The 57,671-nt window shown below is 48.6% G+C and carries 23 protein-coding genes and 1 pseudogene (2 of these 24 cut by a window edge); 9 read left to right on the top strand and 15 right to left on the bottom strand.

The window, feature by feature from the left end; all coding sequences use genetic code 11:
• A protein-coding gene (locus tag EKN56_RS00190; protein WP_168189571.1) for a DUF1176 domain-containing protein crosses the window boundary here: on the bottom strand, positions 1–545 show its beginning. Its footprint begins 1,555 nt before the window's first position; 545 of the gene's 2,100 nt are visible here — the first part of the coding sequence; the start codon lies at positions 543–545; its stop codon lies off the left edge, out of view.
• Positions 546–753: 208 nt separating this feature from the next.
• Here EKN56_RS00190 and EKN56_RS00185 point away from each other — a divergent pair, with 208 nt between their 5' ends.
• Positions 754–1,716, top strand: coding sequence for a threonine/serine dehydratase (locus tag EKN56_RS00185; protein ID WP_130589966.1), 963 nt, complete (start codon positions 754–756; stop codon positions 1,714–1,716).
• Between the two features lie 28 nt (positions 1,717–1,744).
• On the opposite strand, the gene EKN56_RS00180 is transcribed toward EKN56_RS00185, so the two are convergent.
• Both EKN56_RS00180 and EKN56_RS00175 read right to left on the bottom strand, forming a co-directional pair.
• The gene (locus EKN56_RS00180; protein WP_168189570.1) at positions 1,745–2,272 is read right to left on the bottom strand and encodes a GNAT family N-acetyltransferase; all 528 of its coding nucleotides are present in this window, start codon (positions 2,270–2,272) and stop codon (positions 1,745–1,747) included.
• A gap of 287 nt (positions 2,273–2,559) precedes the next feature.
• Positions 2,560–3,711 carry an MFS transporter gene (locus tag EKN56_RS00175; protein WP_407656569.1) on the bottom strand — a complete coding sequence of 384 codons (1,152 nt, stop codon included), beginning with the start codon at positions 3,709–3,711 and terminating at the stop codon, positions 2,560–2,562.
• A gap of 371 nt (positions 3,712–4,082) precedes the next feature.
• Between EKN56_RS00175 and EKN56_RS00170 the strand changes: the two genes are divergently transcribed.
• The 4 genes from EKN56_RS00170 (at position 4,083) to EKN56_RS00155 (ending at position 10,223) form a co-directional block, all read left to right on the top strand.
• Positions 4,083–4,796 (top strand): DUF1266 domain-containing protein, encoded by a 714-nt coding sequence (locus EKN56_RS00170; protein ID WP_130589963.1) that lies wholly within the window; start codon positions 4,083–4,085, stop codon positions 4,794–4,796.
• A complete protein-coding gene (locus tag EKN56_RS00165) occupies positions 4,793–7,510 on the top strand; it encodes a DUF805 domain-containing protein (RefSeq protein WP_130589962.1) in 2,718 nt (905 codons plus the stop codon). Before EKN56_RS00170 ends, EKN56_RS00165 begins: the two co-directional genes overlap by 4 nt.
• A gap of 51 nt (positions 7,511–7,561) precedes the next feature.
• A complete protein-coding gene (locus EKN56_RS00160; RefSeq protein ID WP_130589961.1) occupies positions 7,562–8,641 on the top strand; it encodes a tartrate dehydrogenase in 1,080 nt (359 codons plus the stop codon).
• Between the two features lie 130 nt (positions 8,642–8,771).
• Positions 8,772–10,223, top strand: a complete 1,452-nt coding sequence (locus EKN56_RS00155; RefSeq protein WP_130589960.1) for an NAD-dependent succinate-semialdehyde dehydrogenase — start codon at positions 8,772–8,774, stop codon at positions 10,221–10,223.
• A gap of 323 nt (positions 10,224–10,546) precedes the next feature.
• On the opposite strand, the gene EKN56_RS00150 is transcribed toward EKN56_RS00155, so the two are convergent.
• Positions 10,547–12,232, bottom strand: a complete 1,686-nt coding sequence (locus EKN56_RS00150) for a molecular chaperone HscC (RefSeq protein WP_130593540.1) — start codon at positions 12,230–12,232, stop codon at positions 10,547–10,549.
• 183 nt (positions 12,233–12,415) lie between these two features.
• Between EKN56_RS00150 and EKN56_RS00145 the strand changes: the two genes are divergently transcribed.
• Both EKN56_RS00145 and EKN56_RS00140 read left to right on the top strand, forming a co-directional pair.
• Positions 12,416–13,867, top strand: coding sequence for an MFS transporter (locus EKN56_RS00145; RefSeq protein ID WP_130589959.1), 1,452 nt, complete (start codon positions 12,416–12,418; stop codon positions 13,865–13,867).
• 24 nt (positions 13,868–13,891) lie between these two features.
• Positions 13,892–14,455: a GNAT family N-acetyltransferase gene (locus EKN56_RS00140; RefSeq protein ID WP_130589958.1), complete on the top strand. Its 564-nt coding sequence runs from the start codon at positions 13,892–13,894 to the stop codon at positions 14,453–14,455.
• Positions 14,456–14,565: 110 nt separating this feature from the next.
• Here EKN56_RS00140 and EKN56_RS00135 read toward each other — a convergent pair whose 3' ends face one another.
• On the bottom strand, positions 14,566–14,907 hold the full coding sequence (locus tag EKN56_RS00135) for a YegP family protein (RefSeq protein ID WP_130589957.1): 342 nt from the start codon (positions 14,905–14,907) through the stop codon (positions 14,566–14,568).
• Between the two features lie 528 nt (positions 14,908–15,435).
• Between EKN56_RS00135 and maeB the strand changes: the two genes are divergently transcribed.
• A complete protein-coding gene (gene maeB, locus EKN56_RS00130) occupies positions 15,436–17,715 on the top strand; it encodes an NADP-dependent oxaloacetate-decarboxylating malate dehydrogenase (RefSeq protein ID WP_130589956.1) in 2,280 nt (759 codons plus the stop codon).
• A 368-nt stretch (positions 17,716–18,083) separates the two neighbouring features.
• Positions 18,084–18,539, top strand: coding sequence for an anti-virulence regulator CigR family protein (locus tag EKN56_RS00125; protein ID WP_130589955.1), 456 nt, complete (start codon positions 18,084–18,086; stop codon positions 18,537–18,539).
• 96 nt (positions 18,540–18,635) lie between these two features.
• Here the strand turns inward: EKN56_RS00125 and EKN56_RS00120 are convergent, their stop codons facing one another.
• From EKN56_RS00120 to EKN56_RS00085, 10 genes and pseudogenes are all read right to left on the bottom strand, one after another.
• Entirely contained in the window at positions 18,636–25,892 is a 7,257-nt protein-coding gene (locus tag EKN56_RS00120) for an Ig-like domain-containing protein (RefSeq protein ID WP_130589954.1), read from the bottom strand.
• A gap of 389 nt (positions 25,893–26,281) precedes the next feature.
• Complete coding sequence (locus EKN56_RS00115; RefSeq protein WP_130589953.1) at positions 26,282–27,472, bottom strand: Ig-like domain-containing protein; 1,191 nt, start codon at positions 27,470–27,472, stop codon at positions 26,282–26,284.
• Positions 27,473–27,960: 488 nt separating this feature from the next.
• On the bottom strand, positions 27,961–29,109 hold the full coding sequence (locus tag EKN56_RS00110; protein WP_130589952.1) for a calcium-binding protein: 1,149 nt from the start codon (positions 29,107–29,109) through the stop codon (positions 27,961–27,963).
• A 69-nt stretch (positions 29,110–29,178) separates the two neighbouring features.
• Positions 29,179–34,698, bottom strand: a complete 5,520-nt coding sequence (locus tag EKN56_RS00105) for an Ig-like domain-containing protein (protein ID WP_246020114.1) — start codon at positions 34,696–34,698, stop codon at positions 29,179–29,181.
• Entirely contained in the window at positions 34,584–35,048 is a 465-nt protein-coding gene (locus EKN56_RS21065) for an Ig-like domain-containing protein (protein WP_246019914.1), read from the bottom strand. The genes EKN56_RS00105 and EKN56_RS21065 overlap by 115 nt, the downstream gene beginning before the upstream one ends.
• On the bottom strand, positions 34,994–36,517 hold the full coding sequence (locus tag EKN56_RS21580; RefSeq protein ID WP_407656568.1) for an Ig-like domain-containing protein: 1,524 nt from the start codon (positions 36,515–36,517) through the stop codon (positions 34,994–34,996). Before EKN56_RS21580 ends, EKN56_RS21065 begins: the two co-directional genes overlap by 55 nt.
• A 96-nt stretch (positions 36,518–36,613) precedes the next feature.
• A pseudogene (locus EKN56_RS21575) lies at positions 36,614–37,222 on the bottom strand (Ig-like domain-containing protein); the annotation flags it as partial.
• A gap of 15 nt (positions 37,223–37,237) precedes the next feature.
• Positions 37,238–41,536 (bottom strand): Ig-like domain-containing protein, encoded by a 4,299-nt coding sequence (locus tag EKN56_RS00095; RefSeq protein ID WP_130589949.1) that lies wholly within the window; start codon positions 41,534–41,536, stop codon positions 37,238–37,240.
• A gap of 931 nt (positions 41,537–42,467) precedes the next feature.
• Positions 42,468–44,942: an Ig-like domain-containing protein gene (locus EKN56_RS00090; protein WP_130589948.1), complete on the bottom strand. Its 2,475-nt coding sequence runs from the start codon at positions 44,940–44,942 to the stop codon at positions 42,468–42,470.
• Positions 44,939–57,671 carry the 3' portion of an Ig-like domain-containing protein gene (locus EKN56_RS00085; protein WP_130589947.1) on the bottom strand. The gene runs 749 nt beyond the window's last position, so the window shows 12,733 of its 13,482 coding nt (coding positions 750–13,482); its start codon lies beyond the right edge, outside the window — the gene reads right to left on this strand; the stop codon is at positions 44,939–44,941. Before EKN56_RS00085 ends, EKN56_RS00090 begins: the two co-directional genes overlap by 4 nt.

Raw genomic sequence — 57,671 nt, 5'->3', positions numbered from 1 at the left:
GCAAGAGCCGGTAATACCTCACTTTCGCTTCGGTTTCCTTTACGCAAGATGGCACCCGGCGTGTTCAAACGGCCCTGATACTCATCCATTTTTAATATCACGGCATTAAAACCTGCGCCAGAGAGCTGCCAGCGCTTTTGATCATATTCAAATTCAACCTTTTTATCGCGGATCAGCGCGGCAATCAGAGGCTCGATCTGAGCATCAGATAACTGAAAACGACCATCTTCTCCCGACGCTAACATTCCCTGTGGTTTACCATCAATCCACAGTTTCGCCGTGTTCTGTTTTGGGGGCGTCTGTTCATCATCATTAAAACTGGCAAAAACCAGTGTTCCCTTCACTTTCTGGCCAGCACCTGCATAACGGGTCAATAAAACCGAAAGTTCCCCTTCATTGATGCCATAACCTGCTGCGCGACAGGTACGGGTATTATCACAGGCAATTTCCCATTCTTTATGGGCGAAGGTCATTCCGCCTTCGGTCTCCGCCAGCAGCATGGGGGAAAACATTGCTGCCAGTAATATTAAAATAGCTCTGAACACGGCCCTCTCCCTGAAGAATATCGTTACTTTACTGCCTGCCATTCAAGCCTAGTATATTGATTAACTGTGCCCGTTTCAGAACAAATTCTTAGCAGTGACTCGAATAATTTTATCAAAATATTCTCCCTTTCCACTTTCAGTTAACTTGCCCCTCGACAACTTATCAACCAGAGGATAAAAATAAGTTTACTAACCTAAAGGAGCCGGTATGAATTCCCTCTATCCATTAATCACTGAAGCCCATATGGCAATTCGTCCTCAGGTCAGAACCACGCCGTTGGACTACAGCCCGTTACTATCATTAATCAGCGGCTGCCAAATCTATCTGAAATGCGAACATTTGCAGCATACGGGATCGTTTAAATTTCGGGGGGCCGTAAACAAAATACGTTTGCTGAATGAGACAGCGCGCCAAAGTGGTGTGATCACCGCTTCAACAGGTAATCACGGTCAGGCATTAGCACTGGCGGCTCGGGAAGCGGGCGTAGCCGTTACCGTATATGCTCCCGCAACAGCAGCACAGGTTAAGCTGGATGCCATCCGTGCATTTGGGGCTGATATTGAACTGGTTGAAGGAGACGCGCTGGCAGCAGAGCTTGAAGCATCAAGACAAGCCGGATTACAGGGTAAACCCTTTGTCTCTCCTTATAACGACAAATACATCATTGCCGGTCAGGGTACGTCTGGCATAGAAATAGCAGAACAGATAGACAATTTAGATGCGGTATTTATTGCCGTTGGCGGCGGCGGTTTGATATCAGGTATTGGTACTGCTCTCAAACAGTTATCCCCTAAAACTCAAATTATTGGCTGCTGGCCAGCCAATGCGCCCAGTATGTACGCCAGCCTGAAAGCCGGAAACATTATTGAGGTGGAAGAGCAGGAAACCCTGTCTGATGGTACCGCCGGCGGCGTAGAACCTGGCGCTATTACCTTTCCTGTTTGCCAGCAGGTCATCGATCGTTACGAATTAGTCAGTGAGCAAGAGATCCGCGATGCGATGCGTCTGGTCGCCCGCACCGACCGTTGGATGATTGAAGGTGCCGCTGGCGTAGCGCTTGCAACTGCGCTACGGCTGGCACCTGAATTTCAGGGTAAGAAAATCGCCGTAGTGCTGTGCGGTAAAAATATCGTACTGGAAAAATACATTAATGCAGTAGGCGGTGAATAATACTTCAACCGCTATCCTCTGAACCGTTTCACAGCGGATTCAGAGGATAATGCATCGCCATCCGATAAAAGCGGCTCCATTCCCGCTCACCGGCTAGTGCCTGCTGTAGAAACTCAGGGATTGGCAATGAGTCAAATGCCGTAAAGCCTATACGTTGATAGAAAGGACCATTCCAGGCCACATCACGAAACGTCGTCAGTCCGACATATTGGCACTGTTGTTGACGTGACCATTCAATCACTTGCCTAATCAACTGCTTACCAATACCCCGCCTGCCCACATCAGGATGCACACATACCTCCTGAATCCAGCCCCATTCCCCCACTCGATCCGCCAGAATAAAACCAACCGGCTGGCCATCCTGCTGTGCTACCCATAAGCGATTCTCTACTCGTGCCTGCTGCAATAAATCAGCAGGAATCGTCTCCTGCCGCTGCGGTATTGGCAAAACGGATTCAGGAAAAATCGACGCTGCGGCAGCCTCAATCGGCGCAATGAATGGAATATCAGCCGCAACTGCCAAACCAATCGAATAATTAGTTATTTCACCAGTCATATAAATCCTTTCAACAAAATACATTCCCGCCGTTGCCTCTTGCCCTTAATCCTTTGCCCTTAAAACCCTTGACCTTAAGGAGCACTGGAATCAGCCGACAACTGAAAGAGGGTGGCACGCCCAACAGGGATCTTGGGCGAAGCATGGCTCCGTCTGAAACGAATCCATGCGGGTACGGAGGCGCGGGGAGCAGGGAGCAGGGGCATTCGCCCTAATGCCCCTGCTCGGCCGCCCGTACAATAGTTAATTACTTTTGGCGGACGAAATATCCCCCAGAACTGACGTAGCTACGGTATCAAATCCATCTGCTTAGTCTCCTTCCCTAACCAAATAACCGCCACTACCGCCACCATAATCGACGCACAGAACAGACTAAAAATCAGCGTAATAGAACTGTTCATTGCCACCAGATAACCGACCATGAGTGGCCCCAGAATACCACCAACCCGACCAATGGAAGCCGCCATTCCGGCACCCGTACCGCGGATAGCGGTTGGATATTGTTCCGGGGTATAGGCGTATAACGCTCCCCATGCCCCCAGATTGAAGAATGACAATAACATGCCAAAAATCAACAGTTGAGCAACGGTATCAGAAGCACCAAAGAAATAGGCTGAAATCGCGGTTCCGGTTAGATACGTTGCCAGTACAAACTTACGTCCATAGCGCTCGATGAGCCATGCGGCGGTGAAGTAACCCGGAAGTTGGGCCAGCGTCATAATCAACACATACTGGAAGCTTTTCACCAGACTAAAGCCCTTCAGCATCACGACACTCGGCAGCCACAGGAACATACCATAGTAAGAAAACACCACGCAGAACCACAGGATCCACAGCATTAGCGTGGCTTTTCGGTAGTCACTGGACCAGACTGCGGTGATATTACTGATAATTGAAGGCTTAGCCTCTTTGGTTTCTGCCCGCTTAAAGCGCGGTGAGTCCGGCAAATTCCAGCGCAGATAAATGGCATAGAATGCAGGTAATGCACTGATTAACATCGCCACACGCCAGCCGTAGCTTGGAATGATAAAGTAAGCAATCAGCGCCGCCGCCAGCCAGCCAAACGCCCAAAAGCTCTCCAGCAGTACTACAATGCGCCCGCGTTCGTGTGATTCAACGCTCTCAGAAACCAACGTCGAGGCTACCGGCAGTTCGCCACCCAGCCCCATACCGATAATAAAACGCAGTACCAATAAAGCAGCCAGCGTAGATACCAGCGCGGTTAATCCACTACCAACGCTAAACAGCAATAACGTGACAATAAATGCCGATTTACGCCCGGTACGATCCGCCATCACGCCAAATACAAATGCCCCTACCGCCATGCCGATAGAGTTAATGCTGCCAATCCAGCCCATTTGTTGAGCCGTTAGTCCCCAGTCTTGTTTTAACGCAGCCAATAGAAATGACAACAGCCCGACATCCAAAGCATCGAACATCCACCCCAGACCGGCAATCGTCAACAGCTTATGTTTAGACACCGCTTTTTGAACCAGCGTTTTTTGTGAAGTCGTCGCTTGTGACACCTGAGTTATCCTCATAAAGTAGAGTTTCAGCGCCTGTTATAACAGGCAGAAAATATCAGAGCGGATGAAGCATAGAACAATTTGTCTCAACCCGCCGATTGATAAACAAAGGCACACTTCCGGATATCCTTTTGGCATATCACAATGTGTAGTTGCAGTTTTTCCAGAAACAATGTGATAACAGCATCTGAGTTGTCTCACAACACATTTTTCCATCTTTGAAGGCGTTTTCTTTCTGTAGTAGTATCCTGAATAACCATTTTTTTTCCCCGTTGAGCTTATTGATGGACCAACAATATCAACACTGGCTATACGCCCTGTCGGCCCCGATGGTCGCGCTAAACATTGAATACGGGGCGTCTTACACCGCACCGGACTTCTACCCAAACGACTCCTCGCTGGATTTAAAAGAGAGCTGGGACATAGAATCCAGAGAATCATTATTCGATACCGTTACCCGCATGATTGACCACGGTCATGCTGATGAACTCTCCTATCCTTACTATTTATGGCACCAGCTAACACCAAACCGTTGGCGGGATTATTCAGCTCATCAGGAAGAGTCGCGTCAGGTATTGCTCGAGTTTGTGGCCGATACGGCCCTCATGTGTGGCTCAGGCGGCATCCGAGCCTGGGATCTGTGCCGAATGAGCTTCCTGTGTCGTATTGGTGTATTAAACCAGTGGATGACTGAACAAGAGAGTTTGTGGTTTCACTGCCGTATTGCCCAGCGCGCCCGCCATTACTACGCCAGTTGGCAAGAGTACGCATCCGGATTTCTGATTGGCAGAACCTTCTGGCTCTCCATCAGTGAAGAGCAGCCGGAACTCAAACGCTACGCTCTGAACAGTAAAGGTACGCTGGATTCGAATATGACCATTTCCCGGCATTTATTTACCGAGCCAAATAGCCCTTATCAGCATCTTATATGGGAAATGGATCCGGCCGAGCTGGAGATGGAAAAACCTCAGTCACTACAGGAGGTTGACTGGTCATGAATCTAAGCTGTTGGCAAATATTAGGCATTGAGCCCACGGACGATCAGGAGATTATCCGTAACGCTTACCGTAAAAAACTACCTGAATATCATCCGGAGAGCGACCCACAAGGTTTCCAAAATCTGCGTCAGGCTTATGAGCAGGCTAAAAAAGGAATTCAGTCAGAATTCCGACCTGTCTCTGCCCTGAATGATGCGCCAATTCAACCCCCGATTGAGACAGAACAAGAGCCCGAAGCGAAGGAACAGCATCCTGAGCAACAGGCCATTGACCAGTTGACTGCGGACCTCGAAACCCTGTTAAACGATGCTACCCAGCGCTATCAGCCGGATGCCTGGCATCAGTACATCCAGAAAATTGATAGCCACTCCATCGAGGTGACTAACCAGCTACGCTGGCAACTGCTGATGATGCTGTATAACACCAGCTACGTCTCCAGAGACTGCGTGCAGATTCTGGCAGAGCGTATGCGTTGGAAACAGCGAATCACCGAACTGAGCGGCGAAAGCGTCGAGCATCTGGATGACTATCTCGACTATATTGCCAAAGGCGATGTCTTCGATATGACACTGCTTACAGGCCTGTCACTACCAGCACAAAATGCCAGCGTAGATCATATTAATTCAATCAATTTCCTGTTTTGGGAAAGACCCGCCTGGATGCTGCGGGAATATTTGCTGCAACCGATGGCCGTCTACTGGCCAGACTCTCCGGAAGTCATGGAGCTACGCTGTCGCTGGTACACACTGGCGGGAATTGGTTCTGAGCATCTCAGCGACTATTGCCTGCAACAGCTAACCAAAGATCCAGAGAACAGCGACTGGCTCTATTTGTACGCTTCCCAATGTTCCATGTCCGGTCATGATGATAAAGCGCTGCCGTTTTGGATCCGTTTGTATCAAGCCGAGCGCCATGCTACGGCAGAAGCCTGGCTATTAACCTGGTGCGTTAATCATGCGCCGGAACGTACGCCGCTGCTGATTCAGGCTCTGGATAATGCACAATATCTCTCAGCCGAAGGCGTAGCCATTGATGCGCCGGAACAGCGTTATATTACCCCAACCCAAACCACCAAAACCTTGCTGCGTTGGGGAGAGGTACTACAAAGTCCAATGCCGCTGATAGCGCAGGATTTCGCTAACTGGCGGCTACATAAAGAGACGCCAATTACCATGATTCGCCATCTGATTCTGGATGATGGCAGCGATCCAGAGGTACATCTCTATCGCCACGCCAGTATGCTGCGATTGGGAAATGAAACGCTGTTACAGCAAATTATTGATGAACCGGAAAGCGGCGATCCGCTCGACGACCTGATCCTGAGCCGATTTAAATTACAGGCTCAGCAACGTTTAGACTGGCTGAAAACATCCACGGTTATTCAAGCGTTTACCCATTGGTTGTATGCTCCACAGCCGGAGGCACTACCGGCAGAACTGGCACAGCGCGACTCAGAAGCACATTTGCAATGTCTGCACTGGTTACTGCAACGGCGCTGGATGGCCGATGAACAATTAGAACGCTTAGCCAACAGTGAGACTTTTGGCAGCAATCTGGAAACCATTACGGATTGGATCAGCTTTATAGCCCTGAATAACAGTGCATCACTGCCGGAACCCGCCAACGATCAGGATTACTGGCAATGGTGTCGCCATTGCTATGCGCTGGTTCTGTTGTTAGAAAGACCGGCAGAATCCTTACCGATGCTGGTACAGGCGAAAAATATAACACCACAAGAGCAGCATCCGCTGTATGAATTCTGCCCGTTAATTAACGACCTGGATATACAGCAGGATAATATCGTTGAGCAATATCGGGATAAGCTCACGCTGAGCCAGATTCTCCAGCACCATTCATGGACGCGGCTGCCGATCACACCGGAAAACTATCTGGAGAACCAACAGACCACTCGCTCTTATTCTATCGACCATTTTTATATCAGCAGTCTGGAATGGCGAGGACGTATTGAAAAATCTTCGAATATCAATCAAATGGTATTCTATGCCGCTTGCGCCTGGTTTGGCCTCAACGGTCGGGAAAAACGTTTCACTACGTTGATAGAAGAGATGCAGCTCAACAATGAGGCGGAACAGGCGCTAAGAAGCGCCTTGCTTAACGCAACGCCTTATGGGCAAATCAATGAAGTGCGTAATCCCCGGCTGAAAGAGCTGATAAGCGAAACGTTGAATATGCGCCGCAATCCTCATCTGGTTCTCTCTGAAGACAGTCAGAAATCACTTTGGGATTGCCAGCAAAACCCCAATGAAGATATTACCTTGCGTCTGGTGGCCAAACTGTTATTACAGGAATCCCGCTATCGCGGTAGAAATCCGGTAGAAACAAGCCAACAGCCCAGTAAATTCTGGGAGTTCTGGCGCTTTAAATCTCGCCTGAACCGCACCGGCTTTGCCGCTCAATTTCTGTTGGGTGCACTGCTGAGCTTTATTATTGGCGTCATCATGATCAAGATGTCAGACAGTGCTGTAGGCCCATTAGTTTTAGTGGCCTTGTTTCTGGTCAGCAGCCTTGGTGCCATGATCAGACGGGCAAATGACCTGAACTTGAGTAATACGGCCATCATCATCATGGCGGTGGTATCCACGATTTTTCCTATTACCATGACCTTAAGCATCATTTATCTGTTACTGGCTCCGGGCGTTCCTTTTGCCAATAAAGCCGGGCCGCCGGCTAATGGATGGTTTAATCAACCATAGAACAGACAAGATGCCCATTGAGTTAATTTAATCACACAAGAGAGGCCCCTGATGAATAAGACTTACAGAATTGCCGCCATTCCCGGCGACGGTATCGGCAAAGAAGTATTACCAGAAGGGGTCCGCGTGCTGGAAGCCGCTGCCCGACGTTGGGATCTCAACCTGGAGTTTCATACTTTCGACTGGGCGAGCTGTGATTACTATCTTGAGCACGGCAGCATGATGCCAGCCGACTGGTTTAAACAACTCCAGTCGTTTGACGCCATCTATTTTGGTGCCGTTGGCTGGCCGGACAAAGTACCAGACCATATCTCCCTGTGGGGTTCATTGCTTAAATTTCGCCGTGAGTTTGACCAGTACGTTAACCTGCGACCGGTACGCCTGTTTCCGGGGGTTCCCTGTCCATTAGCCAATAAAAAGCCCGGCGATATCGATTTTTATGTGGTGAGGGAAAATACCGAAGGGGAATACTCTTCCCTTGGTGGCCGCATGTTTGAAGGCACAGACAGGGAGTTTGTGGTACAGGAGTCTATCTTCTCCCGCCACGGGGTTGATCGCATCCTGAAGTATGCTTTTGAACTGGCTCAGACTCGCCCGCGCAAAAAACTGACTTCGGCCACAAAATCCAACGGTATGGCTATCAGCATGCCTTACTGGGATGAACGTCTGGCTTTAATGGCAGAAAACTATCCACAAATTGCCTGGGACAAGCAGCATATTGATATTCTTTGTGCTCGCTTCGTACTTAATCCGGAACGTTTTGATGTAGTGGTGGCCTCTAACCTGTTTGGCGATATTCTGTCAGACCTCGGCCCGGCCTGTGCTGGCACCATTGGCATCGCGCCGTCTGCCAATATCAATCCGGAACGTAACTTCCCGTCGATGTTTGAACCGGTGCACGGTTCCGCACCTGATATTTACGGTCAGAATATTGCTAATCCGATTGCCATGATCTGGACCGGGGCCATGATGCTGAGCTTTCTGGGTGAAGGGGATAATCGCTATCAACAGGCTCATGATGGCATCCTACACGCCATTGAACAGGCAATCGCTCAGGGGCCAAAAACCCGCGACATGGGCGGCAGTGCCTCAACTCAGGAAGTTGGCAAAGCGATTGCTGAACGACTGTAGTGAAATCTGACAGTTAGCCGCTATCGGCACCCGCTCTTTATCCGGATGTCGATAGCCCATCACAAATTGCCCGCATTCGATGGTCTATCCTTAAAGACTACCCTGAAATCTGTTTCCGGAGGTCAATCTAATGAAACTTAATGATCCAACGTTGTTTAAACAACAGGCGTTTATCAATGGTATCTGGCTGGATGCCGGCAGTAAAAACCACCTCGAGGTATTTGACCCCGCTACCGGTGAACGTTTGGGCCAGGTGCCCGATATGAACGAAAACGATACGCTGGTTGCCGTGGACGCTGCACGTTTGGCGCTAAACGGCTGGAAAGTGTTACCGGCTCAGCAACGCTCAATACTGCTGCGTAAATGGTTCGATTTAATGATCGAGAACCGCAAAGATTTAGCCATGATCATGACCCGTGAACAGGGCAAGCCATTGGCCGAAGCCGAAGGCGAAATTCGTTATGCTGCTTCCTTTATTGAATGGTTTGCCGAACAGTGTAAACGTACCAATGGTGACGTGATCCCATCGCCAACGGCGGATAAGCGCCTGATGGTGATAAAACAACCCATCGGCGTTTGCGCTGCAATTACACCGTGGAACTTTCCGGCGGCCATGATCACTCGCAAAGCAGCTCCGGCACTGGCTGCGGGCTGTACCATGGTGTTAAGACCTGCCAGCGAAACGCCTTATTCTGCTCTGGCGATGGCGGAGCTGGCACGACGAGCGGGTATTCCTGCCGGGGTATTTAATGTCGTCACCGGGCGTTCCGGCCCGATTGGCGGCGTACTCACGGCTCATCCGGATATCCGTAAGCTAACCTTTACCGGCTCCACCGAAGTGGGTCGCCTGTTGATGCGACAAAGTGCGGAGACGATTAAGAAAGTGTCACTGGAATTGGGAGGTAATGCGCCTTTTATCGTTTTTGACGATGCGGATATTCCCGCCGCTGTGGAAGGTGCGATTGCGGCCAAATACCGTAATGCCGGACAAACTTGCGTTTGTGCTAACCGTTTCTATATCCATCGTGATGTCTATTCTACCTTTGCTGAACAGTTCACTCGCAAAGTAAATGAGCTGAAGGTGGGTAACGGACTTGATGAAGGGGTTAATATCGGCCCGATGATTAATCAGAAGGCGGTGGAAAAAGTACAGTCGCTGGTTGATGATGCCGTTTCCCACGGAGCAAAAATGCTCACCGGCGGCAAGGTTCATCCACTGGGCGGTAACTTTGTTAATCCAGTCGTGTTGGGCGATGTTCCTGAGAGTGCAAAGTTACTGGAGGAAGAAATCTTTGGTCCGGTTGCACCACTGGTGATTTTTGATGATGAAAAAGAAGCTATCCGTCTGGCCAATAGCACCATTTATGGGCTGGCCGCCTATTTCTACAGTAAAGACAGTGCCCGCATCTGGCGCGTCAGCGAGGCGCTGGAGTACGGTATGGTCGGTATTAATACCGGTTTGTTGTCGAATGAAGTGGCTCCGTTTGGCGGTGTGAAGCAGTCAGGATTGGGGCGTGAAGGCTCTGAGTATGGGATCGATGATTATCTGGAGTTGAAGTATATGTGTCAGGGGGGATTGTAGTGCTGTTGTGGTTTTGTTGAAATGGACAACGGTGGATGTTCCAGCCGTAATGGCATTGTGCTTATATTGACTTTGTGCCCGGCCGGAAGGTCACCTGTACTTAAGTCTGGAGAGCGTCGGGCCTAGGCTGCCTACGGGCAGTTATGAAACACCTTGCGGTGTTTCACCCTGACGGGCCAGCGCTAGCGCTGTTCAAACAGGCTTTGCCTGTTTGTCGTTGGCTTACGCCAAGTCGCCCCCCACGCCACCCTATCCCTCCGATTGGCTTTATTAACAGATAAAACCCATCAAATATTGTCGTAATTAATTCAACTAACTAAACATTACAACTTCATCGAGTTCAGGTAGTCGATGAGTCTTTCTCGTACTTGAGTAATCAGTTCTTCTTTGTGTTCGGCCAGGGTTTGGTCGAACTCTTGTAGCCAGATGCCAATTTGCATGCGCTGGTCGCCGAGGGATTGGGACCAGGCGCGTTCGAGGCGAGCCAGTAGTGCGCGGTTTGGAATGGCGTCTCGCGGGTGAATTTTCAGCGCTTTAAGTCGGTCGTGGCTGGCCTGTTTTTGGCTGTCGCTCAGCCCTATTGGGCTGTGGTCGATGACTTTGGAGTGGGTGCTGCCGGTTTCCAGCATGTTGACGTCCACTTCCAGCAGTCCATTGATGTCGTAACTAAAGCGGATATCCAGTGATTGAATACGGCCATTGGGTTCTACCGGAACTTCGAACGATTCCACCAGAATATTGTTATCTACCCGAGGGCTTTCTCCCTGATAGACCGCCACCCGAATAAATTTTTGTTCCGGATGATTGGTATAGAAGGTTTCAACCCGGGAAGTTGGCACCACGGTATTACGTTCAATAATCGGTGAGAAGATCCCCGATATTTTATCGTTACTGGTGGCGATTCCCAGCGTGTACGGACAAACATCCGTCAGGATAACTTCGTCAATATCTTCGTTACGCAAGCGACAGGCGGCCTGCACTGCTGCACCTAATGCTACAATGGTGCTGGGGTCCAGATGCTGATGGGGCATTTTGCCAAACAGCCGCACCACCATGCGCTGGATAACGCTCAGGCGGGAAGCGCCACCCACCAGCACCAGATTATCCAATTGGCTTGGCTGTAAGCGAGCATCGCTCAGCGCCTGTTCAATCGGGGCACGAAGGCGATTTAGCAATGGTAACCACAGCTTTTCAGCCTGTTGATCGTCAAGGCTATAACTCCACTCTTTGTCCTGCCAGTGCCAATTCAGCACGCTTTCCTGATTATTCAGGCCGCATTTTATCTCTTCGGCACTGTCATTGAGGCGAGCTATCGCTTCCGGTGTAATGGTACTTTCGTCCAGCTTCCACTCTTTCAGGCAGGCTTTCACCAGCGCGTGAGTAAAATCTTCCCCACCAAGGTAGTTATCACCGGCAGAAGAGTGAACTTCAATCAGAGGCAGCGCATATTCCAGTACGGTAACGTCAAAGGTTCCGCCCCCCAGATCAAACACCAGCGTACGGCCAAATTCCTGAGTATGCAGGCCATAGGCCATCGCTGCTGCGGTTGGTTCATTGATTAAACGCACGGCATTAAGCCCCGCCAGCTCCGCAGCGAAACGGGTTTGTTTGCGCTGCTCATCGCTAAAATAGGCAGGAACGGAGATAACCACGTCGGTAATCGGTTGATCTAACCAGGCCTCAGCATCCGCTTTAAGGGATTTGAGTACCAGAGCGGAAAGTTCAGGCGCAGTAAAAGTCTTATCACCCAGTTTGTACTGGCGATTGCTACCCATATAGCGTTTGAACAGTGAAGCGGTTTTCGTCGGGTGAGTTGTCAGGCGAGACAAGGCCGCACGACCAATCAGAATAGAGTCATCCTCATCAACACTGATGGCGGAAGGGGTCAGATATTCCCCCAGTGCATTGGGAATAAGATGAGCTTTGCCATCTTGCCAAACGCTAATAAGACTGTTGGTTGTCCCTAAATCAATACCGATTGCCGGTACAGATGCCTGCTCTCCATTCATGACTTTCACCTCGTTCCAATTCCTTAGTGCTGCATCATATCGGGGGAAAAGCGATCAATCAAACGTCTGAGAACGCTTTGTGTCATTCAGGCCGATCCCGCACTAAAACCGTCCGTTACTATTTCTTCCGGGTATATTTTGTTACCATCGGATGCTGGTTAAAAAAACTCCACCGGAGGATCCGTGAGAAAAGCCCTTGGCGTGTTTTTCCCCCTGTATACCACAACCATGATTATGTTGTTGGGTTCCGGGCTGCTGACCACCTATATCTCCCTGCGATTAGCATCAACCAGCGTTAGCGGTGCCTTTATTGGGGCAATTATTGCCGCAAACTATATTGGTCTGGTGATTGGGGGGAAGGTCGGTTACTCATTGATTATTCGGGTCGGGCACATCCGAACCTATGTCGCCTGTGCCGGTATTATTACCGCAGCGGTACTGATGCACGGTATCACCGAGATTCTGATGGTGTGGGTGGTTCTGAGGCTGATTATTGGCCTGTGCCTGATGTGTCAGTATATGGTACTGGAAAGCTGGTTTAACGATCAGGCGGAACCTAACCAACGGGGTGTGGTATTTGGCTTTTATATGGCCGCCTCTTATCTGGGAACGGCATTGGGACAGATTGTTTTAATTATGCAGCCTGATTTAGGCATTCAAACCCTGCTGATTATTGCCCTTTGTTTCTCACTTTGTCTGGTACCTATTGCTCTGACCACCCGTAGCCACGTGCAGCAGATTTCACCGGCGCCTATGGAGCTGCGTTATTTTATTGGCTCGATTCCCAAAGTGCTGGCCTCTATTGTGGTGATCGGCATGGTGGTGGGCTCTTTTTACGGTCTGGCTCCGGTTTATACCAGCCTGCAATCCCTTTCCACTGAACAGACGGGGATGTTTATGGCGGTTTCTATTTGTGCCGGTCTGATTGCTCAACTGCCTTTTAGCTGGCTTTCCGATCGTTATAATCGATTAGTTTTATTACGAATAATTGCTCTGTTACTGGCATTAGCCGCGTTACCATTAGCCATACTGACCCATATCTCTTTTACGCTTTTACTGGGAATCGGGTTTGTAGTGGGCATGCTGCAATTTACCCTCTATCCATTGGTCGTGGCTCTGGCCAATGACCTGATTGAATCAGAGCGCCGGGTTTCGCTGGCGGCTTGTTTACTGATGTCATTTGGCGTAGGTGCCAGTATCGGCCCTCTGATTGTTGGTGCCCTGATGCAACCGCTGGGGGGTAATATTCTGTATGCTTTCTTTGCGTTATGTAGCGTAGTGTTGGTACTGCTCAGTCGCACGGCGAAAAAGCAGGAAGTGCATTTTGTGGAAGATGCCCCATTGCCGCATATTGCTATGCCAGACAGCCTGATGAGTTCTCCGCTTTCTCCGGCACTTAACCCCAGCTTTGATGAACAGATGATTCAGGACAGCATGCCAGCGCCAGAGATCGTTAATCAGCAGGACATTGTGGAGACGGACGGCCCAGTGGACGACTCCACAGAGACGGCTTTGGCTGTTGATGAGGATATTGAACCCCCAGTAATTATCATTCGTGAACATCATGAACAGGATGATAAACAGGATAAGGACGACAAAGATGACGGCCTGGAGAAGGCCTACACTCTGGTATAGATGAATATTTAATTAAGGTATCTGATGTCCAAGCTAATTGAACCTGAAACCGAACGCTTGCAGCTACGGCAGTGGTGTCCTGAAGATCGCGCCCCCTTTGCCGCACTTAATGCTGACGCTCAGGTAATGGAGTTTTTCCCTTCTACTCTGGATAAAGCCACCAGCGATGCCATGGCCGATCGCTGCCAGTCGCTAATTGCTGAACGCGGATGGGGTTTATGGGCGGTTGAATTGAAAGCCACCGCCCAATTTATTGGCTTTGTCGGCCTGCATATTCCAACCTATGAACTTCCCTTTTCCCCTTGTGTGGAAATTGGCTGGCGACTGGCAAAGGATTTTTGGGGAAAAGGATACGCTACTGAGGCGGCAAAACGCGCCCTGCAGGTGGGCTTTGAACAGCTTGAACTGCCAGAGATTGTTGCCTTTACCACCATAACTAATCAGCGCTCCAGAGCGGTGATGGAAAGGCTGGGAATGACGCTATCGCCAGACTATTTTGACCATCCGGCGCTGGCGAAAGATCACCCGCTACTGCAACACTGCCTGTATCGTCTGGCAGCAAAACCATCGCTATTACGCCAGTTCTAATTCTCAACAGCCTATTGAAGCTGGCGCAATAAAGAAAAAAGTCCGTTAGCCATGTAAGGCACTAACGGACGAAGCACTACAGGGTGTAAAAATCCTGTTGGCAGAAGCAATCAGGCTTCTACAGTCAAATCTACGACGGTTGCATCAGGTGCATTATGAGTAACAGAAGCAATACCTGCGTCTCGTGACTGTTCAGAGGTATACGTCTGGCTGGTACCAATAACCTGACCATTAGATGCTTTTAAATTGAAAGAGAACTTGTCATTAGAGGTCACTTTCTTTTCAAAATATTTGCTGTCCTGAGAATGGGTTTTCACTGACTTGATACCATTCTGGCAGTTAGCTTTGGTGGTATAACCTTCACTACCCAGAATGATTTGCCCATTTCCTGCTTTTAAGCGGAAATAGAATTCATTGTTTTTACTCAGAAAAATTTCAAATTTTGCACTCATTGTCGACTCACCTTTTAGTTAATCCATCTTATTGATAGCGACTACATATCCTCATGCTGCGACCGGATAGGTTCCTTAAAAAGCGTCAATGCAACCTAAAACTGAAGAAAGACCCTTTCTAACCGATACACAGTAAGCATAGTTGATGGTATTAGCTCTGGTATGTAATACGAAAAGAAAAATAATTAAATTTTTCAACCAAATGATATTTATGATAAATAATCATTCAATGATGACAATTTAACCGATTAAGGACCAATTAATAATTCAGACGCGTGGGGGAAAGGCTTAATAGTTATTCCCTGTCACAATAAGCGATAACACCACTGATGTTTGCGTGGTCAATTATTAATTTAATGTTAAGATTGCTGTCTAACTGTGCTTTATAATGAATAAGTACGTAAAGAAACAGTTATAGTGAAAGACCAACAATAACGATGCTGCATCTCATCAGTCTTTAATAATTACCCTATATCTATTCCGGGGTATCACGGCGTCGCCCTGTACCACCCTGAAAAGGACACGATAATGGACGAACAATTAAAACAAAGCGCTCTTGATTTCCACCAGTTTCCTGTACCAGGAAAAATTAAAATAACGCCAACCAAACCACTGGCTACCCAGCGTGATTTAGCACTGGCCTACTCGCCGGGCGTTGCTGCGCCCTGCTTAGAAATTGCCGCCGATCCTCAGGCATCTTACAAATATACTGCCCGTGGCAATCTGGTAGCGGTAATCTCTAACGGCACAGCCGTACTCGGCTTGGGCAACATTGGTGCCCTGGCTGGAAAACCCGTGATGGAAGGTAAAGGCGTGCTGTTCAAAAAGTTCGCCGGTATTGACGTATTTGATATTGAAGTTGACGAATCTGACCCGGAAAAGCTGATTGAAATTATCGCTTCTCTGGAACCAACCTTTGGCGGAATCAACCTGGAAGATATTAAAGCACCCGAGTGCTTCCAGATCGAAAAAGCGCTACGTAAGCGCATGAAGATTCCTGTGTTCCACGACGATCAGCATGGTACTGCCATTATCTGCGCCTCTGCGGTATTAAACGGTTTGCGAGTTGTGGACAAAAAAATCAGCGACGTTACGCTGGTGGTATCCGGTGCCGGTGCAGCAGCCATCGCCTGTCTGAACCTGCTGGTTGCGCTGGGTATGGACAAAAAGAACATTACCGTTTGTGACTCACGCGGCGTTATCTATCAGGGCCGCGATGAGAATATGGAAGAGAATAAAGCGCTTTACGCGGTAGTAGACAGCGGTAAACGCAGCCTGGCCGAAGTCATTGACGGTGCGGATATCTTCCTTGGCTGTTCAGGTCCTGGTGTGTTAACACAGGACATGGTGAAAGGCATGGCCAAGAATCCATTGATTCTGGCGCTGGCTAACCCTGAACCAGAAATTCTGCCACCGCTGGCTAAAGCGGTTCGTCCAGATGCTATCGTCTGTACCGGCCGTTCGGATTACCCGAATCAGGTAAACAACGTTCTGTGTTTCCCATTCCTGTTCCGTGGCGCGCTGGATGTTGGCGCAACGGTAATCAACGAAGAGATGAAACTGGCCGCGGTACGCGCCATCGCCGATCTGGCGCTGGCAGAGCAGAGCGATGTGGTTTCTTCTGCCTATGGCGATCAGGAGCTCTCTTTTGGGCCTGAATACCTGATTCCAAAACCATTCGACCCGCGTCTGATTGTAAAAATCGCTCCGGCCGTAGCGCAAGCAGCAATGGATTCCGGTGTTGCTGAGCGTCCAATTACCGATATGGATGCTTACGTTGAACATCTGACCCAGTTTATCTATAAAACCAATCTGTTTATGAAGCCAATCTTCTCCCAGGCGAAGAAACAGCTGAAGCGAATTGTGATGGCTGAAGGGGAAGAAGAGCGCGTACTGCACGCCACTCAGGACATCGTTTCTCAGGGGCTGGCCTATCCGATTCTGATCGGTCGCCCAAGCGTGATTGAAATGCGCATCAAAAAATTGGGTCTGCAAATTGCTGCGGGTAAAGATTTTGAGATTGTGAATAACGAATCCGATCCGCGTTTCAACGAGTACTGGAATGAGTACTATCAGTTGATGAAGCGTAAAGGCGTTTCCCGCGAGCAGGCACAGCGTACATTAATCGGTAACCCAACCCTGATTGGTACCATTATGGTGCAACGTGGTGAAGCTGACGGCCTGATTTGCGGTACTATCGGCAGTTATCATGAGCATTATGAGGTGCTGAAAGGAGTATTTGGCTATCGTGACGGGGTGAATACTGCCTGTGCGATGAACGCGATTATTCTGCCAAGCGGCAATACCTTTATTGCTGATACCTATGTGAATGATGATCCAACGCCGGAACAGCTGGCAGAAATCACGCTAATGGCAGCGGAGACCGTACGTCGCTTTGGTATCGAGCCTAAAGTCGCGCTACTGTCACACTCCAGTTTTGGCACCTCAGATAGCCCAAGCGCCCGTAAAATGCGCAAGGTGTTGGAGCTGGTGAAACTGGCCGCTCCGGAGCTGGAAATTGATGGCGAAATGCACGGCGATGCCGCTCTGGTAGAGAGTATTCGTAACGACGTGATGCCGGACAGCCCGCTGAAAGGCGCAGCAAATATCCTGATTATGCCAAATATGGAATCGGCTCGTATCAGCTATAACCTGCTGCGAGTTTCCTCTTCAGAAGGTGTGACCGTGGGTCCAGTACTAATGGGTATTTCCAAGCCGGTACATATTCTGACGCCGATCGCTTCCGTTAGACGTATCGTGAATATGGTAGCGCTGGCGGCGGCTGAAGCTCAAACTCAGTTGCTGTAGTTGATAAAAAACCGATTTGTTCGGTTTCGTGTTTTAAAATAGCCAATTGTTGGGAGGGACGGGTGTTGGGGTCGACTTGGCGTAAGCCAACGAAGTGCCCCTAACCCGGCCAGGCCCAACACGCACTGAAGCCAAGTACAGACGGTCTTCCGGTCGAGCACAAAGCGAATATAAGCACTTCAGATTTTACGACCGGAATATCCATTGATGCCAATTGATTAGGTTTTCAGATTGCCTCATCCGATCTTATCTACCGTTACAACCATTATCACTTCTTTTACAGTCGGCTTATCCATGCTGACGGAAGCGCTGTTTAATCGCTGCTAATATTCATTCAGACAGCAAATCATTCAGATAAGGCTTCACATATGAACAAAAAACTCTCTGCTATCATCTTTGCAGCATTCATACCTTTGGTGTTGGGAGCGACTCCGGTAAATGCCGATCCCGGAGGCAATGGCAAAGGTAATAGCCAGAAACAGTATGACCATAAAGATAAAGGCAACAAAGGTAATAAAAATAAGGAAAACGGGCACGATGACCACGATAATGTCAGCGTAACCATTACGTTCGATCAGGCTCGGGGAATGGCGGTTAACTACGGCATTATTGGCTATAAGCCTTTGCCACCAGGCATTGCCAAAAATTTAGCACGGGGTAAACCGCTGCCTCCGGGCATTGCTAAAAAAAGGGTACCGGTGACCATGCTAAACGGCCTCCCTCACTATCCTGGCTATGAATGGTACGCGGTGGGTGATGATTTGGTGCTGGTTGCCGTAACAAATTTAATAGTGAACACTATTTTGCAAGGGGTCTTTCATTAGTCGCTGTTTCAGTAAACAATAAAACCGGCCTGAACAACGGGCCGGTTTTGTTATCAGAACGAACGCCGGATGGCGATCGTTCCGTTTGTTAGTGCATTACAACATTACATGCACTGTGTTTTCTAGCAGGACTTCAACGGTTGAAGAAGCATTGATCCAGACGTCATAAGTATTGCCAGCATATTGATGTTCGCTTTGCGACACATTCAACTGAGTATCAGTTTCTTCTAACTGCAGTGTACTGTCCTCATCACCATTGACAACAATCGCTTTGTTTCCGCTATTGATTGCCAATTCTTCTGTACCAACACGTAAGACATCATTCAAACTGACTGTCATGATGTTATTGCCATTACCCAGATCGGAAATCTCCACAGAAGTTAATTTGTCCTGCATTAACTCCGGTTTCAATTGTTCGTTCTGGCCATTCAGGATCAAGGTGTCAGTGCCTTCACTGCCGAAGAAGACCAGATTCGTTGAGTGTAGGAGAGTGCCTGTTGTAGCATCATCTGCGTTCTCAGAACCTTCATCCTCTACGTTGGCAAGTACCAGACTATCGTTCTCTGCAACCAGGTCCGGCATCACAGAATCTGCCCATATACCATAGAAAGTAACGGCATATGGTGCGCTAGTGCCAGTAACATTCCCCTGAGCATCTACTCCAACTGCAAAAAGCTCATTATCATCCAGTTGTAAGTAAGTGGTTAACTGCAGGCTCCACTTCCCGTTAGCATCGACAGTCGTGCTTCCCAATTCAAGATTACTATAATATCCATTGGAGTATAGAGTGATTACATCACCCGCAAAACCTGTACCACTAATGAGAGGTTGGCCATAACTAATTGCACCACCATTCTCAATATCACCAGTGTGCATAGGTCCATTATTCATTACTTCGACAGGACCATCTGAGTGTACATTAGTGATTGCCAGGTTAGCGCTATCAGGTTGGCTATATTCAAGAATCAGACTAAAGTTCTCTGATGGCTGGCTGTTGTTACCTGTAGTATCTGTAGCCGTAACATAGAACTGATGTTCACCTTTAGCCAAATACGCCGCTGGTGTAAAGCTCCACTCACCGCTCAGACTATCTACTGTTGCCGAGCCTAACAGAACGCTACCGTCATACACCTTCACGATACTACCAACTTCAGCTTTACCGGTCAGAGTTGGCGTTGAGTCATCTGTTGTACCGCCGCTGCCCAATAAACCCTGTATCGATCCCATATTATCTATGGCTGACTCAATGGTCGGTATCGCTGGTGCAATAGTATCCACAAAGAAATCAAACGTAGAGATTGATTCAGTATGGTTACCCAGTTTGTCGGTGGCAACTAATGTAATGCTATGCTTGCCCTCGGCTAAATCAAGATATGGTTTTACATACCATTGACCGTCCCAGGCCCCCACGGTGGATGAACCCAACAATACCCCATCGTCATATACCATGACGACACTACCAATTTTACCGCTACCGGTAATCCAAGGACGGAGATCATCGGTTGAACCATCGGCTGCGACATGGCCTCTTACAGTTCCAACGTTATCACTGAGATACATGACCGAAGGTAAGATTCCACTGGTATCGATAGTGATATTAACTTCAGAGCTAACCTCACTAACATTCCCAGCCTTATCCATAGTGGTAACAGTAAACTGATGCTCACCATCCGCCAGAGGTGCATCGGAAGTAGAATACTTCCAGGTACCATCCCAGCATATGGTTGAACCAATAACAACACCGTGATCGTAGATAGTCACAATATTGCCAGCTTCGGTCGTTCCAGATAGAGATGGAGTGCAATCATCAGTTACATCACCTTCTTTCAACGTGATGTTTTCACCCAAATTATCATATACCACCACCGGAGCAGTAATGGTCGGTATCTCTGGTACTTCTGCTGGCTCCACAGGCGGTGGCATAATGCAAATATCAGCATCAATAACCACAACAAACGCTGACGATTGGGTGCTCTCATTGCCTGCTTTATCAACAGATAACGCAGTAAATGTATGGTCGCCATAAGTCAGATCAAATGATGGCGTAAAACTCCATTTACCCGTAGTGCTATCTGCCTGTACCGAACCTAATTTGACGTTACCATCAAAAATAGTGACGAGACTACCCTTCTCTGCTACACCATTTAGCGTTGGCGTAACGTCATTAGTGGCAGTGCCGCTGCTCATATCGCTGCGGAAATCTGCAGAGACTGATTCGATAGTTGGCATCGCTGGTGGGGTGGTATCAACTGTAAAGCTAAACGCGTTGGATGGAGGATAAACATAACCAATGATGTCAGTTGCGATAGCAGTAATACTATGCTCGCCCTGAGCCAGATCAAACGGTGGTGTAAAGTTCCACTCACCATCAGATAATGCCCTTGTTGATCCCAGTAAGGTCTCTCCATCATAAATCTCAACGATACTGTGCTTATCCGCTGTTCCTGCAATGTATGGACGAGGATCATCAGTAACACTGTCTTTTCGAATTTGACCTGTAATATCACCAACACTATCAATCACGTAAACGATAGTAGTGGGAACATAGTGTACATTATCAACCGCTAAACGGAACTCTTGGCTTGACTCACTGACCTTACCATTCGCATCCGTTGCCGTTACGGTAAACACATGTTCACGTATATCAATCGGTGTAGTGGTAAATGCCCACTTACCCTCTGCATCTGCCGTTACGCTACCAATCTTCTCGCCACCAAGATAGATATCGACAACACTGTTTGCTATCGCTGAACCATGGAGAGTTGGGGTGCTGTCATCGGTAACATCACCGTTTTTTAACATACCGGTGAGATGACCTACGTTATCAAAGGCATAATCAATGGTTGGTACCGCTGGTGCAGTGATATCAATAGTAAACTCAAACACTGAAGCCACGTCTCTGACAGGACCTTCCGGATTCATGATTATTGCGCTAAGGCGGTGCGTACCCTCAGCCAAATCCATAGTCGGAGTCAAACTCCAGTTACCATCAGCATCCGTCAGAGCTGAACCCAGCAGTCCATCATTACCATAGACGTTAACAATATTACCGGCGTTGGCCCTGCCGACGATTTCCGGACGAACATCATCCGTTACACCATGTGGCGCAATCTCACCGATGATACTGCCAACATCATCAATCAGATGATCAATGGTTGCTGCTCTTTGAGGCTCAGAACTACTGCCTTCCAGATTGAAAGTGAGCGTGTTGGATGGTTCGCTGATATTGCCCGCTTTATCCATCGCTGTAACATAAGTTTCATGATCTCCACCACTTAATGCTGGCTGCGGCATAAATGTCCACCATCCTGATGCATCAACGGTGGTCTGGCCGATTACCTGACCGTTATCAATAATGGTGATCGTAGCTCCCGGTTCACTTTGCCCCAGAAATCCACGAAACCACGCATCCTTGCCCTCATCATTCTGGCTATTCAGTTCCATATCGGAAGGGACTCCCTCCGCATAAATACGAATATTAAAGTCAAGTAGAGGTTTTTCCGGAGCAATGGTATCAACGGTAAACTCAAAGATTGAAGCCACATCCCTGACAGGGCCTTCCGGATTCATGACTATGGCGCTAAGGCGGTGCGTACCCTCAGCCAAATCCATAGCCGGAATCAGACTCCATTTACCATCAGCATCGGTCAGGGCTGAACCCAGCAGTCCATCATTACCATAGACGTTAACGATATTACCGGCATTGGCCCTGCCAACGATTTCCGGACGAACGTCATCCGTTATGCCGTGAGCGTTAATCGTACCGATGATACTGCCAACATCATCAATCAGATGATCAATGGTTGCTGCTCTTTGAGGCTCAGAACTACTGCCTTCCAGATTGAAAGTGAGTGTGTTGGATGGTTCGCTGATATTGCCCGCTTTATCCATCGCTGTAACATAAGTTTCATGATCTCCACCACTTAATGCTGGCTGCGGCATAAATGTCCACCATCCTGATGCATCAACGGTGGTCTGGCCGATTACCTGACCGTTATCAATAATGGTGATCGTAGCTCCCGGTTCACTTTGCCCCAGAAATCCACGAAACCACGCATCCTTGCCCTCATCATTCTGGCTATTCAGTTCCATATCGGAAGGGACTCCCTCCGCATAAATACGAATATTAAAGTCAAGTAGAGGTTTTTCCGGAGCAATGGTATCAACGGTAAACTCAAAGATTGAAGCCACATCCCTGACAGGACCTTCCGGATTCATGACTATGGCGCTAAGGCGGTGGGTACCCTCAGCCAAATCCATAGCCGGAATCAGACTCCATTTACCATCAGCATCCGTCAGGGCTGAACCCAGCAGTCCATCATTACCATAGACGTTAACAATATTACCGGCGTTGGCCCTGCCGACGATTTCCGGACGAACATCATCCGTTACACCATGTGGCGCAATCTCACCGATGATACTGCCAACATCATCAATCAGCTTCTCGATGGTTGCTGGTATGGTTTGCTCTACAGGCTCTTCCAGAACTGGCGGAATAATACAAAGTTCACTATCAATAATTACAACAAACTCAGGTGACTGACTGCTGCTGTTGCCTGCTACATCGGAGGCCTCTGCAGTGAAAATATGCTCTCCAAACAAGAGCGCTTTTTCTGGCATAAAGTTCCACTTACCCGAGGTGCTATCCGCCTCAACTATAGCGATTAAGACGCCATTGTCGAAAATACGTACAGTACTACCGTGCTCAGCTACGCCATTTAACATCGGTAACGTATTATTAATGATGACATCGCTAGTTAGCTCACCACGGAAATCCGCATAAACTGATTCTATGGTCGGTGCATCTGGTGGAGTGATATCAATAGTAAAAGTAATTTTTGAGGTAGGCTCACCAACAATACCATTTGCGTCGATTGCTACAGCAGTGATGCTATGCTCCCCCTGAGCCAGATCGTCGGTTGGCGTAAAGCTCCATTTACCGTCTTCAAGAGTTGTGGTTGAACCCAACAGAGTACTGCCATCATAAATTTTAATGACGTAACCCACTTCTGCCAAGCCTGTGATTTGCGGGCGAAGCTCATCGGTTACACTACCCGGGAAGATATTACCCGTTATATCACCACTCCAATCACTTAAACCCGTAATACTGATACTTCGCACATTAATATAGAAATGATGTTCAGGGCTGGCTTCACTAATATTACCCGCTCTATCTGTTACGACCGTTGTGAGCGCATGCTCACCAGGTTCTGAAACAGGATCCAGACGAAGCTCCCAAAGACCAGTAGAATCAACCGTCGTACTACCAATTACACGGCCATTATCGTATACAGTGACAACGCTATTAGCTTCAGCAGTCCCCATGACGAGCTGCGCTGAGCCACATAGATACTGAGCGATCTCTAGAATGGAAGCAGCTTCTGGAGCGATAGTGTCCACCGTCAACACAAAAATATCCGACGAGGTGCTAACGTTACCGGCACTATTTGTTACTGTTGCGGTAAATATATATTGACCATCTGATAATGCAGACGCTGGTGTAAAGCTCCACTGGCCATTGCTATCAGCTACCACAGACCCCAGCAACATCGAGTCGCCATACACATTCACTACACTGTTAGCCTCGGCTTTACCACTTAACGTTGGAGTCGATGCATCTGTGAAGTCCCCACTGTGCAAGGTTCCTTGTATTAAACCAACATCATCTCGCGCAGACTCAATGGTCGGTACAGCCAGCTCCGTCGGCAAATCTATGGCCTCAGAGATAAACTCAAATGCTGCTGACGGATCGCTCACATTACCCGCACTATCAGTCACACATACAGTAATACTATGAGCGCCTTCACTCAGCGGTTCCTTCGGTGTGAATACCCACTGACCTTCACCACTGACAGAAGCTTGACCAATCAACACGCCATTATCAAAAATAGTGACCGTGCTGTTTGGCTCACCCTCACCCACAAAAGATGGGTTTTTATCGTCAGTAATGTTGCTAATAACTGGCTGTTCAGGTGCTAAAGTATCTACATTAAATACAAAAGCATTGGATATTTGACTACCATTACCAGCCCCATCTGCTGCGGCAACGCAAATACTATGGGCACCTTCGCTTAATGCAACTTCTGATGTAAATGTCCAGTTTCCGTATTCATCAGCAATGACATGACCGATTACCTCACCATGATCGGTGATAGTAATAGCGCTTTTCGGTTCTCCCTGACCCGTGATGATCGGTTTAGCTTCACGAGTAATACCATCCAATAAGATTGGGTGGTTCAAATCACCAGACGAATCCAGCACCGTATTAATTACAGGTGTTTCTGGCGCAGTGATATCTACCTCGAACGCCATCAATTCTGTGACAGTACTTTGATTACCGAGCTTATCGGTAGCGATCATTGTGATATGATGAGAACCTTCAGATAAAGGTTTATCTGGCGTAAAACTCCACTTACCGTCTGCGCCAACGACTACCTGACCAATGACATAACTGCTGTCAGACATTACGGTTGCATTATCAGCCATAAGCAAATGCTTACCGCTTTTAGCCATAACGATCTGTTTACTTACCGTAGCATCATCCATAAAGGTAATAACGCTACCCGGTTCACCTTCCCCTGAAAATGTTGGTAAAGTACTGGCAAGCTTTGTCCCTGATAAAACAGAACCTGACTGACTGTCAATCACAAGGCTACTGGCGACAGGTTGAGCTGGAGTAGTTATATCATCAATAACATTGATAGCTTCATCTGGAGTCGGTAAAGGTACCGGCTCTGATTCTGATTGAGCGATCGATTGAGATTCTGGTTGAGATTCCGATTGAGAGATCGGTTGGGATTCTGCCTGAACAGCTGGCTGTGATGAGGATGAGGATGAGGAGGAACTATCATCATCTTTATTATTATCATAAATAGCATAGCCAATACCGCCAATCGCTGCGGCACCTAAGAACCATGGCCATGATGCCATCAGTCCATCGCTATATTCGACACTCTCAAATAAATAGCTACTATCACCCAGTGAAGAGCCGCCTAACGCGACGGAAGTAACACCCTCGTCAGCCAGCATGTAACCTTCACCCAATGCATCACTGGTAATATAGGAATAAAGCTGACCATCTTCAGCAATACCTAATAATGGCTGGTGATTACCTGAAACATAGTAATTATCAATAACAATCGTAGGATCGGTATCGCCTTCTAAAATCACATACAGATCGTTACCGTGCCGCTTTAGCGTCACATTTTGCGGTGAATGGTTATTATCTTGATTTTTTAAGATGTACTGGTGCCCTTCCTGAATTTTAATCCTGACAGGGTTGTTTGAATCAAGAGATATAGCCTGAGAGCTGGCGCCCCCTGTACTAACTAATAGACTAATATTTTTACTCATACGAGAACAGACTCCTTATCCATTCTTCATTTTTGATTGTCCGTTGAGTGCATTACTCTTAACAGAACACAATCTCAGGTTCTGAAACTGGACTTCCTTTTTATTGTTATCAGCTGGTATATCTAATAAGCGAAATTCGGTGCAATATATCCGCTTACTGTTGCAATTTTGCTGACAACAGAAGCGATCCTTACCACTTCCTATTAAACTTAATATTTCCACTCAACGATTAGCATCAGGGTTGTCAGTGGTTTTTTCTTCCATTACGCCACTATCCAACCCGCTATTTTTTGTGCCTGAGTGGCCTGTTTGTTTTTCACCTCCTCTTTTTTGTGTCTGAAATTTAGATGTAAAAACGGCCACCTGATGGTGACCGTTTTAATTTTCAATTACATAATGATGGTATTAACCGTATTCTCGACCAGCAGCTCAACACTTGAGTTACCAATAGTCCAGACGTTATAGGTGTTACCAGCATACTGATAATCATGCTGTGACATGGTCCACTGGCTATCCTGACCACCAGACTGGATCCACTGTTCGTGAACGTTTTCGATCGCTAAGGTAGAACCGTCTTCGCCGTTAATAACCAGCGCTTTCTTATCACCGTGAACTGACAGCTCTTCAGAACCCATACGCAGAACGTCATTCATAGAAACAGTAATGGTATTATGGCCATTACCCAGATCGAAGATTTCTACTGACGTTAACGTGTCTTTTACGCCGTTCAGGTATAAGTTAGCGTACTGAGTTGACAGTGCTACCGTATCAATACCTTCACCGCCATCGACCAGAGCAAAGTTGAGTGATTTCAGGTTAATCAGATCGTTACCAGCACCAGCCAGTACCTGATCCGCTTCGCCAACATTAGCAAACACGTCATCACCAGCAGTACCTTGCATCACTTCACCATGTACCGGTGCTGGAATAAATGATTCAACTACCAGTGTGTACGGCTCGCTGACTTCGCTACGTGTACCTACAGCAGGGTCTATTGCTACCACGGTCAGTTGGTTTTCACCCACTGCCAGAGTGGCAAAACCATAAGGCGTTACGCTCCAGTTACCTTCTGCATCAACAACAGCCTGGCCAATTTCATGCTGGCCATTGCTATCAGTGTTGTATACAACAACGATGTCGCCGACAGTACCGGTACCGCTAATAACCGGGCGAGCGTCATCAGTGATCTCACCAGATTTAACGTTACCCACATCAGCACCAATATGATCATACGCACCGCTAATGACTGGTGTTACTAATGTACGACTTGGTTCTGGTTGTAGTTCAGGCTGTGGCTGTTGCTCTGGCTGCGGTACTGGTTGTGCAATTTCACCTACTTCCATAATCGCCGATCCCAACATGAAATTGTTGTTACCGAAGCTATCCATTCCATGAACAGAAAGGTTATGTATACCGCCTGGCAATGCACTAGCAGAAAGGCTCCACAGGCCATCTTCGCCAACCAGAGCCTCACCGATCATCATGCCATTATCAAACAGAGTAACAATGCTTCCTGGCATACCTACACCAGAAAAAGCAGGGGTAGCATCGCGACTGTTATCAATAAAATTAGTATTCATTTAAATTAATTCCTTATATTCCATTTTCAGAAATAGGCATTCCATTAAGTGCTTAACGCTTAACTCAGCGTTTGATGACGTCAGACAAATGTCCTGTCATCACTATTTCCGTATCTTTAAAAAGTAAAACCATCCGAAAAAACAGGTCAGATTTCACTCATCCTGCGTGATTATTAACCAGCAAGGCGTTCTCCCACCCCTTGACTGACATCGATTAAGTCAACGCACTTACCCGACGATTTTCACGGTTATACCGGTGATATCTTGTTTACTTATCTCACCGGTACTGCCGTTGAATTACCGTTATCCGAGCTACAGATAAGTAGTAATTCGACAGATACATCCTGAGAGATCTGCCTTCTATTCGTTGCCTTCACTGTTTGTGCTAACAATGCTTAACTAAATGAGGTATCACCCAATGGATGCCCCTGAATAAATTTGTATAAAACTAAAGCAGCCGCCTTAAGGCAGCTGCTTTAGTCATTCAGTTACATAATGATTGAATTGACGGTGTTCTCGACCAGTACTTCAATACCTGAAGTACCTACGGTCCAAACGTTATAGGTATTACCTGCATGTTGATAATGACTGTGCGACATCGTCCACTGGCCGTCACCACCCTCTAACTTCAGGGTGCTGCCTTCTTCACCATTGACGATAATTGCTTTATCACCACTGTGAATTGCCAGTTCTTCTGAACCCAGACGCAGAACATCATCCAGAGATACTTTCATGGTGTTACTTGCGTCACCCATGTCGAATATCTCTATTGATTCCAGCTTGTCTTTTAACGCGCCCAGATCTAACAGCTCGTTTTTACCTTCCAGAATCAGGGTGTCGATACCCTCATCACCAGAGATATAAGCGAAATCTGTTGAAGCCAGCTTGATAACATCATTACCCGCGCCACCCATGACCTGATCACCTTTGCCAATATGGATAAAGGTATCGTTGCCGAGGCCACCCATCAGGATATCTGCCTTCTCGGTACCAAACAGAATGTCATCACCGGCGGTATACATCTGAGAAATAGATAGCAGTGACTGCTGAGTAGTCGATAACAAAGAATGTGTAGCGGAAGATGCACTGGACAGCGTATCGTCACCGACTTCAATCTGGTTGTTAGATAACAGCGTTACCAGATCAGTACTCACACCTTTCAGCGTTAACAGCTCTTCAAAGCCATAAGCACCACCTTTACCATCACGGTCAATGCTGATGATGGTATCGCCATTCAACTGATCTACTTTCAGATAATTCAGTATTCCCTGAGAGGCGAAATCCAGCGTCATTTTGCCGTCATCCATAAAGCAGGAGTATGAACCTGAGTAATTAAGTACATCACCCAAATCAATCAAATCGGCATTGTCATTGGTCAGCAGATTACCCACGGTGAAACCATATACCGTGTCATGGCCGTTACCGCCCCTACCGTCACCGCTCTTACCGGCCAGCACTTTGTACATCAGTACATCGTTACCACCGTTAGTCAGGTAGAAAGTGTCATTGCCACCGCGTCCTTCAAACAGGTTATTCGCCGCACTATCCGTGAACGTATCACCTTGTGCAGAACCAATCAGACCTTCAATACTGACTAACTTGTCGGTACCCCAGCCGGTTGCAATACCGGTACCCAAATTGGCCGTGATGGCGGCGGCTGAACGGCTGTAGTCAACAATATCCAGACCCGCTGTTTCACTCCAGACTTACTGACCGCTGACGATCAGGTTCCAGCCGCCACCGCCGGTGTAGGTATCATCCCCACCAGAGCCGAAGAAAGTATCGTTATAACCGGTACCGATAATACCGGCCGTTCCTACTGTATTGTTGGTAGCGTCAGAACTTTCTGCCGTCAGTACGTAAGCATCGTGCGACTTACTGGTTGTCAGACCGCCCCAGTTCACGTTAACCGTGTTGTTGGCAAGGCCACCGATAAGTGGAACTGCTCCCACATGGTCAGTCACACCGTTGGTGATACGCAGCAATTGCACCGAGTACACTTCATTAGGATCTAATCCGAAGAAGCTGACCAGACCCATACTATTACTGGAGCCGGATGCCTGCGGGTTAATCAACTGTGTAGCAACACAGGCACCTTTAGAGTCATACAACTTAACGGTATTACTGTAGTAGGTATTGATGCCGAAACCGTCAACAATACGGATCTGCAGGCTGGTACCGTCCGCCGCAATATTGGTGTTTTTCACCAACAGCGTTGGGGCAGAGCTAGTACTGGACACCACGTCAGCATCACTGCCGGAACGGTATAGCACGATGTCCATCGAGCCATCCCAGTCGTAATCCAGCGCTACAGCTCCGGTAATATTATCGAACTTAGTCGAGCCCGTCAGGCTGACCCCACCGCCATTCCAGACATCAGTACCCAGATTGGTATACAACGTTGGGCTACCGTTCACACCGGATCGTGGAATTTCGATAATGTCCATTTTACCGTCATGGTTCCAGTCCACTGCCAGCGAGGTACCACCAGCCAGATTGTCACCAAACCACAGTGCCTGACTGTCCTGAGCAATCAATCTACCGGTACCATCGTTCAGGTAGATACGGCTTTCATCGCTGTTCGCACCGGCTTTAGAACCACGACTCAGGAACAGATCCAGCCAGCCGTCACCATTAAAGTCCGCATAGGTCATCGAGATGGACAGATTGCCATAGTCTTCATGGCCATCATTGGTAAATACGTTGGCATAGTAACCAACAGAGCCGAAGTTAGTTTTTCCTGAACCATTATTGGTCAGTTGGTTATACAGGATGCCTAAACCACGGGACGTATTACCAACGAAATTACCTGCACCGTTGTAGTCAATGTGCGCAGTAATATCGACAGTACCGTTGTTATCGATATCCACCGCACCCACTTCATGCATAATACTCAGACCAGTTGGGAGAGCACCTCCCGGATGACCATTAGTGAAGCCGGATACACTTTCGTAAGACAGTACGCCTTTATCATTCTTCAGGAATGAAATAGAGTCAGCTTCAGAATCTGCCAACACGAAGTCCAGATAACCGTCACCTTCACGGTCATAGGCAATCACACCACCCAGATGGTTATCCGACCCCTGATTCACCGCTTTTGGCGAGAAGGTACCGTCTGCATTCTGTAACCAGTAGGCGGTACGACCATTATTCAGGTATGAACTAACCTGTGACATCACATCGGTGTAACCATCGCGGTTAATATCCGCAAATACCGCTGAGTTAACATAGCGACTGTAGGAGTTATTATCGACATCATAACCCGCACCGTTTGCAGTGGTAGGCTGAGCCAGATAGGTAGAGGTGTAGTTCTCCTGATCGGTTGCGGTATACACACGACCGGCGTTCGCGGTCGTTGTACCGGAGGTACCACGTACGCTCTGGAAGAACGACCACAAACCGTCCTGACTGATTGTGACTGCTGCCGAGTTAAGGCCACGACCGTCCGAATCCGTTGTTCCGCCCCACTTTTGAGTAATCAGCAAGCTGCCTTCACCGTCAGTCACCCCGACGCTGGTGGCGGCCCCCATACTTGAGTGGTTACCCGCTTCGTCCCATACCATAAACGCCAGGTTATGAGCCCCGGCAGGCAGTTTTGTGGTCATGCTCCAGGTGCCATCTGCATTTGCTTTAGCAAAGCCCAGCACCTGATCCAAACCCTCCTGATAACTACCGTTACGGTTCTCATCGCTAACCAGTGCAACAATAGTTCCGGCTTCCACCGTGCCGTAATGGCTGCTGTCAAAAGTAAAGGCATCTTTGGTGCTGACGTGCTTAGCGATATCCGGAGCGGCAGTAATCATGTCCGGTACCGTCAGATCGATGACGACTTTGTAGCTCTCGGCGAACGTAGTATTTCTGCCCAGATTACCGGCATTATCAATCACCTGAAGTTTAAAGTTATATGTGGTGTCCGCAGAAACTTCAGGTAACACATAACTCCAGTTATTACCTGCCATCGTGAGCGTCTTCCAGGTCGTGCCGTCATCCAGCGAGATCTGTAGTTTTTCACCGGCCAGCAATGCAGCACTCAGAGTACCGGTAACCGTCACGTTACGGTCACGGGTAACCATATCAGTGTTAGTGAGTGTTGCACTGTGGCTGAACAGGTCACCGGATACCAGACCATGACAGGTATCAGTGGTAACCTTTGTCGTGGTGCCCAAACCATTCATATCACGACTTTCGCTGATAATACTCAACGCATGAGAGTCGGTGCTACCAACGTTACCGGCAGTATCCACCACGCGGGCGTTGATGGTGTAATCCCCATCAGCCAGCACTTTAGTCTGTAGATCAACGGTCCAGGCGCTATCGGTCAGCGTTGTTGCCTTAGTCCAGGTTTTGCCGCTATCCAGCGTAATTTCTACTGTCTCATCAGATTTCAGTGCTTTATCCAGCGTACCGCTAATCAACAACGTATTATCATTGGTGATAAAGTCAGTGCTTGAGCTACCACGGTCTTCAGTGATCGCAGTAATAGTAACTTTTGCGTCTGATATAAAGGTGTCTAAGGTAATAGTGTACGGTGCACAAGGTTCAGTTGAATTGCCCACCGGATCGGTTTCTACTGCGGTGAACTTGTTTTCGCCCTGAATCAATGCCACTGCTGGTCGCAGGCTCCATTGACCGTTGTCATCCACTTTCGCAGTACCAATCACATGATTATTGGTGCTGTCAGTGGTGTACACAGTAATAGTGTCACCAGCAGTACCGGTACCACTGATGGTTGGGCGACTATCGTCGGTAATTCCACCTGATTTGACGTTCCCCGTAATAATACCGACCCGATCGTCTACACCAGTGATCGCCAACATATCAAATGGTGGAGGTGTGAAGTCCAAAGTCAAAATGAAGTCTGTTGATGGAGAGCTGACGTTGCCTGCTTTATCCGTTGCCGTCACGTGGAACTTGTGTTCCCCTTCCGGTAAACCTGAGGCCGGAGTAAAGCTCCATGCACCAGTAGTACTGTTTGCCACAACGGTACCCAGCAGAGCATCGCCGTCATACACTTTCACCGTGCTACCTTTCTCGGCTTTACCAATCAAGGTTGGAGTTGGGTCATCGGTCCAGCCGTTATTGGCTAGTGGGCCCTGAATATCACCCACATCATCAACCGCTGAATCAATGGTTGGCATCGACGGTTTCAGCGTATCAATCTCGAAAATGAATGGTGAAGTCTTAGGGCTGGTATTCCCCGCCAGATCGGTAGCTGTAGCGGTGATGCTGTGGGTACCCTGGCCCATATCTACTGTAGGTGTAAAAGTCCAGCTTCCATCAGCTTTCACTGTTGTGGAACCCAGCAGATTTTCACCGTCATACACTTTTATGATGCTGCCAGTTTTACCCTCGCCAATGATTTCCGGACGGGTATCATCAGTCACGCCGGTTCCCGGGGTGATAGGGCCGGTAATATCACCTATATCATCCAGCAGTTTGACAATTTTCACCGTTACTTTGGAGGTATCAATGGTCAGATCAAACTGGTCTGTCGCTGCACCCGTGTTACCCGCTTTATCGGTCACCGTAATGGTAAATTTATAATCACCATCAATCAGTGCGGTACTTGGGGTAAATGTCCAGTCACCGCTGCCATTTACATCGGCCTTACCCACCACGGTATTACCGTTGTAGATTGTCACGGTACTATTCGCTTCCGCCTTGCCGGTAAAGGTTGGCGTGCTGTCATCGGTGATATCACCGCTGGTCAGAATGCCAGTCCAGTCGCCTTCATTATCGATAACCACCAAATCGGTGGCCTTACCTGGTGCAGTGGTATCGACAGTAAAGCCAAACGGACCGGTTTTTTCACTGGCTCTGCCGATAGTGTCGGTAACGCTGGCGCGGATCTCATACTTACCGTCGATTAACGCAGGTGATGGGGTAAAGCTCCACTTGTTATCTGCGCTCACTTTTGCCGTGCCAATTGCCACATCGTTACTGAAAATAGTAACGATGCCGTTGGCTACTGCGGTACCAATAATGGTTGGCGTGTTGTCATTGGTCACCTCGTCTTTTTGCAGGGCGACTACGGCATCATTCGGGTTACCGACGTTATCTTCCACCCGTTCAATTACCGGTGGTGCTGGCGGAGCCACGTTTAACGTAACGATGTATTCTTTACATGGGCCAACTTTGTTACCCACCGGATCGCTTTCTTCTGCCGTGAACTCGTTTTTACCCGGTAGTAATGGAGAGGCTGGTTTCAAGCTCCAGGTTCCGTCAGCAATAACTTTGGCGGTACCAATAGTGTGATTCCCGGAGCTGTCCTTGGTGTAGACGGTAATAGTGTCACCAGCAGTACCGGTACCGCTGATGGTTGGACGGGTATCATCAGTTTCGCCGCCGGAGATAACATTACCGGTTAATGCGCCTACCCGATCGTCCACACCAGTGATCGATAAAGCATCAAATGGCGGTGGGGTATAGTCCATAGTCAGGGTAAAATCGGCCGATTTATCACTGGTGTTACCCGCTTTATCCGTTGCCGTCACGTGGAACTTGTGTTCCCCTTCCGGTAACCCTGAAACCGGCGTAAAACTCCATTCGCCGGTGCTGCTGTTTGCAGTCACCGAGCCCAGGAAGGCTTCACCGTCATACACCTTCACGATACTGCCTTTCTCGGCTTTACCCACCAGCGTTGGTGTTGGATCGTCAGTCCAGCTGTTGTTATTCAACGTGCCCTGAATATCACCCACGTCATCAATCGCTGAATCAATGGTTGGTACGGATGGCTTCACCGTATCGATTTCAAACACAAATGGCGTCGTCTTAGGGCTGGTATTACCTGCCTTATCCGTCGCCGTGGCGGTAATACTATGGCTACCCTGACCCAGATCTGAGGATGGTGTAAAACTCCAACTGCCATCGGCTTTCACCGTGGTAGAACCCAGCAGATTTTCACCGTCATACACTTTGATGACGCTGCCAGTTTTACCCTCACCGACCACTTCCGGACGCGTATCGTCAGTAACCCCAGTGGTTGGAGTAATCGGGCCGGTAATATCACCCACATCATCCAGCAGTTTGACTATTTTCACTGTTACTTTAGTAGTATCAATGGTCAGATTAAACTGATCTGTCGCTGCACCCGTGTTACCCGCTTTGTCAGTCACTTTGATGATAAATTCATAATCGCCATCGGCCAGTGCGGTACTTGGGGTAAATGTCCAGTCACCACCGCTGTTGACCTCGGTTTTGCCCACAAGGGTATTACCGTTATAGATGGTGACGGTACCGTTGGCCTCTGCCTTACCGGTAAAGGTTGGTGTGCTGTCATCCGTGGTATCACCACGGGTGAAGGCGTAAAGCTCCACTTATTGTCTGCACTGACTTTTGTTGAACCGATCGCCACGTCATTATTGAAAATAATAACGATACCGTTGGCTACCGCCGTACCAATAATGGTTGGCGTGTTGTCATTGGTTACATCGTCTTTTTGCAGGGCGACTACGGCATTATTCGGGTTACCGACATTGTCTTCTACCCGCTCAATCACCGGTGGGGCTGGCGGTACCACGTTCAGGGTAATGCTATACTCCTCACATGGCCCCACCGTATTGCCCACCAAATCCATCTCTTTTGCCGTAAACTTATTCTCACCGGTAATAACGGCGAAGCCGGTCTCAGGCTCCAGGTACCATCAGCAATAACTTTCGCGGTGCCTATAATGTGATTACCGGAGCTATCCTTGGTGTAAACAGTAATAGTATCGCCAACCGTACCGGTTCCACTGATGGTTGGACGGGTATCATCAGTTTCGCCGCCAGAGGCAACGTTACCGGTTAATACTCCCACCTGATCATTCACACCGGCGATAGATAAAGCATCGAATGACGGTGCCGTAAAATCCATAGTCAAAATGAAATCAGCAGACTTATCACTGACGTTGCCCGCTTTATCCGTTGCCGTCACGTGGAACTTGTGTTCCCCTTCCGATAAGCCGGATACTGGGGTGAAACTCCATTCACCGGTGGTGCTGTTTGCAGTCACCGAGCCCAAAAGGGCTTCACCGTCATACACCTTCACAACGCTGCCTTTCTCAGCTTTACCCATCAGGGTTGGCGTTGGGTCATCGGTCCAGCTGTTATTATTCAACGTACCCTGAATAACACCCACGTCATCAATCGCTGAATCAATGGTTGGCACGGAGGGTTTCACCGAATCAATTTCAAACACAAACGGCGAGGTCTTTGGACTGGTATTTCCCGTTTTGTCGGTGGCCGTCGCCGTGATGCTGTGGCTACCCTGCCCCAGATCGGAAGATGGCGTAAAGTTCCAACTACCATCAGCTTTCACCGAGGTAGAACCCAGCAGATTTTCACCGTCATACACTTTGATGACACTGCCAGTTTTACCCTCACCGATCACTTCCGGGCGCGTATCGTCGGTCACCCCGATATTCGGAGTAATCGCACCGGTGATATCACCCACATCATCCAGCAGTTTGACAATTTTCACCGTCACTTTGGAGGTATCAATAGTCAGATCAAACTTATCTGTTGCTACACCGGTGTTGCCAGCTTTGTCAGTCACTGTAATGGTAAAGGTATAGTCACCATCAGCCAGTGCGGTACTTGGGGTAAACGTCCAGTCACCGTTGCTGTTCGCATCAGTTTTACCCACCACCGAATTACCGTTGTAGATGGTAACAGTGCCATTGGCTTCAGCCTTACCGGTAAAGGTTGGTGTGCTGTCATCCGTGGTATCACCACGGCTCAACGCGCCAGTCCAGTCGCCTTCATTATCAATAATGACCAGATCGGTAGCTTTGGCTGGCGCGGTCGTATCGACGGTAAAATCAAACGGCCCAGTCTTTTCACTGATTCTACCGATAGTGTCGATAACGCTGACGCGAATCTCATATTTACCATCGACCAAAGCGGGTGATGGAGTGAAAGTCCACTTACCGTCAGCGTCTGCTTTTACCGAACCAATCGCCACATCCTGGTTAAAAATAGTCACGATACCATTTGCTACTGCCGTACCAATAACAGTTGGCGTATTGTCATCAGTAACATCAGATTTTTGCAGGGCAATAACCATACCGTCGATATTGTTGACGTTATCTTCCACCCGCTCAATCACCGGTGGTTCTGGCGGTTGAGTGTTAATTAAAATGCGATATTCCGCACTTGGGCCAGCTTGATTACCCACAGGGTCAACTTCTATGGCAGTAAAATCGTTCTTGCCCGGAAGTAATGGTGATACCGGCTTCAGATGCCATTTACCGTTGGCATCTACTGTGGCGCGACCAATCTCATGTTTACCGGAGCTGTCGGTAGTAAACACAATGACTGTATCGTCTTTAGTGCCGGTACCATTAATGGTTGGGCGCGTATCATCGGTAGTCTCTCCTGGCAGTACGTTACCCGTTTTCAGCCCTACCTGATCGTCAATATCGGTAATAGCCAGTTTGCTAATATCCGGAGCGGTGTAGTCGATGGTTAAAATAAAGTTTGCGGATGGCTTACTGGTATTGCCTGCTGCATCAACAGCATTAACATGGAATTGGTGTGCACCCTCAGAGATCGGTGTTGCTGGCGTGAAGTGCCATTCCCCAGTCAAACTATTGGCAACCGTAGAACCTAACAGAATACTTCCGTCATACACCTTCACAATGCTACTGTTTTCGGCCTTGCCCAACAGCGTTGGCGTTGGATCATCGGTCATGCCGCCGTTAAATAATGTGCCTTGTATTGCGCCCACATCATCTTGTGCTGATTCAATGGTTGGAATAGCTGGCGCAGTGGTATCTACTGAGAATTAAAACGCTGATGTTGGTTGACTGACATTGCCTACTTTGTCAGTAGCAATCGCAGTAATACTATGGGAACCTTCGCTTAAATCAGAGGTTGGGGTAAAACTCCAGCTTCCATCAGATTTAACGGTGGTAGAACCCAGCAGCGTATTAACGTTGTCATACACCTTGATTACACTGCCTGATTTACCTTCACCAATAATTTCCGGACGGGTATCGTCTGTCACGCCAGTAGGGGTAATATTGCCCGTGATGCTGCCTACGTTATCCACCAGTTTAGAGATACTCACCACAACAGCGCTGGAATCAATAATGATATGCACATCCGGACTTGCGGCACTGGTATTGCCTGCGGCATCGGTCACTGTGGTGCTGAAAGCATAATCACCATCGGTCAATGCATCATTTGGCGTAAACGACCACTTACCGTCCGCATCTGCCGTGGTCGAACCAATCACATTGCCATTATCATAAATGGTGATGGTGCTATTCGCTTCGGCCTTACCTTCAAAGGTTGGCGTATTGTCATCCGTGGTATCACCGTTAATCAGTGTCCCGGTGTGCTCCCCTACATTGTCTTTGATAGTCAGAGGGTCTACTGCATTTGGCGCCTTAGTATCCACTTCAAAATTGAAAGCGCCGGTTGGTTGGCTAACCTGACCTGTCGGACTGGTCGCCGTGGCGGTGATATTGTGTTTACCATCAACCAGAGCCGTCGCCGGAGTCAATATCCACACACCGTAGCTATCGGCTACTACTGTTCCTAATAAGGTGATGCCATCGTATACATGAATGGTGTAACCCGCTTCGGCCGTACCGACGATGGTTGGTCGATTATCATCAGTGACATCGCCTTTTTCCAGCGGTCCAGTGATTGGGCCGACATCATCCAGTAGGTTAACAATAACCGGAACCGGCAATTTATTAACATCCAGTTTAATGCTGTAAGGCGCACTAAGATCGGTAGTATTCCCCACCGAATCCATTTCCATGGCGGTAAACTGGTTTTGCCCCGGCAATAATGGGGACGTTGGTATCAGGCTCCATTTACCGTTGGCATCTACTGTTGTGCTGCCAATTTCATGGCGACCGGATGCATCCTTCGTATACACCACAATGGTATCACCAGCAGTACCGGTACCATTGATAACTGGACGGGTGTCATCGGTTAAGCCGCCATTCTCAACATTACCGGTAATATCGCCAACCCGATCGTCCACACCGGTAATTACCAGTTTGCTAATATCTGGCGCGGTGTAATCGGTGGTTAAAATAAAGTCTGCTGATGGTTTACTGATATTGCCTGCTGCATCAGTCGCGGTAGCGTGAAACTTGTGTTCACCTTCTGAAATGGGCGTAGCCGGAGTGAGACTCCACTCTCCAGTTACGCTATCTGCTACCACCGAACCCAACAGAATAATGCCGTCATATACGATGACAATACTGCCTTTTTCTGCTTTACCAATCAGGGTTGGGGTAGAGTCATCCGTCATACTACCGCTGCTTAACGCACCCTGAATTGAACCCACGTCATCTTTTGCTGATTGAATAACTGGTATCGCCGGAGCTGAAATATCTATCGTGAATTCAAATGCTGCGGTTGGATTGCTGAGGTTTCCGCTCAGGTCAGTGGCCGTTGCGGTAATGCTGTGCTTACCTTCGCTTAAATCTTTTGTCGGAGTGAGACTCCAGGTTCCATCGGCTTTAACCGTTGTTGTGCCTATCAGCGTTTTACCATCATAAACCTTAATCAGGTTACCGACTTTACCCTGGCCTATCACTTCAGGACGTACGTCATCCGTTGTCCCCTGAGGTTTGATACTACCGGTAACAGAACCAACATCATCGATTAAGGTAGTAATGCTGACCAGAACCTTACTGGTATCAATAATAATCGATATTTCCGGACCGTCCGTATTGGTATTTCCGGCTTCATCCCTTATCGTAACGCTAATATCATGTTCACCATCAGCCAGAGGAGCATCTGGAACAAATATCCAGTTTCCTTCCGGATCGGCCGTCACTTCACCGATCTTTTCACCGTTATCATAAATAACAACCGTACTACCGGGCTCGGTATTTCCACTAATGGCAGGCGTGTTATTATCAGTGGTGTCGCCATCGTTTAATGGCCCTTGCTCCTGGCCCGTATTATCATTGATGACCAAACTTTCTGGTGCTGCGGGTACCTTGGTATCCACTTCAAAAGTAAACACACCGGTGTGTTTACTGACGTCACCCTCAGGGCTGGTCGCAGTAGCCGTGATATTGTGCTTGCCGTCAGCCAGCGCTTTTTCTGGCATTAAATGCCAGACGCCTTTGCTATCCGCGACCACTGAACCCAACAGGGATACACCATCGTAAACATGAACGGTATAACCGGCTCTGGCCGTACCGGTGATAGTTGGTTGGTTATCATCGGTAATAGCACCTTTTTGCAGTGCTCCGGTAATTGGCCCTACCTTATCCACAATGTTAACAATGACCGGTTCAACTGGCTTAACGATGTCCAGATTAACGCTGTATGGATCGCTTGGCGTAGTGGCATTACCTACAGGATCGCTTTCTATTGCAGTAAATTGATTATTACCCGGCAGTAATGGGGTGGCCGGTTGTAGGTTCCACTTGCCATCTTTATCAACCAGAGCTTGGCCAATTTCATGACTGCCCGTGGCATCTTTTACATACACGACGATAGTGTCGCCGGCAGTACCGGTACCACTAATGATGGGGCGAGCATCATCCGTCATACCATTATTGATAACATTACCAACGGTAGCACCTTCCTGATCTTCCACACCGGTAATAGCCAACTTGCTGCGATCTGGTGGAGTGTAGTCAGTGGTCAGGACGAAATCTAAGGATGGCTGGCTGGTATTGCCTGCCTTATCGGTTGCGGTCACATGGAAGCGGTGCTCACCTTCTGAAATTGGCTTCGCCGGTGTGAAGACCCATTCACCCGTTATCCCATTGGCAACTGCAGAACCTAACAACACCGAACCGTCGTATACCTTAACGATACTATTTATCTCGGCTTTACCTATCAGGGTTGGTGTCGGGTCATCGGTTGCGCCACCATGACTTAATCGCCCCTGAATAGTGCCCACATCATCGATTGCTGATTCAATTGTTGGTATCGCAGGCGCTATCGTATCGACCGTAAAGTCAAATGTTGGTGAGACTGGACTGGTATTACCGGCTTTATCCGTTTCGGTTACTGTTATCTGATGATGACCATCGGTGAAATCTGAAGCGGGGGTAAAACTCCAGTGACCTTCACTGTCGACAATAGTTGTACCGAACTCCTTACCATCAACAAAAACGGTAATAGTATTACCGGCTTCCCCTGAGCCTGTAATTTCCGGGCGGGCATCATCAATAACAGCGCCGTTGGTAATCGGTCCCTGAATAGAACCAACATCATCAATAATATCGTTAAACAGTGGTCTTTGTGGTGCAGTGATATCAATGGTAAACCAAAAATCATCAGATGAGGCGCTGGTTGAACCAGAAGAGTTTGTCTGAGTAATGGTAATGGCATGATCGCCTTCGCCTAATGCCGCTGCAGGCTTAAAACTCCAGTTACCATCGGCACCCACAGTGGTACTACCAATAACGTTTCCATTGTCATAAATGGTAATAGTGTTACCCGCATCACCAGTACCATAAATCAACGGCTTCTGTTCATCGGTTGAAGAACCATAGGCAATAGGGCCAGTAATAGAACCTGTCGCATCCATTACTCCACTAAGACCAGGTACGGAAGCGGGTAGTGGCGCAGGTGCAGGGCTACTACTGTCATCATCTTTATTAAAGACAACGGCCGCCAATGCTCCCAGTGCGGCTACTCCCAGAAACCAGGGCCACAGCGCCAGTAAATCATGATCGTGATCCGTATCATTAAATAAATACGCACCATCACCTAAAGGCCTGCCACCAAGCGCCGCTGATGCCAGAGCACCATTTTCAAACTGATAACCTTCACCTAATGAAGAACCATTTGTTACCATATAGGCATAAAGTTGACCATCCTCGGCCATACCTAATATTGGTTCATTATTACCGGAAACATAATAGTCCTGGATAACGATAGCGGGGGTAGAATCACCTTCTAAAATGACATACAGATCATCACCGTTACGCTGAAGAGTCACGTTTTCTGGGGCATAGTTATCAGTTTTATTTTTTAGCAGATATTTACAACCCGGCTGAATTTTGATTTTGATAGGTCTTCCGGCATTAACAGACATTACCTGCGAGGTACTACTTCCTGAATTAACCAATAAGCTGACATTATTATTCATATGAGAATAGCTCCTTTATTCCTATTCATTCCCAGAAAATCGCATGATTACGCGAATGCATAATCTAAATAATTTAAAAAAATGTTATAAAATCCACATAATAAAAAGGTTGATATACTAACTTAAAACCTAAAGGAAATGCCACTCAATAACACCAAGTAAAATGTTGTTATTGATATAAAGAAATAAAAAATTACTTTAAATTTCATATAAATAAAATTCAACAGGTAGTTAATAAAAATAATTTAATATAAAATAAATTATAAAAAATAATCATAGAAATTAAAATAAATACAAATCAAACAAGTTATTTAAAATAAAATAACCAACACAATTAAAATGAAAAAATAATTTTTTTATACTTTAAACTTGATAAAGTCAAAAAAACATAGAAAAACAGATTATATATAACAGAAAAGACAGGCTTCCATAAAAAACCTTTAAATACATAAAATTAGATAATAAAAATGAGTGTAGCGACGCTATTTAATCGAATTGACGTTGATTAACATACGCTATCGATGTTTAACAACGAATGAAAACACTCATATCTTTTCAAAGGGAAAAGATAACAAAACACTTTATTCCATTGAAATCCACCAAATCTCTGAATGGAAATAGGTGATATCCGATAATTTCACTCAGAATGATTAACCACTACCACTCCCACAAAACACACACAATCATAGAATATTACAAAAACACAAAACAGAATTAAATTTCAACTTAATGAAATATTTAGAGAATTTAACTAAAAATAGAGAAACGTGATGTGTAACCATATCTAATTGAAACTCAAGCATGCGAATGCTTGAGTACCAGGCTCTATTGGTTGAACTGAAGATTTAAGGCCATAAAAAAACGACCTGAAAGCAGGTCGTTTTTTGTCTTAACGATCGCTGAACGACGATCGCGTTATCTGGTTAGTCAATTACAGAATGACAGGGTTCACCACATTCTCAAGCGGAACCTCAACAGTTGAAGCTCCCATGGTCCAGACGTTATAACTGCTGCCTTCCGATTGATAATGATTCTGCACGCCATTCTCTGTCTGTAGCGCGCTTTCTTTCTCGCTATCAGCAGCAAACGTTAACTCATCCGAACCAACACGCAGAACATCACCCAGAGCAACGGTCATTACGCCCTCTCCGGCATCAGCCGTTGTATCAACGGTGAAGTTAAACACGCCGGATGGATCGCTGACATTGCCATGCATATCTTTCGCAATAACCGTAATCTTGTGTTCACCATCTGCCAATACATATATTGGCGTAAATGACCACTTACCGCTTGCATCAGCCTGCGTTGAACCAATTAATACATCATGGTCATACAGAGAAACAACGTTGCCACTATTGGCAACACCCTTCAGCGTTGGAAGGCTGTCATCGGTAATATCACCTTTTTGTAGCATCCCTTGTTGCGCGCCCACATCATCCAATACGCTTTCAATCTGTGCAGTGAATAAAGGCATACCACATGAGATAATAATCGTGAATGGTGGCGTTGGCATAGTCATATCACCATCCGCATTCACCCCGACAGCCGTCAGCGCATTGTCACCCTCTGGTAGTGGATTTACCGGACGCAAGCTCCATGAGCCATCAGCATCAACCATAGTTCTTCCCAGTTCATGCTGATCGGTTGTATAGACAATAACCATATCGCCAACGGTACCAGTACCTTTAATAACCGGACGATTATCATCCGTCATATCACCAATACTAAGACTACCGGTGACAGCACCAACTTGATCAAGTACTTCAGTAATCACCAGCTCCGGATAAGAAGCCGTATAATCGAGGATAACCACATAATCAGCTGATGGCTGACTTACCTCTTCCTCAGCATTCGTTGCGGTAACAAAGAAAACATGATTCCCATCGGATAATGGCAACTCAGGGGTAAAGCTCCAGTTATAATCATCATTAACGACTGCGCTACCCAGCAGAACACCACGATCGTACACATGGATGATATCTCCCAGCCCGCCTTTACCAAGCAGCGTTGGCGTAAAGTCATCACTGACGCCGCCATTGTTCACCACTTCCTGAGCGTCATTAATCACCACATCAATCGTTGGTGGAACCGGTGGCTCTTCTGGCATTGGTGGATGAATATAGAGATCGTGATCCACAATCACCATAAACTCACCTGACGGAGAACCTGTATTGCCCGCCGCGGTAAAGGCATGCTCACCTTCCGGCAGTTCGGTTGCCGGCGTAAAGCTCCACTTACCCTCACTGTCAGCCATGGTCGAGCCCAGAAGGATGCCATTATCAAAAATGTTCACCACACTGCCCTGTTCTGCGGTGCCCTTCAGCGTTGCTGTACCATTATTGATGGCGGCACCGCTAGTCGTCAGATCGCCACGGAAATCAGCAGATACAGAATCGATGGTCGGCACTGACGGCTCTTCCGGCAGCGGTGGATGAATGTGGAGGTCATAATCCACAATCACCGTAAACTCACCTGACGGAGAACCTGTATTGCCCGCCGCGGTAAAGGCATGTTCACCTTCCGGCAGTTCGGTTGCCGGCGTAAAGCTCCACTTACCGTCGCTGTCGGCCATGGTTGAGCCCAGAAGGGTGCCATTATCAAAAATGTTCACCACGCTGCCCTGCTCTGCGGTGCCCTTCAGCGTCGGTGAACCATTATTAATGGCGGTACCGTTAGTCAGATCGCCACGGAAATCAGCAGATACAGAATCGATGGTCGGCACTGACGGCTCTTCCGGCAACGGTGGATGAATGTGGAGGTCATAATCCACAATCACCGTAAACTCACCTGACGGAGAACCCGTATTGCCCGCCGCGGTAAAGGCGTGCTCACCTTCCGGCAGTTCGGTTGCCGGGGTAAAGCTCCACTTACCCTCACTGTCAGCCATGGTCGAGCCCAGAAGGATGCCATTATCAAAAATGTTCACCACGCTGCCCTGCTCTGCGGTGCCCTTCAGCGTTGGTGTGCCATTATTGATGGCAGTACCGTTAGTCAGATCGCCACGGAAATCAGCAGATACAGAATCGATGGTCGGCACTGACGGCTCTTCCGGCAGCGGTGGATGAATGTGGAGGTCATAATCCACAATCACCGTAAACTCACCTGACGGAGAACCCGTATTGCCCGCCGCGGTAAAGGCATGTTCGCCTTCCGGCAGTTCGGTTGCCGGGGTAAAGCTCCACTTACCCTCACTGTCAGCCATGGTCGAGCCCAGAAGGGTGCCATTATCAAAAATGTTCACCACGCTGCCCTGCTCTGCAGTGCCCTTCAGCGTCGGTGAACCATTATTAATGGCGGTACCGTTAGTCAGATCGCCACGGAAATCAGCAGATACAGAATCGATGGTCGGCACTGACGGCTCTTCCGGCAACGGTGGATGAATGTGGAGGTCATAATCCACAATCACCGTAAACTCACCTGACGGAGAACCCGAGCACCTTCTAACTGCAGGGTGCTACCAGCTTCGCCGTTAACCACGATCGCTTTGTTACCACTGTTAATTGCCAGTTCTTCTGATCCCAGGCGCAGGACATCTTCCAGCGATACGTTCATGGTGTTATTACCATTACCCATATCGAAGATTTCCACTGAGCTCAGTTTGTCTTTCAGCGCACTCAGGTCTAGCAGTTCGCCCGACATATCCAGAATCAGGGTGTCGATACCCTCATCACCAGAGATTGAAGCGAAGTCTGTAGAGATAATGCTGATGGTGTCGTTGCCTTCACCGCCCATGACCTTGTCGTCTTTGCCGATGCCAATAAAGGTATCGTCACCCAGACCACCCATCAGAACGTCTGCCTTATCGGTACCGAACATAATGTCGTCACCACCGGTAAACATCTGAGTAATCGATAGCAGAGACTCGGTCGTTGCCGTCTTAGCCACAATATTGTCATCACCCACTTCGATTTGGTTGTTGACCAGCAAGGTCTCCAGGTCGGTATTCACACCTTTCAATGTGATTAACTCCTGGAAGCCATAGGCTCCACCTTTACCATCACGGTCAATGCTGATAACCGTATCGCTACCGTTGAACTCCACCTTCAGATAATCCAGAACGCCGCGTGATGCGTAATCCAGAGTCATCTTGCCTTCGTCCATGTAGTAGGAGATTGGGCCGGAGTAGTTCAGCAGATCGCTCAGGTCGATCAGGTCTGCGTTCTTATCTGTCCGCAGGTCACCGACCTTAAAGCCAAATATCGTGTCATGACCGGTACCACCCGCTGCGTCACCTTCTTTACCAGCGACTACCCGGTATATCAGCTTGTCGTTACCGCCGTTATACAGGTTGAAGGTGTCATCACCTGCGCCGCCTTCAAACTGGTTGTTGGCTGCACTGTCAGTGAAAGTATCGTTGTAAGCACTACCGATTAAGCCTTCAATGCTCACCAGCGTATCGTTACCGTGTCCGGTTGCTGTACCCGTTCTCAGGTTAGCGGTTACTCCTGAAGTAGCACGGCTATAGTCAACAATATCCAGACCTTCCGTTTCACTCCATACCGCTTCGCCGTTCATAATCAGGTTCCAACCGCCACCACCGGTGTAGGTATCATTTCCTGCTGAACTGAAGAAGGTATCGTTATAACCGGTACCGGTAATACCGCTGGCACCTGTGGTATTGATGGCATCATTGGTATTTTCTGCCGTTAATACATAGGCGTCATGAGCCTTACTGGTAGTCAGGCCACCCCAGGTCTCATTCACTGTACCGTTGGTATAGCCGCCGATAGTGGAGGTAGCACCAACATGGTTTTCAACACCGTTGGTAATACGCAGCAATTGCACCGAGTACACTTCATTTGGATCTAATCCGAAGAAGCTCACCAGACCCATACTGTTACTGGAGCCGGATGCCTGCGGGTTAATCAGCTGTGTAGCCACCAGCTCACCGGCAGAGTTGTACAGTTTGACGGTGTTACTGTAGAAGGTATTGATGCCTTCACCGTCAACAATACGGATCTGCAGGCTGGTACCATCCGCCGCAATATTGGTGTTTTTCACCAGCAGGGTTGGAGCCGCACTGTCACCTTTCACCACGTTGGCTGTTGTACCACCACGGTACAACACCAGGTCCATCGAACCATCCCAGTCGTAGTCAAGCGCGATAGCACCAGTCAGATTGTTGAACTTCTGGGTACCCGTCAGACTGATGGCATTGGCACCCCAGGTGTCAGTGCCGGTATTGGTATACAGCACCGGACTATCATTCACCCCTGAGCGAGGTACTTCGATGATGTCGACTTTACCGTCATGGTTCCAGTCCACCGCCAGTGAGGTACCGCCGTCGAGGCTGTCACCAAACCACAAGGCCTGATTATCAGAAGCTAACAGCTTGCCGGTACCATCGTTCAGATAGATACGGCTTTCATTACTGTTAGCACTGTTCTTCGAACCACGGCTCAGGAACAGATCCAACCAGCCATCGCCGTTGTAATCCGCGTAGGTCATAGAGATGGACAGGTTACCGTAGTCTTCGTGACCGTCATTTCTGAACACGTTGGCGTAATAGCCGACGGAGCCGAAATTGGTTTTTGAAGAACCCGTTGTCTGGTTATACAGAATTCCCAGACCGCGCGAAGTGTTACCTACGTAGCTACCCGCACCGTTGTAGTCAATGTGCGCCGTGATATCGATGGTACCGTTGTTATCGATATCTACCGCACCGACTTCGTGCATCACACTCAGGTTGCCTGGTATAGCGCCGCCCGGATGACCATTATCGAACCCGGAGACTTTCTCATAGCTCAGCACGCCACCTTCGTTCTTCATAAACGAAATGGAGTCAGCCTCAGAGTCAGCCAGTACAAAGTCCAGATATCCATCACCGTGACGGTCATAGGCGACTACACCACCCAGATGGTTTAATGTTCCCTGGTCTACTGCATTCGCCGTAAAGCTGCCGTCCGCATTTTGCAGCCAGTAAGCGGTACGACCACCGTTACCATAAGAACTCACCTGTGACATTACGTCGGTATAGCCATCACGGTTGATATCGGCAAATACCGCTGAGTTAATGTAGCGATCATAGCTGCCATCAGTAACGTTACTTGGTTGTGCCAGGTAAGTAGACTCATAGTTTTCACGGTCGGTTGCGGTATAAACCCGTCCGGCGTTCGCCGTAGTAGAGCCAGAAGTTCCTGCCGCCGCCTGGAAGAATGACCAGGTACCATCCTGGCTAATGGTTACCGCCGCAGAGTTTAATCCACGTCCCGGGCTGACGGTTCCCCCCCAGCTTTGCTCAATTAACGTAGAACCGGCACCATCAGTAACCCCCACGCTGGTAACACCACCCAGGCTTGAGTGGTTACCCGCTTCATCCCATACCATAAATGCCAGGTTATGTGCACCTGCTGGTAATTTGGTATTCAGCGTCCAGTTGCCATTTCCATCTGCGACAGCGAAGCCCAGCACCTGATCCAGACCTTCCTGATAGGTACCGTTGCCGTTCACATCGCTGATCAGTGACACGATAGCTCCTGCTTCTACCCGGCCGTAACGGCTGCTGTCGAAGTTGAAGTCATCCTGAGTGCTGACAATCTTGTTAACATCCGGTGCATCCTGAATGCTATCTGGTACTGTCAGGTCAATGGTCACTTTATAATCGTTAGTGAACGCGGTATTGATACCCACGTTACCAACGTTATCAATTACCTGTAGCTTAGCGTTATAAACCGTATCAGCAGAAACTTCTGGTAACACGTAGCTCCAGCTGTTACCAGCCATCGCAACGTTATGCCATGTAGCACCGTTATCCAGTGAGATTTGCAGCAGCTCACCCGTTTTCAGTGCAGCCGTCAGGGTTCCACCGATAGTGACGTTGCGGTCACGGGTAACCATATCAGTGTTAGTTGAGGTAGCACTTTGGCTAAACAGATCGCCACTCACCAGACCATGGTTGGTATCAGTAGTGATATTGATTGTGGTATTCAGACCTTCCATATCACGACCTACCGTAACGATAGTCATGTCATGAGAGTCTTTATTACCAATGTTGCCCACATCATCCACTACGCGAGCCTGGATAGTGTATTTACCATCAGCCAGCACCGTACCTTGCAGGTCAACGGTCCAGTTAGTACCGGTTACCGACGCTGCACGAGTCCAGGTATTACCACCATCCAGGCTGATTTTTACCCATTCATCTGCCAACAGCGCTTTATCCAGAGTACCGTTGATCAACAGGGTGTTGTCGTTGGTGATAAAGTCAGTGTTAGAGCTTCCGCTATCATCAGAAATATCAGTAATGGTGATTTTCGCATCCGATACTGACGTATCTATCGTAATGATAAATTCAGGACTTGGTCCGGCGGTATTACCTACAGCATCCACTTCAACCACGGTAAATTTGTAGGTGCCGTCAGCCAACGCACTGGACTGAACCAGTTCGTGAGTCCAGATGTTATTGGCTCCGACAGTGGTACTACCTACCTGACGTTTAATACCATCTTCACCTTCTGCATAGATAATAATGGTATTGCCGATTTCATGACCGGTACCTGTCAGTTCCGGACGGTTATCGTCAGTACCTTCGCCAGACTTCAGATCACCGGTGATGATGCCAACGTTATCGACGGCCTTGTCGATCTTCAGTTCGCCACCTGTTGGTCCCTGAGTATCAATAGTCAGCGTAAAGTCAGGCGTTGGTGTGCTCTGGTTACCCGCTTCATCAGACGCGATGACATAGTAGTCATGGCGGCCATCTGCCTGCGGTGGTAGCTCATACACCCATTTACCCAGATCGTTAGCGACCACACTGCCCAGCGGTTTATCATTCTCATCATAGATGGTGATGATGCTGCCCTTCTCAGCGTTACCGTGCAGGGTTGGCGTGTTATCGTCGGTCTTATCGCCGGTTTTCAGGTCGCCAGTGATAGTACCGAAGTCATCCACGGCTTTTTCAATGGTTGGTGCGGCTGGCGGAATGTTATCAATAGTGAAGATAAACTCCGGACTAACCGGCGTTACGTTGCCAGATGCATCTTTACCGGTAATCGTAACTTTATGTACACCCTGACCTAAATCAGTAGCTGGGATAAAGCTCCAGGAGCCATCGGCTTTCACCGTCGCAGTACCCTGATTCACACCATCAATAAAGATTGTGATAATGCTGCCTGGTTTACTGCCAGTACCCACAATCTCAGGACGCAGGTCGTCAGTAATTTCACCCGTCAGAACATCACCAGTGATGGTACCAACATCATCAATCAGTTTTTCGATCGTGACGGACAACGTACTGGTATCAATAGTGATATTAATTTCAGAAGTAGCATCACTAATATTCCCCGCCTTATCGGTTACCGTGGTGGTGAACTTGTATTTACCATCCGGTAACTCGGTAGTTGGAGTAAATGTCCAGGTTCCACCGGCGGTAACGGTAGCAGAACCAATAGCAACACCATCGTTGTAGATAGTGACAATACTGTTCGGCTCCGCCTGACCACTAAAGGTTGGAGTAGCGTCATCAGTAGTATCACGATCGTAAAGTAAGCCCTGATAATCTCCTTCGTTATCGGTGATCTTCAGGTCTGTAACCGGTGAAGGTGGCGTGGTATCCACAGTCACTACAAATACATCACTTGGATCGCTCACCTGACCAATGGTTGAAGTCGCAGTGAACGTGATGTTGTAAGTAGAGCCATCTTTCAGAGGCTGATCTGGTGTAATTGTCCAATTACCCAGAGAGTCGGCCTTCGCGCTGCCTAACAGAGTGGTTCCGTCATACATCTTAACAATACTGTCGGCTGCTGCTGTACCTTCAAACACCGGTTTGGCGTCATCGGTAACATCACCACTCTTCAGTTCGCCGGTAATTGGCCCTTGATCGTCCAGAACCGTTACCAGTACTGGTGCTAACAGTACGGTGCTATCAACAATAACTTTGTACGAATCGCTTGGACCGACCTTATTACCTACTGGATCCATTTCTACGGCGGTAAATACGTTATCACCGGTAGACAGAGCCTGAGATGGACGCAGTTCCCACTTACCATTAATGTCAACTTTAGCCGTACCCAGTTCGCGTTTACCTGCACCATCTTCTACATAAACAAAGATAGTGTCGCCTGCGGTACCCTCGCCTTTAATGGTTGGACGGGTATCGTCGGTATATTCACCGTCTTTAATGTTGCCTTTGTAATCACCGACCTGATCGTCTACGCCAACAATTTTCAGCGCATCAATATCCGGACCGGTGAAATCCATGGTCAACACAAAGTCAGTGGATGGCTGGCTGACGTTGCCTGCTGCATCAGTAGAGGTTGCATAGAAGGTATGCTTGCCTTCAGTCTGTGCCGAGGTTGGCGTGTAGCTCCAGGCACCGGTGGTACTGTCTGCTACCGCACTACCCAGCAGGGCGCCGTCCACGTAGATCTTAACGATGCTGCCGTTTTCCGCTTTACCCATCAGAGTTGGCGTCGGATCATCGGTGGCGCTGTTGTGATACAACGGATCCTGAATGGCTCCTACGTCATCAATGGCCGATTCAATGGTCGGACGAGCCGGTGCCACGGTATCCACGCTAAACTCAAACGCTGCCGTTGGGCCTTCCACGTTACCAGATGGCTCTTTCGACACCGCGGTAATGCTGTGTTTACCCTGACCTAAATCGCCACTTGGCGTAAAGCTCCAGCTACCATCTGGCTTAACGGTAGTGCTGCCCAGCTCAGTGGCACCATCAAAGATGGTGATGATACTGCCGGCTTTACCCTTACCGAAGATTTCCGGACGGGCATCGTCGGTCACACCATTTGGCTCGATGTTGCCGGTGATATCCCCCTGATCGTCGTACAGACGGTCAATGCTGACCGGTACGCTGGAAGTATCAATAGTGATATTCACTGTCGGGCTGGCATCGCTGACGTTACCCGCTTTATCGGTCACCGTGGTGGTGAACTTGTAGTCACCGTCCGGCAGGCGATCGCTTGGGGTAAAGGTCCAGCTACCGTTATCGGCAACCTTAACCGAACCAATGGCGGTACCGTCGTTATAGATGGTCACCACACTGCCCACTTCCGCTTTACCGCTGAAGGTTGGCGTGGAGTCATCGGTGGTGTCGCGATCGTACAGCAGGCCCTGATAATCCCCTTCGTTATCGGTGATCTTCAGATCCTGTACCGCACCCGGCTTGGTGGTATCCACTTCAAAGTTGAAGATACCGGTCTTATCACTGACCTGACCAATCGGGTTGGTGGCATCAGCCGTCAGGTTGTAGAAACCGTCCTTCAGCGCCGGATTTGGCGTGAACTGCCACGCCCCTTTGTCATCCACCTGTGCAGAGCCAATCACGTTACCGTCGTTGTAGATGGTCACGATACCGTTGGCCACCGCCGTTCCCTTCAGGGTTGGGGTGTTATCATCGGTCACATCGCCTTTTTGCAGCGCACCGGTGATAGAGCCAACGTTATCTTCCACCCGATCGATGGTTGGTGGTGACGGTGGTGTGGTTTCCAGCGTCACGTCGTACTCATTGCTTGGACCGACTTTGTTACCCACCGGATCCATTTCTACGGCGGTAAACACGTTCTTACCGGAGTTCAGCACCGTATCCGGACGCAGGCTCCACTTGCCGTTGGTATCCACTGTCGCGGTACCCAGCAGGCGCTCGCCTAAGTCATCTTTCACATACACAAAGATGGTATCACCGGACGTGCCTTCCCCTTTAATGGTTGGACGGGTATCGTCGGTCTCTTTACCGGATTCAACGTTACCGGTGACCTTACCGACGTTATCAATCACTTCGGTGATCTTCAGCGCATCCGGATCCGGACCGGTGAAGTCCATGGTCAGCACAAAGTCGGCCGATGGCTGGCTGACGTTGCCCGCTTTATCCGTCGCAGTGACGTAGAAGGTATGTTTGCCTTCGGTCTGTGCCGACGTTGGCGTGTAACTCCAGGCACCGGTGGTGCTGTCTGCTACCGCGCTGCCCAGCAGGGCACCGTCCACGTAGATCTTAACGATGCTGCCGTTTTCCGCTTTACCCATCAGGGTTGGTGTCGGGTCATCGGTGGCGCTGTTGTGATACAGCGGATCCTGAATGGCACCCATATCATCAAGGGCCGAGTCAATGGTCGGACGGCCAGGCGCTACGGAGTCTACATTAAACTCAAACGCCGCCGTTGGGCCTTCCACATTACCGGACGGCTCTTTCGAGATAACGGTAATGCTGTGTTTACCCTGACCTAAATCACCATTTGGCGTAAAGCTCCAGCTACCATCCGCCTTCACGGTGGTGCTGCCCAGCTCAGTGGCGCCGTCATAGACAGTAATCACACTGCCGGCTTTACCGCTACCGAAGATTTCCGGACGGGTATCGTCGGTCACACCATTTGGCTCGATATTGCCGGTGATATCCCCCTGATCGTCGTACAGGCGGTCAATGCTGACCGGTACTTTGGAGGTGTCGATAGTGATATTCACTGTCGGGCTGGCATCGCTGACGTTACCCGCTTTATCGGTCACCGTGGTGGTGAACTTGTAGTCACCGTCCGGCAGGCGATCGCTTGGGGTAAAGGTCCAGCTACCGTTATCGGCAACCTTAACCGAACCAATGGCGGTACCGTCGTTATAGATGGTCACCACACTGCCCACTTCCGCTTTACCGCTGAAGGTTGGCGTGGAGTCATCGGTAGTGTCGCGATCGTACAGCAGGCCCTGATAATCCCCTTCGTTATCGGTGATCTTCAGATCCTGCGCCGCATCCGGTTTAGTGGTATCCACTTCAAAGTTGAAGATACCGGTCTTATCACTGACCCGGCCTACAGGGTCAGTAGCATCAGCCGTCAGATTGTAGAAACCGTCCTTCAGCGCCGGATTTGGCGTGAACTGCCATGCCCCTTTGTCATCCACCTGCGCAGAGCCAATCACGTTGCCGTTGTTGTAGATGGTCACGATACCGTTGGCCACCGCCGTCCCTTTCAGGGTTGGGGTGTTATCATCGGTCACGTCACCTTTTTGCAGCGCACCGGTGATAGAGCCAACGTTATCTTCCACCCGATCGATGGTTGGTGGTGACGGTGGCGTACTCTCCAGCGTCACATCGTACTCATTACTGCGACCGACTTTGTTGCCCACCGGATCCATTTCTTCTGCGGTAAACACGTTCTTACCGGAGTTCAGTACCGTATCCGGACGCAGGCTCCACTTGCCGTTGGTATCCACTGTCGCGGTACCCAGCAGGCGCTCGCCTAAGTCATCTTTCACATACACAAAGATGGTGTCACCGGACGTGCCTTCCCCTTTAATGGTTGGACGGTTATCGTCGGTCTCTTTACCGGATTCAACGTTACCGGTGACCTTACCGACGTTATCAATCACTTCGGTGATCTTCAGTGCGTCAATATCCGGGCCGGTGAAGTCCATGGTCAGCACAAAGTCGGCTGATGGCTTACTCACGTTGCCAGCTGCGTCAGTTGCCGTTACATGGAACTTGTTCTCACCTTCTGCTACTGGCGTTGGTGGTGTGAATGTCCACTTACCGGTGGTGCTGTCAGCAATGGTCGAACCTAACAGCGCACCATTACCATAAACGTTCACCACACTACCCTTCTCGGCAGTACCGGTCAGGGTTGGCGTGGAGTCATCGGTCTTATCGCCGCTGTGCAGAGTATCCTGCTTGCTACCCACGTCGTCCTGTGCGGATTCAATAGTTGGCATATTTGGCGCAGTGGTATCGACGGTAAATTCAAACGCTGAACTGCGATCGCTGGAGTTACCCGCCTGATCTTTGGCAATCACGGTAATACTGTGTGAGCCTTCTTTCAGTGGAGTCGTTGGTGTAAAGCTCCAGGTGCCATTGGCTTTGACCGTAGTTTCACCCAGCTTCACTGAACCATCATAGATAGTTACGGTGCTACCCGGTTTACCTTCACCGATAATTTCCGGCTTAGTATCGTCGGTCACACCATTTGGTGTGATATTGCCCTGCTTATCGCCCACATCATCAATTAGCGCACTAATACTGACCACAACACCAGTTGTATCGATAGTGATAGTCAGAGACGGGCTATCTGTGTTGGTGTTACCGGCTTTATCGGTGACGCTGGTGGTAAAGATATGTTCACCATCCGGCAGTTTGCTGTCCGGAGTAAACGACCAGTTACCATTGCTGTCTACTTTAGCGGTACCAATCGCATTGCCATTGTCATAGATGGTTACCGTGCTTTCCGCTTCTGCTTTGCCGCTGAAGGTTGGAGTAGCATCATCGGTGGTATCACCATCCAGAATATAGCCCTGCTTATCGCCGACGTTATCGAAGACTTGCAGGTTTTCAACCGAGTTAGGTGCTTTGGTATCCACTTCAAAATTGAAGATACCGGTCTTATCGCTGGTTTGTCCCACCGGACTGGTAGCGGTTGCAGTAATATTATGCTTACCGTCTGCCAGTGCGGTATCCGGAGTAAACGTCCAGACACCCTTATCGTTGGCAGTCACTGAGCCAATCAGTGTTACGCCATCATAAATACGAACCAGATAACCCGCTTCAGTTGGACGTGAAGGATCCAGCATAACGGTATAGGAATCGCTTGGATTGGTTGCGTTACCTACCGGATCCACTTCCACCGCGGTAAAGACATTCTCACCCGGCAGTAATGGCGTGGTTGGTTGCAGACTCCATTTACCATCAGCACCAACAGTGGTGCTACCAATCACATGATTACCTGTAGCATCTTTCGCATACACGATAATAGTGTCATTTGCCGTACCGGTACCATGAATGGTTGGACGGCTGTCATCCGTGGCACTACCGCTGGTGATATTTCCTGTCACTTCACCGAAGTTGTCTTCAACACCAGTAATCTTCAGATCTTTGGCATCCGGTGGTGTGGTATCCACCACAAACTCAAAGCTGTCCGAAGGATCGCTGGTATTACCCGCTTTATCGGTTTCAGTCACAACAATGTTGTGCGCACCTTCTTCCAGCGGAGTTTCTGGTGTAAACGTCCAGGCTCCATTCTCATCAATAACGGTACTACCAATAACTTTACCGCCGTCGGTAATCGTAATGATATTACCCGGCTCACCTTCTCCAGAGAACGTTGGTGTAGTGTCGTCAGTTTGACTACCGTTAAGGATTGGGCCAGTGACACTCCCCTGATCGTCAATAACGCTATCAATGCCTGGTTTGGTCGGTGGTGTGGTATCTACCACCATTTCAAACGGATCGGACGGGTCGCTTTCGTTACCCGCCGTATCGGTTTCCGTGATCACCAGGCTGTTAGAACCCTCTTCCAATGGAAGATCTGGTCTGACGCTCCAGTTACCACCTTCATCCACGATCGCGGTACCCAGTACATTGCCATCTTCGTCTTTCAGAGTAATGGTGCTGCCCGGTTCACCAACGCCGGTTAATTCCGGACGGGTTTCATTCGTTTCATCACCAGGTTGGATTTCGTCGCCAGCATTGGTACCGGTATGGTCGATCACGCTACCAATAGTTGGTTTCTCAGGTGCGATAGTATCCACCACCACTTCAAACGGATCGGACGGGTCGCTTTCATTACCCGCCGTATCGGTTTCTGTGATCACCAGACTGTTAGAGCCTTCTTCCAGCGGCTGCTCCGGCTTCACCGTCCACTTACCGTCTTCATCTACCGTTGCGGTGCCCAGCACGTTACCGTCTTCGTCTTTCAGGGTAATGGTGCTGCCCGGCTCGCCTTCGCCACTGAACTCCGGCTGTTTTTCATCCGTTGGCTCACCAGAGGTAATTGGCCCGGTCACATTTCCGGTATTATCGGTGACACCGCCAATTTCAGGTTTGGAAGGCGGCGTGGTATCCACCACCACTTCAAACGGATCGGACGGGTCGCTTTCATTACCCGCCGTATCGGTTTCTGTGATCACCAGGCTGTTAGAACCTTCTTCCAGCGGTTGTTCTGGTTTAACCGTCCACTTGCCGTCTTCGTCAACGATGGTACTACCGATGATTTCACCATCTTTGTCTTTGATAACAATGGTGCTGCCTGGTTCACCTTCGCCGTTAAACTCCGGCTGTGTTTCATCCGTTGGTTCACCGGAGGTGATTGGCCCGGTGACATCACCGGTATTATCCGTCACGCCACCGATTTCAGGTTTGGAAGGAGGTGTGGTATCCACCACAAAATCGATAGGAGCAGAAGGGTCACTTTCGTTACCTGACTTGCTGGTTTCAGTAGTGGTAATACTGTGACTACCCTCTTCCAGCGCCACATCCGGGATCAGACTCCAGTTGCCGTCTTCACCAACAACGACGCTACCGATAGGCTCATTGTTATCATAAATAGTGATAATGCCGCCAGGTGTACCTTTACCAGAGAATTCTGGCTTGGTTTCATCAGTTTTATCACCAGACTGAATAGGTCCCGTAATAGCACCGGTATTATCCATGATGGTGATAGAGTCTGGCGGATTAACGCCTGCGGTATCAACGATAAAGTCACGGGAGTCAGAAGGCTCGCTGACATTACCGGCTTTGTCCGTTTGGGTATAAGTAATGCTGTGGCTACCATCCGCTAAATCAAAATCTGGCGTCCAGCTCCAGGTACCGTCATCACCAACGGTAGCACGACCAATCTCTTTGCCTCCGCTGCGGCCGGTACCATCACTATTGTCATAAATAATAATGGTGTTGCCGGCTTCACCCCAGCCTTTAAATTCCGGACGAGCATCGTCGGTAATATCACCATTTTCGATAAGCCCGGTCTTATCACCCACATCATCATAGGCTTCAAGGCGCGGCGGCTTATCTGGCGCGGTAGTATCAACATTGAAATCGAAAGTTGGAGAGGTCTCGCTGGTATTACCAGCTTTGTCGGTTTCCGTAACGGTAACCTGATAATGTCCATCCGCCAGATCTTCGGTTGGCGTCCAGCTCCAGGTACCATCTTCACCAATGGTGGTTTTACCCACTTCTTTTCCATCGATGAAAATCGTAATGGTGTTACCAGCTTCACCTTTACCGGTGAACTCAGGACGAGCATCATCGGTGGTTGCGCCGTTGGCAATTGGCCCCTGAATCGATCCCACATCATCCAGAATATCGCTAAACAACGGTTTATTTGGTGCAGTGGCATCAACAGTAAATGTCAGATCATCAGAATGACCGCTGGTTGAACCTGCTGGATTGGTTTGAGTAATTGTTATTTTATGTGAACCATCAGCC

Origin of the sequence: Limnobaculum zhutongyuii (assembly GCF_004295645.1) — a bacterium.
GTDB lineage: Bacteria > Pseudomonadota > Gammaproteobacteria > Enterobacterales > Enterobacteriaceae > Limnobaculum > Limnobaculum zhutongyuii.
The sequence above is the reverse complement of the archived record's forward strand: the minus strand, read 5'-3'. Positions and strand labels throughout refer to the sequence as shown.

Bases quoted from the DNA above. Each gene is read 5' to 3' on its own strand.
- EKN56_RS00120 (WP_130589954.1), bottom strand. From the start codon at position 25,892: ATGAGTAAAAATATTAGTCTATTAGTTAGTACAGGGGGCGCCAGCTCT.
- EKN56_RS00115 (WP_130589953.1), bottom strand. From the start codon at position 27,472: ATGAATACTAATTTTATTGATAACAGTCGCGATGCTACCCCTGCTTTT.
- EKN56_RS00165 (WP_130589962.1), top strand. From the start codon at position 4,793: ATGAATCTAAGCTGTTGGCAAATATTAGGCATTGAGCCCACGGACGAT.
- EKN56_RS21065 (WP_246019914.1), bottom strand. From the start codon at position 35,048: ATGGATTTGGTGGGCAATACGGTGGGGCCATGTGAGGAGTATAGCATT.
- EKN56_RS00170 (WP_130589963.1), top strand. From the start codon at position 4,083: ATGGACCAACAATATCAACACTGGCTATACGCCCTGTCGGCCCCGATG.
- maeB (WP_130589956.1), top strand. From the start codon at position 15,436: ATGGACGAACAATTAAAACAAAGCGCTCTTGATTTCCACCAGTTTCCT.
- EKN56_RS00125 (WP_130589955.1), top strand. From the start codon at position 18,084: ATGAACAAAAAACTCTCTGCTATCATCTTTGCAGCATTCATACCTTTG.
- EKN56_RS00160 (WP_130589961.1), top strand. From the start codon at position 7,562: ATGAATAAGACTTACAGAATTGCCGCCATTCCCGGCGACGGTATCGGC.
- EKN56_RS00150 (WP_130593540.1), bottom strand. From the start codon at position 12,232: ATGAATGGAGAGCAGGCATCTGTACCGGCAATCGGTATTGATTTAGGG.
- EKN56_RS00135 (WP_130589957.1), bottom strand. From the start codon at position 14,907: ATGAGTGCAAAATTTGAAATTTTTCTGAGTAAAAACAATGAATTCTAT.
- EKN56_RS21580 (WP_407656568.1), bottom strand. From the start codon at position 36,517: ATGGTTATTGCCCTGCAAAAATCTGATGTTACTGATGACAATACGCCA.
- EKN56_RS00175 (WP_407656569.1), bottom strand. From the start codon at position 3,711: ATGTTCGATGCTTTGGATGTCGGGCTGTTGTCATTTCTATTGGCTGCG.
- EKN56_RS00185 (WP_130589966.1), top strand. From the start codon at position 754: ATGAATTCCCTCTATCCATTAATCACTGAAGCCCATATGGCAATTCGT.
- EKN56_RS00155 (WP_130589960.1), top strand. From the start codon at position 8,772: ATGAAACTTAATGATCCAACGTTGTTTAAACAACAGGCGTTTATCAAT.
- EKN56_RS00140 (WP_130589958.1), top strand. From the start codon at position 13,892: ATGTCCAAGCTAATTGAACCTGAAACCGAACGCTTGCAGCTACGGCAG.
- EKN56_RS00095 (WP_130589949.1), bottom strand. From the start codon at position 41,536: ATGAATAATAATGTCAGCTTATTGGTTAATTCAGGAAGTAGTACCTCG.
- EKN56_RS00180 (WP_168189570.1), bottom strand. From the start codon at position 2,272: ATGACTGGTGAAATAACTAATTATTCGATTGGTTTGGCAGTTGCGGCT.